The organism is Streptococcus sanguinis (genome assembly GCF_013343115.1).
Taxonomy (GTDB): domain Bacteria; phylum Bacillota; class Bacilli; order Lactobacillales; family Streptococcaceae; genus Streptococcus; species Streptococcus sanguinis_H.
The window spans coordinates 57,672-115,342 of sequence record NZ_CP054570.1 but is presented as its reverse complement, the minus strand read 5'-3'; the positions used below and the strand labels follow the sequence as shown (position 1 = coordinate 115,342).

At 43.2% G+C, this 57,671-nt stretch carries 57 protein-coding genes (2 of these 57 cut by a window edge); 7 read left to right on the top strand and 50 right to left on the bottom strand.

Annotated features, from left to right (window positions below; all coding sequences use genetic code 11):
• Positions 1-37, top strand: partial view of an aromatic acid exporter family protein gene (locus FOC72_RS00570; RefSeq protein ID WP_002893774.1) — the end only. 920 nt of this gene lie to the left of the window's left edge; the window shows 37 of its 957 coding nt (coding positions 921-957); its start codon lies off the left edge, out of view; it ends in the stop codon at positions 35-37.
• Positions 38-161: 124 nt separating this feature from the next.
• Here the strand turns inward: FOC72_RS00570 and FOC72_RS11655 are convergent, their stop codons facing one another.
• The 9 genes from FOC72_RS11655 to pnp form a co-directional block, all read right to left on the bottom strand.
• Entirely contained in the window at positions 162-584 is a 423-nt protein-coding gene (locus FOC72_RS11655; RefSeq protein WP_002893775.1) for a hypothetical protein, read from the bottom strand.
• Positions 585-942: 358 nt separating this feature from the next.
• The gene (locus FOC72_RS00560) at positions 943-1,374 is read right to left on the bottom strand and encodes a DUF6892 domain-containing protein (RefSeq protein WP_002893776.1); all 432 of its coding nucleotides are present in this window, start codon (positions 1,372-1,374) and stop codon (positions 943-945) included.
• Positions 1,375-1,393: 19 nt separating this feature from the next.
• Positions 1,394-1,786, bottom strand: coding sequence for a Mini-ribonuclease 3 (locus FOC72_RS00555; protein WP_002893777.1), 393 nt, complete (start codon positions 1,784-1,786; stop codon positions 1,394-1,396).
• Positions 1,779-3,122, bottom strand: a complete 1,344-nt coding sequence (gene cysS / locus FOC72_RS00550) for a cysteine--tRNA ligase (RefSeq protein ID WP_002893778.1) — start codon at positions 3,120-3,122, stop codon at positions 1,779-1,781. Before cysS ends, FOC72_RS00555 begins: the two co-directional genes overlap by 8 nt.
• Before the next feature lie 17 nt (positions 3,123-3,139).
• Positions 3,140-3,661 carry a dihydrofolate reductase family protein gene (locus FOC72_RS00545; protein WP_000301974.1) on the bottom strand — a complete coding sequence of 174 codons (522 nt, stop codon included), beginning with the start codon at positions 3,659-3,661 and terminating at the stop codon, positions 3,140-3,142.
• 8 nt (positions 3,662-3,669) lie between these two features.
• Positions 3,670-4,434 (bottom strand): nucleoside phosphorylase, encoded by a 765-nt coding sequence (locus FOC72_RS00540; RefSeq protein ID WP_002893780.1) that lies wholly within the window; start codon positions 4,432-4,434, stop codon positions 3,670-3,672.
• Between the two features lie 13 nt (positions 4,435-4,447).
• Positions 4,448-4,666 carry a YdeI/OmpD-associated family protein gene (locus FOC72_RS00535; RefSeq protein WP_002893782.1) on the bottom strand — a complete coding sequence of 73 codons (219 nt, stop codon included), beginning with the start codon at positions 4,664-4,666 and terminating at the stop codon, positions 4,448-4,450.
• Positions 4,667-4,696: 30 nt separating this feature from the next.
• Positions 4,697-5,314 (bottom strand): serine O-acetyltransferase, encoded by a 618-nt coding sequence (gene cysE, locus FOC72_RS00530; protein WP_002893783.1) that lies wholly within the window; start codon positions 5,312-5,314, stop codon positions 4,697-4,699.
• 91 nt (positions 5,315-5,405) lie between these two features.
• Positions 5,406-7,607, bottom strand: coding sequence for a polyribonucleotide nucleotidyltransferase (gene pnp, locus FOC72_RS00525; RefSeq protein ID WP_002893785.1), 2,202 nt, complete (start codon positions 7,605-7,607; stop codon positions 5,406-5,408).
• A 489-nt stretch (positions 7,608-8,096) separates the two neighbouring features.
• On the opposite strand from pnp, the gene FOC72_RS00520 reads away from it, so the two are divergent.
• Together FOC72_RS00520 and FOC72_RS00515 are read left to right on the top strand one after the other, a co-directional pair.
• Entirely contained in the window at positions 8,097-9,458 is a 1,362-nt protein-coding gene (locus FOC72_RS00520; protein WP_002893787.1) for an MFS transporter, read from the top strand.
• Between the two features lie 75 nt (positions 9,459-9,533).
• Positions 9,534-9,809 carry a helix-turn-helix domain-containing protein gene (locus FOC72_RS00515; protein WP_080557367.1) on the top strand — a complete coding sequence of 92 codons (276 nt, stop codon included), beginning with the start codon at positions 9,534-9,536 and terminating at the stop codon, positions 9,807-9,809.
• 121 nt (positions 9,810-9,930) lie between these two features.
• Here FOC72_RS00515 and FOC72_RS00510 read toward each other — a convergent pair whose 3' ends face one another.
• Positions 9,931-10,377: a hypothetical protein gene (locus FOC72_RS00510; protein WP_002893788.1), complete on the bottom strand. Its 447-nt coding sequence runs from the start codon at positions 10,375-10,377 to the stop codon at positions 9,931-9,933.
• Between the two features lie 330 nt (positions 10,378-10,707).
• Here FOC72_RS00510 and pepF point away from each other — a divergent pair, with 330 nt between their 5' ends.
• Positions 10,708-12,504: an oligoendopeptidase F gene (gene pepF, locus FOC72_RS00505; RefSeq protein ID WP_002893789.1), complete on the top strand. Its 1,797-nt coding sequence runs from the start codon at positions 10,708-10,710 to the stop codon at positions 12,502-12,504.
• Between the two features lie 52 nt (positions 12,505-12,556).
• Here pepF and FOC72_RS11505 read toward each other — a convergent pair whose 3' ends face one another.
• From FOC72_RS11505 to FOC72_RS00490, 4 genes are all read right to left on the bottom strand, one after another.
• On the bottom strand, positions 12,557-12,967 hold the full coding sequence (locus FOC72_RS11505) for a hypothetical protein (protein ID WP_002893790.1): 411 nt from the start codon (positions 12,965-12,967) through the stop codon (positions 12,557-12,559).
• 156 nt (positions 12,968-13,123) lie between these two features.
• Positions 13,124-13,438: a thioredoxin gene (gene trxA, locus FOC72_RS00500; protein WP_002893791.1), complete on the bottom strand. Its 315-nt coding sequence runs from the start codon at positions 13,436-13,438 to the stop codon at positions 13,124-13,126.
• An 18-nt stretch (positions 13,439-13,456) separates the two neighbouring features.
• Positions 13,457-13,678, bottom strand: coding sequence for a DUF4649 family protein (locus FOC72_RS00495; protein ID WP_002893793.1), 222 nt, complete (start codon positions 13,676-13,678; stop codon positions 13,457-13,459).
• A gap of 189 nt (positions 13,679-13,867) precedes the next feature.
• Positions 13,868-14,281 (bottom strand): YjdF family protein, encoded by a 414-nt coding sequence (locus FOC72_RS00490; RefSeq protein WP_002893794.1) that lies wholly within the window; start codon positions 14,279-14,281, stop codon positions 13,868-13,870.
• A gap of 287 nt (positions 14,282-14,568) precedes the next feature.
• On the opposite strand from FOC72_RS00490, the gene FOC72_RS00485 reads away from it, so the two are divergent.
• The gene (locus FOC72_RS00485) at positions 14,569-15,495 is read left to right on the top strand and encodes an alpha/beta hydrolase family protein (protein WP_002893799.1); all 927 of its coding nucleotides are present in this window, start codon (positions 14,569-14,571) and stop codon (positions 15,493-15,495) included.
• Between the two features lie 555 nt (positions 15,496-16,050).
• Here the strand turns inward: FOC72_RS00485 and rpsO are convergent.
• The 3 genes from rpsO to FOC72_RS00470 all read right to left on the bottom strand — a co-directional run bounded on the left by rpsO (position 16,051) and on the right by FOC72_RS00470 (position 18,396).
• Positions 16,051-16,320, bottom strand: a complete 270-nt coding sequence (rpsO, locus tag FOC72_RS00480) for a 30S ribosomal protein S15 (protein ID WP_004193424.1) — start codon at positions 16,318-16,320, stop codon at positions 16,051-16,053.
• A gap of 166 nt (positions 16,321-16,486) precedes the next feature.
• A complete protein-coding gene (locus FOC72_RS00475; protein ID WP_002893802.1) occupies positions 16,487-17,215 on the bottom strand; it encodes a pseudouridine synthase in 729 nt (242 codons plus the stop codon).
• A gap of 11 nt (positions 17,216-17,226) precedes the next feature.
• Positions 17,227-18,396: an MFS transporter gene (locus FOC72_RS00470; protein WP_002893804.1), complete on the bottom strand. Its 1,170-nt coding sequence runs from the start codon at positions 18,394-18,396 to the stop codon at positions 17,227-17,229.
• A gap of 193 nt (positions 18,397-18,589) precedes the next feature.
• Between FOC72_RS00470 and def the strand changes: the two genes are divergently transcribed.
• Positions 18,590-19,222, top strand: coding sequence for a peptide deformylase (gene def, locus FOC72_RS00465; RefSeq protein WP_002893806.1), 633 nt, complete (start codon positions 18,590-18,592; stop codon positions 19,220-19,222).
• Positions 19,223-19,283: 61 nt separating this feature from the next.
• Here def and FOC72_RS00460 read toward each other — a convergent pair whose 3' ends face one another.
• From FOC72_RS00460 to FOC72_RS00415, 11 genes are all read right to left on the bottom strand, one after another.
• Positions 19,284-19,514 (bottom strand): GlsB/YeaQ/YmgE family stress response membrane protein, encoded by a 231-nt coding sequence (locus FOC72_RS00460; RefSeq protein ID WP_002893807.1) that lies wholly within the window; start codon positions 19,512-19,514, stop codon positions 19,284-19,286.
• A 94-nt stretch (positions 19,515-19,608) separates the two neighbouring features.
• A complete protein-coding gene (locus FOC72_RS00455) occupies positions 19,609-20,850 on the bottom strand; it encodes an aminopeptidase (protein WP_002893809.1) in 1,242 nt (413 codons plus the stop codon).
• Between the two features lie 21 nt (positions 20,851-20,871).
• On the bottom strand, positions 20,872-21,024 hold the full coding sequence (locus FOC72_RS00450) for a hypothetical protein (RefSeq protein ID WP_002893811.1): 153 nt from the start codon (positions 21,022-21,024) through the stop codon (positions 20,872-20,874).
• Positions 21,025-21,111: 87 nt separating this feature from the next.
• The gene (locus tag FOC72_RS00445) at positions 21,112-21,390 is read right to left on the bottom strand and encodes a type II toxin-antitoxin system YafQ family toxin (protein WP_002893813.1); all 279 of its coding nucleotides are present in this window, start codon (positions 21,388-21,390) and stop codon (positions 21,112-21,114) included.
• Entirely contained in the window at positions 21,383-21,646 is a 264-nt protein-coding gene (locus FOC72_RS00440) for a type II toxin-antitoxin system RelB/DinJ family antitoxin (RefSeq protein ID WP_002893815.1), read from the bottom strand. The genes FOC72_RS00445 and FOC72_RS00440 overlap by 8 nt, the downstream gene beginning before the upstream one ends.
• A gap of 100 nt (positions 21,647-21,746) precedes the next feature.
• Positions 21,747-23,609, bottom strand: coding sequence for a DUF262 domain-containing protein (locus tag FOC72_RS00435; protein WP_002893818.1), 1,863 nt, complete (start codon positions 23,607-23,609; stop codon positions 21,747-21,749).
• On the bottom strand, positions 23,603-24,949 hold the full coding sequence (locus FOC72_RS00430; RefSeq protein ID WP_002893821.1) for a DUF262 domain-containing protein: 1,347 nt from the start codon (positions 24,947-24,949) through the stop codon (positions 23,603-23,605). Before FOC72_RS00430 ends, FOC72_RS00435 begins: the two co-directional genes overlap by 7 nt.
• 40 nt (positions 24,950-24,989) lie before the next feature.
• A complete protein-coding gene (locus FOC72_RS11625; RefSeq protein ID WP_002893824.1) occupies positions 24,990-25,112 on the bottom strand; it encodes a hypothetical protein in 123 nt (40 codons plus the stop codon).
• An 86-nt stretch (positions 25,113-25,198) separates the two neighbouring features.
• Positions 25,199-26,146 (bottom strand): helix-turn-helix transcriptional regulator, encoded by a 948-nt coding sequence (locus FOC72_RS00425; RefSeq protein ID WP_002893826.1) that lies wholly within the window; start codon positions 26,144-26,146, stop codon positions 25,199-25,201.
• Positions 26,147-26,183: 37 nt separating this feature from the next.
• Positions 26,184-28,064, bottom strand: coding sequence for an AAA family ATPase (locus FOC72_RS00420; protein ID WP_238525721.1), 1,881 nt, complete (start codon positions 28,062-28,064; stop codon positions 26,184-26,186).
• An 86-nt stretch (positions 28,065-28,150) separates the two neighbouring features.
• Entirely contained in the window at positions 28,151-32,539 is a 4,389-nt protein-coding gene (locus tag FOC72_RS00415; protein WP_002893828.1) for a PolC-type DNA polymerase III, read from the bottom strand.
• A gap of 165 nt (positions 32,540-32,704) precedes the next feature.
• Between FOC72_RS00415 and FOC72_RS00410 the strand changes: the two genes are divergently transcribed.
• The gene (locus FOC72_RS00410) at positions 32,705-33,247 is read left to right on the top strand and encodes a hypothetical protein (RefSeq protein ID WP_002893829.1); all 543 of its coding nucleotides are present in this window, start codon (positions 32,705-32,707) and stop codon (positions 33,245-33,247) included.
• Between the two features lie 83 nt (positions 33,248-33,330).
• Here FOC72_RS00410 and FOC72_RS00405 read toward each other — a convergent pair whose 3' ends face one another.
• The 22 genes from FOC72_RS00405 to fusA all read right to left on the bottom strand — a co-directional run.
• Positions 33,331-33,711 carry a PH domain-containing protein gene (locus tag FOC72_RS00405; protein ID WP_032905620.1) on the bottom strand — a complete coding sequence of 127 codons (381 nt, stop codon included), beginning with the start codon at positions 33,709-33,711 and terminating at the stop codon, positions 33,331-33,333.
• 90 nt (positions 33,712-33,801) lie between these two features.
• Positions 33,802-35,652, bottom strand: coding sequence for a proline--tRNA ligase (locus FOC72_RS00400; protein WP_002893831.1), 1,851 nt, complete (start codon positions 35,650-35,652; stop codon positions 33,802-33,804).
• A gap of 65 nt (positions 35,653-35,717) precedes the next feature.
• A complete protein-coding gene (gene rseP, locus FOC72_RS00395; protein WP_002893832.1) occupies positions 35,718-36,974 on the bottom strand; it encodes an RIP metalloprotease RseP in 1,257 nt (418 codons plus the stop codon).
• A 227-nt stretch (positions 36,975-37,201) separates the two neighbouring features.
• Positions 37,202-38,005, bottom strand: a complete 804-nt coding sequence (locus FOC72_RS00390) for a phosphatidate cytidylyltransferase (protein WP_002893833.1) — start codon at positions 38,003-38,005, stop codon at positions 37,202-37,204.
• A gap of 18 nt (positions 38,006-38,023) precedes the next feature.
• Entirely contained in the window at positions 38,024-38,773 is a 750-nt protein-coding gene (uppS, locus tag FOC72_RS00385; protein ID WP_002893834.1) for an undecaprenyl pyrophosphate synthase, read from the bottom strand.
• A gap of 230 nt (positions 38,774-39,003) precedes the next feature.
• Positions 39,004-39,339, bottom strand: coding sequence for a preprotein translocase subunit YajC (gene yajC, locus FOC72_RS00380; protein WP_002893835.1), 336 nt, complete (start codon positions 39,337-39,339; stop codon positions 39,004-39,006).
• 177 nt (positions 39,340-39,516) lie between these two features.
• Positions 39,517-41,493 (bottom strand): transketolase, encoded by a 1,977-nt coding sequence (gene tkt / locus FOC72_RS00375; protein ID WP_002893836.1) that lies wholly within the window; start codon positions 41,491-41,493, stop codon positions 39,517-39,519.
• A gap of 550 nt (positions 41,494-42,043) precedes the next feature.
• Complete coding sequence (locus FOC72_RS00370; RefSeq protein WP_002893837.1) at positions 42,044-42,301, bottom strand: hypothetical protein; 258 nt, start codon at positions 42,299-42,301, stop codon at positions 42,044-42,046.
• 205 nt (positions 42,302-42,506) lie between these two features.
• Positions 42,507-42,767 carry a CAAX protease gene (locus FOC72_RS00365; RefSeq protein ID WP_254610862.1) on the bottom strand — a complete coding sequence of 87 codons (261 nt, stop codon included), beginning with the start codon at positions 42,765-42,767 and terminating at the stop codon, positions 42,507-42,509.
• A gap of 178 nt (positions 42,768-42,945) precedes the next feature.
• Complete coding sequence (locus FOC72_RS00360; RefSeq protein ID WP_002893842.1) at positions 42,946-43,389, bottom strand: hypothetical protein; 444 nt, start codon at positions 43,387-43,389, stop codon at positions 42,946-42,948.
• Positions 43,390-43,877: 488 nt separating this feature from the next.
• The gene (locus tag FOC72_RS00355; RefSeq protein WP_002893843.1) at positions 43,878-46,016 is read right to left on the bottom strand and encodes an ATP-dependent Clp protease ATP-binding subunit; all 2,139 of its coding nucleotides are present in this window, start codon (positions 46,014-46,016) and stop codon (positions 43,878-43,880) included.
• A gap of 456 nt (positions 46,017-46,472) precedes the next feature.
• Positions 46,473-47,237, bottom strand: coding sequence for an amino acid ABC transporter ATP-binding protein (locus tag FOC72_RS00350; RefSeq protein WP_002893844.1), 765 nt, complete (start codon positions 47,235-47,237; stop codon positions 46,473-46,475).
• Positions 47,238-47,249: 12 nt separating this feature from the next.
• Positions 47,250-47,936, bottom strand: coding sequence for an amino acid ABC transporter permease (locus tag FOC72_RS00345; RefSeq protein WP_002893845.1), 687 nt, complete (start codon positions 47,934-47,936; stop codon positions 47,250-47,252).
• 3 nt (positions 47,937-47,939) lie between these two features.
• Positions 47,940-48,632 (bottom strand): amino acid ABC transporter permease, encoded by a 693-nt coding sequence (locus FOC72_RS00340; protein ID WP_002893846.1) that lies wholly within the window; start codon positions 48,630-48,632, stop codon positions 47,940-47,942.
• A gap of 199 nt (positions 48,633-48,831) precedes the next feature.
• Complete coding sequence (locus FOC72_RS00335) at positions 48,832-49,716, bottom strand: transporter substrate-binding domain-containing protein (protein ID WP_002893848.1); 885 nt, start codon at positions 49,714-49,716, stop codon at positions 48,832-48,834.
• Between the two features lie 15 nt (positions 49,717-49,731).
• Positions 49,732-50,733 (bottom strand): uroporphyrinogen decarboxylase family protein, encoded by a 1,002-nt coding sequence (locus FOC72_RS00330; protein ID WP_002893849.1) that lies wholly within the window; start codon positions 50,731-50,733, stop codon positions 49,732-49,734.
• A gap of 89 nt (positions 50,734-50,822) precedes the next feature.
• On the bottom strand, positions 50,823-51,023 hold the full coding sequence (locus FOC72_RS00325) for a hypothetical protein (protein ID WP_002893853.1): 201 nt from the start codon (positions 51,021-51,023) through the stop codon (positions 50,823-50,825).
• A 55-nt stretch (positions 51,024-51,078) separates the two neighbouring features.
• Positions 51,079-52,125 (bottom strand): uroporphyrinogen decarboxylase family protein, encoded by a 1,047-nt coding sequence (locus FOC72_RS00320; RefSeq protein WP_002893854.1) that lies wholly within the window; start codon positions 52,123-52,125, stop codon positions 51,079-51,081.
• 212 nt (positions 52,126-52,337) lie between these two features.
• Positions 52,338-53,387, bottom strand: a complete 1,050-nt coding sequence (locus FOC72_RS00315) for an LLM class flavin-dependent oxidoreductase (protein WP_002893856.1) — start codon at positions 53,385-53,387, stop codon at positions 52,338-52,340.
• Positions 53,388-53,617: 230 nt separating this feature from the next.
• Entirely contained in the window at positions 53,618-55,429 is a 1,812-nt protein-coding gene (gene glmS, locus FOC72_RS00310; RefSeq protein ID WP_002893858.1) for a glutamine--fructose-6-phosphate transaminase (isomerizing), read from the bottom strand.
• Between the two features lie 355 nt (positions 55,430-55,784).
• Positions 55,785-56,792 (bottom strand): type I glyceraldehyde-3-phosphate dehydrogenase, encoded by a 1,008-nt coding sequence (gene gap, locus FOC72_RS00305; protein ID WP_002893859.1) that lies wholly within the window; start codon positions 56,790-56,792, stop codon positions 55,785-55,787.
• A gap of 321 nt (positions 56,793-57,113) precedes the next feature.
• Positions 57,114-57,671: the end of an elongation factor G gene (fusA, locus tag FOC72_RS00300; RefSeq protein WP_002893862.1), read on the bottom strand. It continues 1,524 nt past the right edge of the window; 558 of the gene's 2,082 nt are visible here — the last part of the coding sequence; its start codon lies off the right edge, out of view; its stop codon occupies positions 57,114-57,116.

The window sequence follows — 57,671 nt, the reverse complement described above, 5'->3', positions numbered from 1 at the left end:
TAAGGTAGAATTTTACGAAAATTATAAAGAAGACTAGCGGCTTTGTTTGGTAAATAAAGTACTAAAACTAAAAAAGAGATAAAGACTTTTAACCATCTTTATCTCCGCATTAAAACAACAAGTTTTTATTTCATGACATCGGCTATATAGCTGATGTCTTTTTAATTAGGTTCCTTAATATCATAAACCTTGTTTCCCTTAAAATAGACGTAATAGTCCTTATCATCCTCGTCCGCCCAAACGAAGCGAGTAAACATACCTGTCACATCCAGTCCACGTGGTTTACCTAGTTTTTTGACAACATCTTGGGCTGACATTCCTTTAGAAATACCGCTTAAACTTTCCACCTGCTTAGAAGAAGTGAATGTAATCAGCTTATTCATGACAACAGAATTTTCATCATAAGCAATAAGGATAGTATAATTATCTGATTTCCACAGGTCACCTCCACTACTGAGCTCTGAAGTTGGCTGACCCAACTTAGCACGTACTTCATCCTTTTTAGTAGCAACCCGATCAGACTCCTCTTCAAAATAAATGAGATTGATTGATTTAAATTCTTCCCACTTATCAATATCTTGCATATCAGTAAGGGCATCCAAAGATTGACCAAAATCATTAAAGAGAGTATATGGATCATCTTCAATTGCAGAAGACGAACTAGATGAGCTATAGTCATAGTCGTCATCAGAGTATTCTTTTTTCGAAGATGAACTCTGTTTTCTAGAGTAGCTAGAGCTAGATGAGGACGAAGTATTGCCACTTCGTCTGAAAAGAGGGACAAACATGCAGGCGCTAAGTGTCATCAGACTAAATAAGCATACTGCAAACAATATAAATTTTTTCATAAGATTCCTTTATTCAATTTAGATACATTATTTTACTGTATCTTAGGTTTATCTATCGCTTTTTCATAAAACATAAGAGCGTTATTACTAAATATTACTCTTCGATATCAATTCCTTTGGATTCAAATAAATCACGTACTTCTTTAGAAAATGGAAAGATCGTTCCGTCGATGGTTTTTAAATTCGAAAACTGTGATAGCTCTTTTTCACTCACATTTTCCAAATCAAATTGATCATCTTCACCATCCCATAAAGGGATTAATTGCGCATAGATATCATTACCTCCATCAAAGAAGAGGCTTTCCACATTCTGCGCATACTCTTTAGGTATTTCCAATCGTTCGAAATAAGCCTCTACTTCAGGAATTGGTGTCTCATAGAAGTCTTCTGGATCTATAGATAATTTCTCAGATTCACAAAAACTGTAAACGTCAAATCGTGGTTCAAGCACGTTTTGTTCATACATTAACTCCTGAATAATAGCCAACTTAAAATTAAAATTATCAAATTGTAAGAAATCACTCATAAATTACTTCCTCTCATAATCAGAACGAACCCTCTATCTTCCGAATACACCAGTCAATCAGCTCTTCCAGTCGCTCAATTGCTTCGGTCATATGCAGGTAGCCCATGACTGCCTCAAAGCCGGTAGACATCCGGTAGGTGACGATGTCCGTATTCTTAGCCTTGGTGTGGCTGTTGGCATTGCGGCCGCGCTTGTAAATATCCTCTTCCTTCTCCGTCAGAATCCCTTCTTCCAGCATGAGAGAGATGAGATTAGCCTGAGCCTTGGCAGAAACATACTTGGTCGCTTCCCTGTGCAGCTGATTGGGCTTGGTCAGACCTTGAAAAATCAGGTGACGCCGGATATACATGGAGTAGACAGCATCTCCCTCAAAGGCAAGGGCAATGCCGTTAATCAGGTTGACATCAGTCACGTGTCCACCTCACTCCATCCTTTGTATCCAAAAGCTTGATGCCCTGAGCGGCCAATTCATCCCGAATACGGTCTGCAGTCGCAAAGTCTCGATTAGCACGCGCTTCTTGGCGTTCCTCAATCAAGCGCTCAATGTCTGCATCCAAGACTTCTTCTACAAAGACGATACCAAAAACTTCTAATAGCTCGGCAAATGCTTCCTTAACTTCAGCGGTGTAATTGCCAGAATTGATCCACTTGGCTAACTCGAAGACAACCGTGATACCGTTGGCCGCATTGAAATCTTCGTCCATAGCAGCGGTGAACTTGTCCAGAAAGGCCTGAAGCTGAGCAGAATCTGCCTGACCAGTGAAAGGTTGCTCATAGGTATTCTTCAAATACTTGAGATTGGTCGCTGCATCATGAACAGCTTTTTCCGTGAAATTAATGGGCTTGCGATAATGCTGGGTAGCAAAGAAGAAACGCAGTACCTGACCGTCAATGGTCTTGAGGGCATCGTGAACAGTGATAAAATTGCCTAGAGATTTGGACATCTTGACGTCATCAATGTTGACAAAGCCATTGTGCATCCAGTAGTTGGAAAAAGTCTGACCAGTCTTGGCCTCTGACTGGGCGATTTCATTGGTATGGTGAGGAAACTCTAGGTCTGCCCCACCACCGTGGATATCAATAGTATCACCCAAGATCTCCGTCGACATGACCGAACACTCGATGTGCCAGCCCGGACGACCTGCTCCCCAAGGACTGTCCCAGGAAATCTCGCCCGGCTTGGCCGCCTTCCAGAGAGCAAAATCCACCGGATTTTCCTTACGAGCAGTCTCCTCATCTGTCCGACCAGAAGCACCCAACTCCAAGTCTGCTAAGGTTTTGTTGGCTAGTTTGGCATAATTGTGAGATTTTTCGACACGGAAGTAGACATCGCCCTCTGACTCATAGGCATAGCCCTTGTCCACCAAAGTCTGCACAAAGTCAATGATTGCCTCCATAAAGTCAATCACGCGCGGATGCTGAGTAGCCGGCTTGACACCTAAGGCCGTCACATCCTCACGAAAAGCAGCGATATACTTGTCAGCCACTTCTTTGGGAGTGATGCCTTCTTCCTTGGCGCGATGGATAATCTTATCATCTACATCTGTAAAATTGGAAATATAATTGACCTCAAATCCCCGATACTCAAAATAGCGACGAACTGTGTCAAAAGCTACTGTTGAGCGGGCATTGCCGACATGGATATAGTTATAAACCGTCGGACCGCAGACATACATGCGAACCTTGCCCTCTTCAATGGGCACAAATTCACGTAGGCTGCGGGTCATGGTGTCGTAAATTTTAATCATGCGGTCCACTCCCTTCTCTATTTCTGACTTTTTCGGCTGAAAACCAGCTCTGCAAAAGGGCCAAATTGTCTGAGGCTATCCAGTTGGTAAAAGCGCTGCCCTTCCTCTTGGGTAAAGAGGGGAACCCCCTTTCCTAGGATAAGGGGTGCTATCTGAATAATGAGGTGGTCGAAAAGATCCGCATCCAAGAGCGGTCCTACCAAGGAATTACCACCAATCACAAAGACATTTTTGCCTTTGTCAATCTGGTGAACAAAGTCCACCACATCCCCAGCTACTGGCTGGTAATTGCTGACAGGCAGGTGCCTATCATGCGTAAAGACATAGTTTTCCGTAGCTTGATAAAAACTTTCTACATCTTGCAAATCTTGGATTTCCTCAAAAGTCCGCTTGCCCATGATGGTGATATCCATTTGCCTGTAAAAGTCATCATAGCCTGTATCCTCTACAGAACCAAGCTGATGCAGCCAGTCTATCCTGTGCTGGCTGTCTGCCAAGTAGCCATCCATGGTGATACAGCCGTAAAAATATACTGCCATTCTTGTAGTTACCTTTCTAGTTCCTTTGCTATTGTCAAAGCGATAGTGAAAAAAGTCATGGCATCAGCTGTCCGCTCTTCATGGCGGGCATCCCAGATTCGGTTATGATGATCCACATAGTCAGAAGTGTAGAAGAACTGATAGACCTTGGTCTTGCGAAATTGACTCCAAGCCATGATAGCCGAAGCTTCCATGTCCACCACTTGGGCACCGGCAGCCAAGCGACGCTTGACCTTATCAGGTGTTTCTCGATAAAAGGCATCAGTCGTCCAAGACTTGGTGCGGATATGCTCAATATCGTGCTTGTCAAAGATGGCTTCCAGCTCGATCAGCAGAGACTCGTCATAAGCTACTTCGTCACTCGGCGGGGCATAGTGATAGCTAGTTCCTTCATCTCGCAATGCGGCTGCGGGCAGGATAATCTTATCCGCCTCAATTGAGCGATCCAAAACGCCACAGGAACCTAGAATGATGAAATTCTTGAAGCCTCTGGCCGCCAACTCCTCCAGCTGGCCGACTATCATGGGAGCCCCAATTGGAGCCAACATAACTGCTAGCTTACTAGGTCCTTGCCCATAAATATACCATGGATGCTGTCCGTTTATACTTTTCAAATAGCCTCCCGGATAAACTTCTTCTGACGCAATCAAACGTTTCAGAATTTCCCCATTAAAGGACAGGATGATGGTTTCACACACTTCACCCTTGTCATGGACTGGCTTTTCAGTTGGCTCAATGACTGCTGCTACATCTTCAAATTCCTCTAATAGCATAACTTCACTTTCTTTAAGGCTCCAGCAAATCCACCTTCATCTTTTCTATGCGGCGCAGCTTGGTCTCATCTTTTTTGGCTTCACTGATATAGCGAGCCCATTCGCGCTGGTGGCTAGGCGGTAGTTTTGTAAAGCGCTCCTTGGCAGGACCGTCCAAGCGCTCTTTCAGTTCAAGGACTACCTGGTTCAAAATAGCATCTGATAAATCTGACATGTCGGTTCCTCCTGTCATACTTCACCTCGATAACTTTGCTACCCTTTCCTAAAGACTTGATGAATGGTGGCTGGCTTCACGGGCATGCTCTAGCTTGTCTAGATAGTATTCCCGTTTCTCCTCTACCTCGTGAATGGTTGGCTCGTCCTTCTCACCGTGAACACGGACAATTTTCGCTGGTACACCAACCACAGTCACATCACTTGGAACATCCGCCACAACAACTGCACCGGCTCCGACCTTGGCTTTCTCTCCAATCTCAATTGGTCCAATGACTTGAGCATGGGCAGAGACCAAGGCACCCCGGCGCACGGTCGGATGGCGTTTACCTGTATCCTTGCCCGTACCGCCTAGGGTAACGCCGTGGTAAAGCATGGCCCCCCTCTCCACAATGGCTGTCTCACCAATCACTAGGCCACTGCCATGGTCAATGAAGACACCTGACTCAATCTGAGCACCGGGATGAATCTCAATCTGGGTCCAGAAACGCCAGAATTGACTGTGCATTCGCGCCAGCAGCTTAAAGCCGTGCCGCCACAAAAAATGCGAGAGGCGGTGGGCCGCCAAAGCTTTAATGCCTGGATAGGTTAGCAAAACTTCCAGCGACGTTCGTGCCGCCGGATCATTTTCCTTTACAATATCAATGGATTCCTTCCACCAACCCATGCTAGCCTCCTTCCTTCTCTAAACAAGGAGAGACGAGAACTAGGCTCGCCTCTGCCGATTTCTGATGAGGTCTACAGGGATAAGCGACCTCTTATTCTTCTGTTTTAGGGCTTTCTTGATGGTCCTTATGACCCTTGTGCTCCTTGCGCGGATGATGTCCCTTGTCATGATGGTGTTTTGGCTTATCAGACTTTGGCGGACGCGGCAGCAATACTTTCATGGAAGCATCTACCCGGCCTTTGGCATCAATCTTGATAACCTTGACATCCACTTCATCACCGATTTGTACGACATCTTCGACATTGTTGGTCCGAGTCCAAGCTAACTCCGAGATGTGAACGAGGGCATCCGTCTTATCAAAGAGGTTGACAAAGGCACCAAATTTCTCAATCCGAACAACCTTGGCATGATAAACTTCATCCACTTTTGCTTCGCGGACCAAGCCAGCAATGATTTCCTTAGCACGATTGATGGCATCTTGGTCGCTAGAGTAGATGGATACATTGCCCTCTTCATCAATGTCAATCTTAACACCGGTCTCAGCGATAATCTTGTCAATGGTTTCTCCACCTTTACCGATGACAATCTTAATCTTGTCCACATCAATCTTGATGGTGTCGATTTTCGGAGCGGTCGGAGCCAATTCAGGACGTGGAGCCGGAATCGTCGCTTCAATCAAGTCCAGAATTTCAAAGCGGGCTTTCTTAGCCTGAGCCAAAGCTTCTGTTAAGATCTCTGCTGTAATTCCTTCAATCTTGATATCCATCTGCAGGGCGGTAATCCCTTCGCGAGTACCAGCTACCTTAAAGTCCATATCACCAAAATGGTCTTCCAAACCTTGAATGTCCGTCAGAACCGTGTAGTTGCTGCCATCTGAAATCAAGCCCATGGCAATTCCGGCAACCGGCGCTTTAATCGGCACACCACCTGCCATCAGAGCCAAAGTCCCCGCACAAATAGAGGCCTGTGAGGAAGAACCGTTTGACTCCAAGACTTCTGCTACCAGACGGATAGCGTAAGGAAACTCTTCCAAGCTAGGCAAGACTTGCTCCAAGGCACGTTCCCCAAGAGCACCGTGTCCAATTTCACGACGGCCAGGAGCCCCATAACGGCCTGTCTCACCGACAGAGTATTGCGGGAAATTATAGTGGTGCATGAAGCGTTTCTTGTATTCTGGATCCAAACCGTCAACAATTTGCGTTTCGCCCATTGGTGCCAGAGTCAGAACAGACAAGGCTTGGGTTTGTCCGCGAGTAAAGAGACCTGAACCATGCACGCGCGGCAGGTAATCCACTTCCGCATCTAGCGGACGGATTTCATCAACCTTACGGCCGTCAGGACGGACCTTATCTTCGGTAATCAAACGACGCACTTCCGCATGCTCCATTTGTTCCAAGATTTCAGCCACATCACGCATGATACGGTCGAATTCTTCATGGTCCGCGTATTTCTCTTCATAAACTGCTGTGACTTGGTCTTTGACAGCCTGAGTTGCGGCTTCACGCGCCAGCTTTTCTTCTACCTGAACAGCTTTTTGCAAATCGCTGTTATATGCTGCGACAATCTCTGCCTGCAACTCTTCATCAACATGTAGCAATTCTACTTCTGCTTTTTCCTTGCCGACTGCCACAACGATTTCTTCTTGGAAGGCAATCAATTCTTTGACCGCTTCGTGACCTTTGAGAAGAGCTTCCAGCATGATATCTTCAGATAGTTCCTTGGCTCCAGACTCCACCATGTTGATAGCCTCTTTGGTACCAGCCACTGTCAGTTCCAAAAGTGAGATTTCTTTTTGTTCCTTGCTAGGATTGATGATAAATTCACCATCTACATAGCCAACCTGAACTCCTGCGATAGGGCCATTAAAAGGAATATCTGAGATAGAAAGAGCCAGAGAGCTACCGAACATAGCAGCCATTTGAGGCGAAGCATCTTCGTCATAAGAAAGAACAGTATTGATAACCTGAACTTCATTGCGGAAACCTTCCTCAAACATAGGGCGAATCGGGCGGTCAATCAAGCGGGCAGTCAAAGTCGCATCAGTTGACGGACGGCCTTCGCGCTTGTTAAAGCCACCAGGATATTTCCCAGCCGCATACATTTTTTCCTCATAGTTGACCTGCAATGGGAAAAAGTCACCAGTAGCCATCTTTTTGGACATGGTTGCCGCGGTTAAAATGGTACTTTCTCCATATCGAACAACGGCGCTGCCATTTGCCTGCTTTGCAACCTGACCGGTTTCAACTACCAGTTCACGACCTGCAAAAACGGTTTTAAAAACTTGTTTTGTCATAAAGACTCCTTGCCGAGCACATGCTCAAATTTTTTCATACGCCTTGGCTACAAAGATCAAGATATTAAGCCCTTAAGCAACCCCAAGGAAACTTATCTTTTTCCAAAGGAATGAGACCTGAGCTCAATTCAGAAAAGCGCAAAGAAATTAGAACCCATGGACTTAAGATACCAAGAGGCTCTTCGATTTAGCTTTGATTTCATGGTCTTAGTAGCTTATTATATCCTCATCTTTGTATCAAGCACGTACAGACCTTATTTTACCACAATTTCAAGCAAAAGAAAAAGGCTGAAAATGGCTTTTTTCTATAAAAGTACTGAAAATCTATTTTTCTTTTCTATAGCTGATTATAGCTTGCTGGCTGAGTTCGTTTTTCCCTTTCGATTCGTAAAATAAGATGGCGGTATAGCCACTATTCACTTTTCAAAGAGGATTTCTTGCTTTATAATAAAGACAGTGACTCATTTCAAACATGTAAAGGAGACAATCGTGCCAAATCATCAAACAGTTGAAAAGAAAGATTTTTTCTCGCTCCTTGCGACAGCCTTAGTCTGCTTTGCAGGCATCTTATCTGAAACCAGTATGAATGTAACCTTCCCGCACCTAAGCAAGGTCTTTGGGTTAGGATTAGGAACGCTGCAATGGATTACAACAGGGTATTTACTAGCAGTGGCCATCACGATTACTTTAGGAGCGACCTTAGCCCACAATTGGAAAGAGCGAACAATCCTCTTTACCGCTTTGGCCAACTTTTGCTTGGGCACACTGATTGCCATGTTGGCTTCAAGCTTTCCAATCTTGATGATAGGGAGAATTCTGCAAGGAGGAGCTACTGGATTAGCCATTCCTTTGCTCTTTAACTTGATTGTTGAGCGTATTCCTAAGCAAAAAATCGGAACCTACATGGGCTTGTCTGGGATGGTGGTCAGCCTAGCACCAGCAATTGGTCCGACTTACGGTGGTTTTATGATTAGTCGTTTTGACTGGCATATGATTTATACCTTTATTCTTCCTGTCCCAATCATTTCCTTTATTCTTGGCTTTTTCTTTTTAAGAAATTCCGAGAAGTCTAGGAAACGCGCCTTTGATCTTCTCTCATTTATCTTCTTAGCAAGCTCACTCGTCTTTGCTATTGTAGCCATCTCTAGCTTAGAAGAAGGACATATCGATTGGCTCTATCTTGTTCTCTGCCTACTTCCACTAGCTTGCTTTATCTATCGGAGCTTGAAAATTGATCATCCCTTCTTAGATATTCGTATCTTAAAGCAACCAACGGTCTTATTGGCTATTTTACCCTTCTTTATTTTTCAATTTATAAACCTATCGGCTAATTTTCTGATTCCCAACTTCTTGGTCATAGAAAAAGAAATTTCAACCGCTCAGGCAGGCTTTGCATTACTTCCAGGAACCATGCTCGGAGCCTTCCTCTCTCCTGTCTTTGGTAAACTCTATGATAAAAAAGGCCCGAAACCAACCCTTTTTACAGGAAATTCTCTTCTTTTCCTGGCTGTACTCTTGCTCCTTATCTTTACAAAAGAACTCACCTTAACAGCTGTTATTACGATTTATATTTGCTTTACCTTGGGACGAAACATGGCCTTCAATAACACACTTGCTCTAGCCACGACTCAAGTTGATAAAGGAAAGACTGCAGATACGACTGCGCTGTTTCAGCTGGCCCAGACCTTTGCGGGTGCTATAGGTACCGCAGTAACGGCCGTCATCGCTAATCAAGCTCCCAATATGACAAAAGGAACTCAAAACGTCTTCACCCTGCTATTAGGCCTGGTTATCTTCGTATTCTTGTCTTATCTACTGCTTTTTAAAACGATTGCAGCAAAGAAACTTTGACTTTTATCCTCGACCTGATAAACATCTAAAATTTTCGGCTTATCCTTCTCTCCCAATTAGAAATAGTGGGAATATATTAAAAAAGCTCATCTAGATGCAAGACATACTCAATTAGAAGTTGCTGAAAAACTAGGTGTCGCTCAAGCCCAGTATGCTAGGTGGGAGGATGGAGGAAGAAACCCAAAAGATGAAACAGTAGAAAAGCTAGCTGAAATTTTTGGCACATCTTTTGAAATTTTAAAGGGGCGCGATGACGGATTGGAAGAAATTGTTAGTTTATTGAGGGAATATGGACTGACAAAAGAAGAAAAAAATAGATGGTGTGATTCGGAAATATTGAAGAACTTTTAAAAATTTCAAAAATATTATTTTTTTTGTAAAAGTGATTTGGGAGAACCCCTTTTACAAAATCAAACAAGCCCATAAGAATAATCTTATGAGCTTATCTTAGAAATAACTGTGTTATTCATTCTTAAAGTGTAACATATACCATATAAGCATTACCAGCGATACTTTGCAATAAATCTTTGCCATTCACGGAAGTATATGTGTCCGGCTCTATTTTAATGCGCTCTACATTACAGAGTGCGAACCAGTGCATGTTTTCCGGCTCTTTTTCCCAGATTGACGGCACGGTATAGCCATTGGGGATTGTTTTTTTTGTTCCTTTGCTTGTATCTTCTACATCTGCAATTATTGCATAACTACCGTCTTTTACAGTAAGAATGATTTTTTTAATCATGTGTCTATATTCTTTTCTTGGTCCTCTTTCCATGGTTAAAAGGACTTTCCCATCGTGTTCCTTGGCGTGAAGAGCATAAATATTTATTCCTTCTCTAGCGCTAAGTTCCCCATCAAATCTCTCACCAAATTTGTAGACAAGTCCCAATCCATTTTCATATTGTTCTATATTTAACATGATAGAACCTCCTATAGTTTATTCTAGTTCCAATCACTTAATATTTAGAGGAAATCTAGTTGCAATTAGTCTACCATGTTTTTGCGCTTCTGTCAATAGATTTTAAAAAAATTTTTCTGAGCGATTGCTGACAAGCTAAGAAAAATAAAGACTAGGCATTTTTGGTAGATTTATGGTAGCTAAACAGACAAATTGTTTTATTATTCTCACAGTGAACATAAAAAAATGTTGATTTATCAGCTTTCTTTTTCATTTCAAATCAATTCTCGGAAAGACATTTTGGGGGATTTTTTGCTATACTATTTCTATATACGACAAAAGGAGTAGACTATGGAACAAAAACATCGTTCTGAATTTCCGGAAAATGAACTCTGGGACCTAACGGCCCTTTACCAAGACCAAGAGGACTTCCTGCGGGCCATCGAAAAGGCCAGAGAAGACATCCAGAAATTCGTCCGTGATTACCAAGGCAAGCTCAGCACTTTCGAAGATTTTGAACGGGCATTTGCTGAGTTAGAGCAGATTTATATCCAAATCAGCCACATCGGTAACTACGGTTTTATGCCACAGACCACTGACTTTGGTGATGAGAGCTTTGCGCAGATTGCCCAAGCAGCTATGGAGTTTGAGACCGAGGCCAATGTCGCACTCAGCTTCTTTGACGACGCCCTAGTCGGCGCAGACGAGGCTGTCTTAGAAAAACTAGGTCAAGAGCCCCATTTGACCTCAGCCATTCGCCAAGCTAAAATCAAAAAAGCTCACTATCTGGGAGCGGATGTCGAAAAAGCCTTGACCAATCTAGGTGAAGTCTTTTACAGTCCACAGGATATCTACACCAAGATGCGGGCCGGCGACTTTGCTATGGCTGACTTTGAAGTAGAAGGAAAAGTTTACAAAAACAGCTTTGTCACCTACGAGAATTTCTACCAAAACCATGAAAATGCAGAAATCCGCGAAAAAGCTTTCCGCTCTTTCTCTGAAGGCCTTCGTCAGCATCAAAACTCTGCTGCTGCTGCCTATCTGGCTCAGGTCAAATCTGAAAAACTACTGGCTGACATGAAGGGTTATGACTCTGTCTTTGACTACTTACTAGCAGAGCAAGAAGTTGATCGCTCTATGTTTGACCGTCAGATTGACTTGATTATGAGCGAATTTGCCCCAGTAGCTCAGAAATACCTCAAGCATGTTGCTAAGGTAAACGGACTTGAAAAAATGACCTTTGCTGACTGGAAGCTGGACTTGGACAGCGAGCTTAATCCTGAAGTCAGCATTGATGATGCCTATGACCTGGTCATGAAGTCAGTCGAGCCACTTGGACAAGAATACTGCCAAGAAGTTGCCCGCTACAAGGAAGAACGCTGGGTTGACTTTGCGGCCAATGCCGGGAAAGACTCTGGAGGCTATGCTGCAGATCCTTATCGGATCCACCCTTACGTCCTCATGAGCTGGACCGGTCGCATGAGCGATGTCTATACTCTGATTCACGAGATCGGTCACTCCGGTCAGTTTATCTTCTCAGACAATCACCAAAGCTATTTCAACGCCCACATGTCCACCTACTATGTGGAAGCACCATCTACCTTTAATGAGCTCCTGCTCAGTGATTACCTGGAGCGCCAGTTTGATAACCCTCGCCAGAAACGCTTTGCACTGGCTCACCGTCTGACGGATACCTACTTCCACAACTTCATCACTCACTTGCTGGAAGCTGCCTTCCAACGCAAGGTCTATACTTTGATTGAAGAAGGCGGAACCTTCGGTGCAAGCAAACTCAACGCTATCATGAAAGAAGTCTTGACAGAATTCTGGGGCGATGCCGTTGAGATTGACGACGATGCTGCCTTGACTTGGATGCGCCAAGCTCACTACTACATGGGGCTTTACAGCTATACTTACTCCGCAGGCTTGGTCATTTCTACCGCCGGCTACCTACATCTGAAAAATGACGAAAACGGTGCCCGTGACTGGCTGGAGCTACTCAAATCTGGCGGCAGCAAGACTCCGCTTGAATCAGCTATGATTATCGGAGCAGATATTTCGACGGATAAACCACTCCGCGACACGATTCAGTTCTTGTCAGATACAGTTGATCAGATTATTGCCTACAGCGAGGAGTTGGGGGAATAAAGAATAGACAAAATCAGCTTGAAGCAAATCTTCAAGCTGATTTTTAAATAGTTTAATAAAAATAAAGCGATCCAAAAAAGCGGAGATAAAGTAAAATATAGGCACTAAAACAAGCGATAAATATAAGCCATCTTGTCCAGTACTGTGACTTAGTATAACTCTTCATTCGCAACAGCCCGATGAAAAACCAGATCAAACTCCAAAACACGAGGCCTAATATCTGAGGGGCAAAATACGAAATTAAAAGCAAAACAGGAATCAACAAGGCTAATACTAGTATGATTCTTTTTTGCGTGATCTGCTCTCTAGGAATCATCCACCCCACAAAGAAACACAAAACTGCTGGAGCAACAAATGGTGTAAAAATCATAAAAACAAATAAAAGATGTTTTAGCAACTCAATCATAAACATTACTTCATTCCCATCATGTTTTAAATAACCCGGCTCCCTAACGGGACCCATTGGAAAAAATACTTCTACTTATTATACCTTAAAAAGTGAATTTTCAAACAAAAATTTTAAATTGACTTCTTATTGTTACAATCGCAATAAAAAAGACCACTCTATAACCAGAGCAGCCTCAATTTTAAATAGGTCTAATTTAATCTTCCACTCACCTTATCCCAATTCTGCCACAATCGCTTTAATCTGCTGGGCTGTATGGACACCCGCTAACTGCTTAACGACCTGACCGTCTTTTTTAAAGAGCAAGGTCGGGATAGACATGATGCCAAAGGCGCTTGCTGTAGCTGGATTTTCATCGACATCCATCTTGACAATCTTGAGCTCATCTTCGGAAAGTTCCTCTGAGAGCTTGTCAAGGATTGGCCCTTGCATCCGACAAGGTCCGCACCAAGTCGCCCAAAAATCAATCAGCACCAATCCGTCTTTCGTTTCTAGCTCAAATGTTGCATCTGTGATTGCTTTTACCATTATTTTTCTCCTTTATTCTTAGCCAAACTTTGTCAAATCCTGCTTCATCAGGAAAAAGAAGACATCACCGTAAGTACCCTGGTAGTTCAAATCATGGCCTTTATAAGTCAATTTTTTAACTGAGTAATAATCTGCCACACCAATTAAGCAGGCCTGCTGAGACTGCTCAAACTCCTGATAAGACTCAAAAGTCATCTTGCGCTCCTGCTTTACAGCATCCAAATATGTGATTTCAATCATAACTTCTCCTTTTCAAAACTACGCTTGTAATTTTTATTTTATGATTATATTGTAATTGGTTTGGTTACATCTGTCAAATAAAACGACTTGGAGAAATCAATTCACTTTTTTAAGCCACTCACCGATTTCCTGACAAACAAAAAAGCCTCCCATCGGAAGACTTTCCCATATAAATAAGAAAAACCAAGCTCAATGCCCCTTGTGCTTTTCCAATCGTTTTTGCTGTTTGAGTTCGAATTTCCTTTGCTTAGTCAGTTCTTTCTGCTGCTTGCGCTTGACTCGAGCGATTTTCTTTTGCTCTTCAAATTGCAGCTTCAGCGCTTCCTGAGACTTTGAAGAACGTGAAGCCATCTGCTCTTTTTTAACCTGTCTCTGCAGGCGTTTAGGACTGACCGACTTAGTCTTCTCCTTCACTCTGATGCTAGGACTAAACTGCAACCGATGATAATAATGGTTTAGAAAATCCAACAATTCCTGCGTGCTAGGCTCTGCACCAAAGGTGAATCGGCAAACTCTATAAGATTGAGCATGTTCCTGCTTGAAAAGACCGTGCCAAAATCCCTCTTCAAAATAAACTGTCAGCGTCATTGAAATCTTATCCATGACAGCACCTCCTTTAAAAATCCCTAAGAATGGACAACCAAGGAGGAAGGTTACTGACAAAAAATGGTTTTTTGCGTCTGGACTACCAACCAGAACTGTGTTTTTATCTTAGTAGCTACAGTCTAGCAAGATTTTCTAAAAAATTCAAGGTTATCGAAATCTCGCTTAGATAAGTGAATTGGATTTTCTTGTATGAAAGGTAGAAAAATCAAAAAACAAGAAAGCTCTCTTCTTGTAAAATACATTCATTTCCGCTATAATACTACAAATACTGAAAGGAGAGAACTATGAAGTATATTTGGGCTTTCTTAGCAGCCTTGAGCTTGACAGGACTGGCTCTGTTCTTCTGGCACTCCCAGACCAAACCAAATCCTACCCCTCCTAAGCCAGAAACCACACAGACAGCTTCTAGCGAGAAGAGCGACAAGCAACCGACTCCGACAGAAGACATCGTATCTGAAGAGTACAGTGTTTCATACGACAACAAGCAGCTTTACGGAAAGATTACTGCTCCTTCTGACTACAAGAGAAAAAAATTGCCGACTATTGTTATCGCACATGGATTTAACAATGCCCTTGAGCAATATGAAATGTACAGCCAGCTGTTGGCAAAGCAAGGTTATCTGGTTTACAGCTTTGATTTCTACGGCGGCAGCCGCCAATCGAAAAGCGGTGGACAGGATATGCTGAATATGTCGGTCAAGACCGAACTGACAGATTTGACCCAAGTCATGGAAAAGCTGAGTTCCGAGACCTTTGTAGATAAGAGCAAAATGAGCTTATTTGGTGCTAGCCAAGGCGGTGTCGTTTCTAGTCTCTATGCTGCTGCTTATCCGGACCGCGTGCACAAACTCATGCTCATCTTTCCAGCTTTCGTTCTTTTTGACGATGCCAAAGAGACTTATCATGAGCTAGGGAGCCCTGACTTCGATCAACTTCCAGACAGCCTGACACACCACAATACTACTCTGGGTAAGGTTTATCTAATCGATGCCTTAAACATTGACATCCAAGCAGAGCAGGCCAAAATCACGGCTCCGACCCTCATTATCCACGGCACTGATGATGCAGTCGTGCCCTACCAGTATGCGGTCGAAGCGAGTCAGATTATTCCAAATGCAAAGCTGGTCACTGTAGAAGGTGGGGAACATCACATTGACGAAAGATTTGCTATCACTGCCGCTCCTGCAATCCAAAAATTCTTGAAAGAGTAAATTTGCTGATAGAAAAAGTTCTTCTAAAATAATAGAAGGGCTTTTTTGGACCACAAAAAGAGTCTGACTGAGTTAGAAGCAAGACTAAGGAAAAGCCTTCTGAATCCAGAGGAGGTGATTTGTACTCGGACTAAGATCCTAGTGAAAACAAAAAAATCTCCCCGAAGGGAGATCATTCTGGTTTATTTTACCTTAGAGTGCTAGGAACCGTAACCGAAGATAATACTTGAGTATATCGAGGTAAGGTGACAAGGCAATGTAAGTGGAAAATAAAGCAGATTAACGACGAAGTCCTAAAAAGTTGACAAAACAAAAAAGCCCCCTGAAGTCAGAGAGCTATTTTGATCTCGGGCTAAAATCCTAGTGAAAAAGATGAAACTCCTTGTGTTCATTGAACACAGTGTCGTTTCCCTATTTTCATACGGATTTTCGACGCCCTTAGCATCATGATTCTTGCTGGATAAAACGTTTATAAACTAGGCGACGAGGCGAAGATTGTACTAATGGTACATCAAGGCGAAGTCAACGAAGTATAGAAACGTTTTAGACGCAAGATTAGCGACGAAGTCCAAGAGAGTTGATCAACTCACGGTAACGGTTAACGTCGTTCTTACGAAGGTAAGCCAAGAGGTTACGACGGCGACCGATTTTCTTCATCAAGCCACGGTAAGTAGCGTGGTCTTTTTTGTGTTGTTTGATGTGGTCGTTGAGGTGGTTGATTTCCCAAGTAAGGACAGCAACTTGTACCTCTACTGAACCAGTGTCACCTTCGTGACGTGCGTATTGTGCAATGATTTCATTTTTTTTCTCTTTTGAGATTGCCATGATATACTCCTTTTCTTTACGCTTCATCCGAGTGGCAGGTTTGGCATGGCCTGCAACCAAGAAGAAGTTATTTGTCTTTACGACATACTTATTCTACCAAGAAGGACTACCTTTGTCAAATGATTCTGTTTCAACCCTTTTTTATGAGGAATTTAGGCTTTTTCATTTACAATTCTACCCCAAAGATTTCTAAAGAAAGCATTTCTTCCTCGGTCAATCTCCGCCATTCTCCAAGAGCCACTGCAGGATCCAACTGTAGGGGCCCCATCGTGAGGCGCTGAAGATCCGTGACTTCTTTTCCGCAGGCAGCCACCATGCGCTTGACCTGATGGAACTTGCCTTCAGCTAGGGTAATTTCTACGAGAGAAGTCTCTTTTGCCTCATCCAGCTCTAAAACCTTGAGCTGAGCTGGCTGACAGGTGAAGTCTTTCAGTTCTATTCCTGCAGCAAAGCGATCTACATCTGCTTGCTTCATCAGGCCAGCCACTTGAGCTCGGTAGATTTTTTCGACGTGCTTTTTAGGTGACAGCATGGCATGGGCCAGCTTGCCATTATTGGTCAGAAGGAGCAGGCCGTGGGTATCAATATCCAAACGGCCGACAGGAAAGACTTCTTTCTGACGGGCAGTCTCGTCCAGCAAGTCCAGAACCGTCTTATGACGGTCATCCTCTGTCGCCGAAATGACTCCCTGCGGCTTGTTGAGAAGGTAGTAGACGAATTTTTCATAGGTCAGCCTTTGGCCAGAAACAATAATCTCATCTGCTGTCTCATCAATCTGGGTCTTAGGTGATTTCTCTACTCTGCCATTGACCAAAACCAGGCCTTTCTTTAGGAGCTGCTTGACCTGAGCGCGTGAGCCCAGACCATTTTCTGCTAAAAATTTATCCAGACGCATCGTATAACCTCCTAGCTTTTTGAAGCCATTCCGTTCTTTTCTTTGTTAAATCTTAGAACAAAGAGCGAGGTCAGAATCATAGCCAGTCCCAAAATGCTGAAGATAAAGACTGGGGCGTTAGAGAATCTCCCAATGAAGCTGAGGACAAAAGTAGTGGCCGTTGCTCCGATACTGCAGCCTAAAATCACGATAGAAGTGGCTTGATTGAGTAGGTGGGCGGAAATGCGCTCGGATAGGGTGTAAAAAATGGTCGTCAGACCGACACTATAGACAAAGCCGGCGCTAATAGTAGCAAAGCTGAGTGACAAGAGATTTGGTGAGAAGCCAATAATAATCTGAGTCAGGCCAAAAACCAGACCAGAAAGCATCAGCAGTTTATCTCTAAAAAGACGGGTCAAACTAGCAAAGCTGATACCCGCTGCAATCCCAATCAACTGCATCAAGGAAAGAATCACACCTGCAGTCTGGGCCGTCCCCATGCCGGACTTCTCTACAATCCCCGGCACGCGTAGATTGATGGCAATATAAGTCAGCACAATGACCCCCGCCACAAAGGCAAAAGCTAGACTCAGCTGCCAATCCTGCCGGCTTAGCTTGGGAGTCAATTCAGACTGCTCGTGCTGCTTTTCAGAGATCTTGTCATAAGGGACAAAAAGCAGATAAAGCGCTAAAACCACTAGTCCGAAGGTATAGACGAGAAAGGCAGCCTGCCAGCCGAGAGGAAGAAGCCGACTGACTCCAAAAGTCAAGAGGGCTGTCCCGACTACTTCTGCTGATCCCCTCAGTCCTAAAAGCCGGACGCGTTCCTGTCCCTTATAGCGCTCGCTCACAATCGAAATCGCCTTGGCATTGAGCAGACCGATTCCCATCCCAAAGACAAGCCGAGAGGCAAACATAAGCCAGTAAGACTGATTAAGAAGAGGAAGAAGGCCGCAGAGCGAAAAGATCAGAAGGCCGCTCACTATCATCTGACGCTCTGTCAGGTATTTTTCAATGACCCTATTAAACAGCAACATGAGCATAATCCCAGCCGAAGGCAAAGAAACCAGAAGTTCTACCCAACTTTCTGGAATCCCTTTATAAAAAGCAAACATGGCCGACTGGGCACTGGAAATCGAGAAAGCCGTCGTCAGAATCAAAGAAAGTGAGAGGATGCTCACCTTTTCCATCAATTTTTTCATTCTATTTTCCTTTAAAATTCACACTACCTCTATCATACAGTTTTTTGGGTCAAGACGCAATTTCTTTGTCAGGAATATTATGGGTCGCTGTCGCTCCATTCAAAATCAGGCACCGCCAGCCAGTCAAAACCGCTCCCGCCTTTATTTCTTGCAGGTTTTATGTTATGATGAAGGGTAGAAAAAGGAGAGAATCATGTCTGTGAGTGAAAAAACATCTGTTATTGAACGATTAACCAAACCAGCCCATTTAATTGATATGAAGGACATTATCCGCGAGGGCAATCCGACCCTGCGCGCTATCGCTGAGGAAGTCAGCTTCCCTCTATCAGACCAGGAAATCATTCTGGGCGAGAAGATGATGCAATTTCTCAAGCATTCCCAGGATCCAATCATGGCAGAAAAAATGGGGCTTCGCGGCGGTGTTGGTCTAGCTGCTCCCCAGCTGGATATTTCCAAACGGCTCATCGCTGTTTTAGTTCCCAACCCTGAGGACGAAGAGGGCAGTCCGCCTAAGGAAGCTTATAGCCTGCAAACGCTGATGTACAATCCTAAAATTGTAGCCCATTCCGTTCAGGATGCAGCTTTAGCTGATGGTGAAGGCTGCCTGTCAGTCGATCGAGAAGTACCTGGCTACGTGGTTCGGCATGCGCGAGTCACCGTGGATTACTTTGACAAGGACGGTCAAAAGCATCGTATCAAACTCAAGGGTTATAATGCCATTGTCGTTCAGCATGAAATCGACCATATTAACGGCATCATGTTTTACGACCGCATCAATGAAAAAGACCCATTTGCAGTTAAAGACGGCATGTTGGTGATTGAGTAAATAACTTATATATCATTATCAAAAATACCTAGATAGAAACTATCTAGGTATTTTTTCTATTCTAACTATCCCGTCTCCAGAAAATAGCCAAGAGGATAACTGCTCCTAGCACTGATGGAACAATAGCTGTATCAGCAAGCATTGGCCCCCAATGGCCAAAGAGAAATTGACCTATCAAGGAACCAAACCAACCCAAGAGGATCTTTCCGATACAGCCCATGCGCTCCCCACGGCTGGTAATAGCCCCGGCGATAAGGCCGATGATAAAACCGACAAACATACTACCAATCATATATTCCCCTTCTTTCTATATTTCTAGCAAGGCTTCTCAAGAAGCAAGTGGAAGCTGTCATTATGGAATGAGCCATTTAGGGCAGCTCAAAATCTTAGATTGCCCAGTCCCCATTGCGGAAGATGGCTACTCGGCTACCATCTTCACGAATACCATCGACATTCATCTGGTTAGACCCAATCATAAAGTCCACATGGACATCCGAGCGGTTGAGGCCTGCTGCTTCTAGCTCTTTTTCAGAGAAATTCTCTCCGCCAACTACACTGGTCGCATAAGCTGCACCGATAGCCAAGTGATTAGAAGCATTTTCATCAAAAAGTGTATTGAAGAAGGTGATACCTGACTGAGAAATCGGACTTGGATCTGGTACCAAGGCACATTCACCTAAAGCACGCGCACCAGCATTTTCAAAGACAAGATCCTTCATAACCTGGTCGCCCTTTTCAGCAGTAATGTCCACAATCTGGCCATCCTTAAAGGTCACCTTGATGCCCTCAATGATGTTGCCATTGTAGCTGAGGGGCTTAGTGCTGGTCACATAGCCATCAGCCCGTCGGAAGTCCGGTGCTGTAAAGACCTCCTCAGTCGGCATGTTGGCAATGAAATACTCGCCCTGAGCATTTAGACTACCAGCTGACTCCCAGTGGTGGTTCTTGGGTAAGCCCAATGTCAAGTCAGTTCCCGGCGCTGTATAGTGCAGAGCAGTGAATTGCTCCTCATTTAAAACCTTAGCTTTTGAACTGAGTTTTTCTTCATGGGCCTTCCAAGCGGCTACTGGATCATCCTCATAGACACGGCAGGTTTTGAAAATCTGATCCCAAAGCAAGTCTACCGCTTCCTCATCACTGGCTGCGTTTGGAAAGACCTTCTTAGCCCACTCTGTACCGGCTGCTGCAGCGACTGTCCAGCTGACTTTATTGGATTGGGTTGCGATCCGCATCGGCTTCATGGCTATGCCCATAGCCTTAGCAGAAGCTGATAATTTCTCAGCATCCACGCCATTCAAAGCCCCCGGATCAGATGAACGAACGCCCAAGCGGCTGGCTTTCTTTTCGAGGAGATAGTTCATCTCAGCCACCTTATAGTCTGGAACATTGTCCAAGCGCTCCATCGGCGCATGGAGGAATTTCTCCCGCGTAGTCAAATCATCCGCCCACTGGACGATGACCTCGTGAGCACCCAGAGCATAGGCCTCCTTGACAATCAAGTGAGCCAGCTCACGCTGCTCCACATCAATATTGAGCGCCACCGTGTGACCCGGCTGCACATTAATACCATTGGCAACCAATAGTTTAGCGTATTTTTCTAAGTTTTCTTTAAAATTTGGCAGAACCATGCTGCTTCTCCTTTTCTTTTGTTATTTCTCTTTAAACAGGGACAGCAGGCTAACCGCTGCCACCGTACCGCAAATCAAAGCGGTCATTTTCAAAATCGTATCTGGGTCAAGATCCAGCTGGTAATCAAACACCTTTTGCGCAGGCTTATCTTCGGCATTTATTCTAAGTTTCATGAGAGAGTCCTTTCTAAATCATAATTCTAAGGTATAAACTCCTACTTGTACTGGCGTCTTCAGAATCCTCAATTATCTTTTAATAGATTAAAATAAATCACTATGACTGCCTGTCCTAAGTAAGTTTAAAATCAATTCTTCCTTATCCACTTTATAAACCAGGATCCAATCTGGCTGTATATGGCATTCACGCACTCCTTTAAAGTGCTTGGATGCTGTCAGTTGATGATCTCGATATTTAGCAGGAAGTTCTTTTTCTTGAATCAAAAACTCCAAGACTTCTTCTAACAATTCTGCCTTAAGTCCACGCTTCATAGCCAACTTAAAATCTTTTTTAAACTGTTTATGATAACGAATCTTAAGCACGCAAATCCTCCATCAAGTCTGAGACACTCCCAAAAGACTGACTCATATTCCGATTTTGATCTAAATCTGCCAATACTTCCACTAGCTTCCGACTCTCATCCAGTCTAACATCAAAGGGCAGCCCTTGGTACTGAATAGCCTGACGAAGAAAAATATTGATAGCCGTTGTCATATCCATTCCCAAGCTGTTGAAAACCTGTTGAGCCTGCTCCTTGACCTCACTGTCCAAGCGTATACTCATACTAGTCTTTGACATACTCTCACCTTCTTTCTATAGATTATTTTAACAAAAAAGAAAGCTAATGTAAATCTATCAGCTATACATTGGCTTCTTAAATTATGCTAGATCTGACAACTTACTTTTTACTTCCTATAAATTCGTTGATCATAGGTAAAATCTCGTTTTCCAACCCTAGAACCTGATCTGATTCCCATTCAGTCTTTTCCGTTAGGGCAGCCATTATTTGTAGTTTTAAGCTCTGACGCTTGAAGATATCTTCTCTCTTCCATTGTGTTAGTTTAGACTCTGGATACGAATTACCAAACTTAGAATTCTGACTATCTGTAATGATACAAAGATTGCCAAAGGAATGCAAAAATTCAGCAGATAATTGGCTTTCTCCATCATGTCCATTTGGATTCTGAGGGAACCAATGCTCTATGGAACGGCGATATGTAAATTTGAAATCTTCAAATTCAACACTCGAATATTTTTCTTTTAAATCAGAACGATTTTTCCATAAAACATAATCCACAAAGTTAAACGCATAAACAGGAATATCCCCGTATTTCTTTATACTTCCATCCTCAGTAAACAATCTTTCTTCAGCATATCTCACTGCCATTTTTTCAAGAAAATCTTTAAACTGAGCACCAAATTCTTGATCATTTAACTCTTCAATATGGTTAAAGAGGAATTGCAAAATCTCATATAACCAACGACTATCACGATTAGCGGTGAAGGTGACAGCAAACATGGATTGGAGGAGGATAATGTTTTTGTTTAAATTGTCAAAAGTATTTTTTTGAAAATTAATTCGAACATATTTCCATCCACCATTTTCATTTCGTTGATATGTCTCATACTGACCACATTTGATTTGCCATTCGGTTTCATTTTCTAATTGGGCATTTTTTACGATAAGCGTATCAAATATATGCTTCATAGTCAGAAGTAGTTGTCCAAATTGTTGGACCCATTCTCTATCTCGTCGTTCAATTTCAAAAATTTTCAATAATTTTTTATCATCAAATGTAGTTTCATTACTTCCTTCCATGATGAAAAACACTTGAAACAAAAACGTTGGAAAATCAATTACAGTTGTATAGTTTGAAATATCTGACTCTTTACTTACTGCTCTCCCCCTCTCAGATTTGTCCTCAGAAATAGCCTCTAGTAAACTTTTTGTCTCTACCTTATCAACTCCTATCTTATCAAATACTTCTTGCAATTTGAAATTAGCATATTCTCTCCCAAAAATTTTCTCCCCCTCTTCATCAGGATTATTTGGTCTACTTCGAATTTGAAAAGCTTTTAATACCGGCTTATCAAACTCTGCGCAGGCATCCCAAATTCTTGCAAATTTTTGCGCCATTTCTTGATCTTCACCAAACTTAGCCATCATTTGCGCTTTAAGAATTTCATGTGCCTCTAGTTGTTCTCCTCGAGAGTTGAAACGTTCGAAATAGAGATTTAAATCTAAATCATTAGGAAGAATACTACGAAAAATAATGACTTTATCAAAAAGATAATTAAAGAACGATTGAGATTTAAATTGGCGCTCCTCTAGCACTTTTTTCAGTGCGTCATGAGCATGTCGGTAACCTCTAGTTAGTTCATTTTCATCATTCTCAGAGATTTTTTGCTTGGTAAATAGCTTTTGAATGTTCTCATTTGACTTCTTCCTAGCTGGGAAAGTAAGATTGACAGCTTTCAATCTATCAAAACCAAACTCATGTTTCAAAGCCAAGGCAATCAAATTAAGGGCTGTTGTCCGCTGCTGCCCATCTATGATTTTGAAAATACCATTCTCTTCATTAACGACTAATGTTCCAATATAGTAATTTTCTCTTTGTTCTTGAAAAGCATCTGCTACATCGTTCAATAATTGCTCTATTTCATCATAAGTCCAGGCAAAATTTCTCTGGTAAAGAGGAATAGCATAGCTATCTTCATTTAACAAACGATTAACTGATAAGCTTATATGTGTTTCTACCATTTCTCTTTTTCCTCCTCTATAATCTGCTCCACTGTATAATTTTCAAATAATTCTCGATCTATCTTGACCATGAAGTCATTCGGAGTTACAGCATGGGCTAAAAGTTGGAATAGTTTTTGAACATCTTTTTGTCTGAATCTTCCACCAGCAGCATAGTTTCCAACTGTTGCATCATATATCGCTCGAGATTTCACACGGGGGTAATAAGACCAAATAAATAAGGTCTCTACTATTTCCTTTGATAGCTCTTCTTTTCCAAATCTCTCTGCGAAAAGCGAACAAATATTTAGGAACATATTTTGGCACTTGAGATAGCGTCCCTTTGAGCTATTGTAAATTTTCAACATACCTTCTGGGTAAGTTAAATTTTTTTCTTCCTCCTCTGACTCATTAGAAATTCCTAACTGTTCATTTAAAAAATCTTTATGATTTTTAATAGTTTCATGAGCAGATTCAATATACTTAAAAAATTCACTTCCATCAATGATAGGCATGGTAATTGACATAGGGAACTCTTCAACATGACGATACAATTCTAGGTATGGAAAGTTCTGATTTAAATCAACGCCTTTAAAATCATCGATAAAATCCTCTGTAAAACGCAGATAAGAACCATAACGCTTATTTGTTAGTCCTGTCTCTCCCCGAGACCAACGTCTCATACGAAAAAGATGTTTATCAAATAACTCTTTGAGGCTTAAATCTTTGTCTTCCACAAACTGTTCCCACTTTTCAACAATCTTTTCATCTTCTGAATCTTGCTTACGAAGATGATAAGCTTTGAGTAAATCGTGAGGTTCTAGAGATTTTCCACGATTATTTTGTGAATCAAACAATTGAAAAGCCTCTGATAATCGTTCCTGTGGCATAGTAATCACCGAGACAGAACAATTTTCAAGTAGAAAACTACACACCTGTTCAGCTTCTTTCTCGCCTACAAGTTGGATTAAATTCTTCCATTCATTAAAATTTTCGTAAGCATTATAGCAAGATAGTTCTCCAAAGTCAGCTTCAAGTAAGTTTTTTGCTCCTTTAAATTCATCATATCTATTTAAAGCATAAAGAAATAACGAAATGGAAACCAATCGTTGCTGGCCATCTACAATATCTATGTGTCCGTCAATATCTATGTGTCCGTCATTCTCATGCAAAATAACAGAGCCAACTTGATATTCCTTTTTCTCCATAGCATCTCGTAAATCATAAAAAAGATTACGGATATGCTTTCTGTTCCATTTATAAGGTCTTTGATAACTTGGTATTGTTAGCCTATCCCATTTCAATATTTCTGATACTTTTTTACTTTCAAACCCTATTTCTTTTTCATTGGCATTCATCATTATCTCCTAAAAATCTTATCAGCATAGAATCTTTGGTCCATTAATGCTTTGGAATAATAGTAGCATTAGGAATTGCTTTTGCAACGTTTTCTGCTGCTATTTTATCAAAAAATGGTCCTGCGATTTGATTGCCAAACCTATCAACTACAATCCATTCAATCATTTTTGCCTCCTTTATTTCTTAATGGATAAATTCTACATCTTTAGGTGGACATTTTATGTCCACTTAAGTTCAAATATCAAAAATATTTATTGATAGTAGCCTAAAATTTCTTTCATCGTTTTCCGAATATCATCAACTAAAGACTGTGGCGACAAAATTCTCACTGCTTCTCCTTGACTGAGTAGCCAACGTTTAAGACCAGGTGTATATTGACTTTCAAATTTAAACCGTGTCCATCCTTCGTCGGCAGATAAACACTGTGCATTAGGAAATTGGTCTAAAACAATAGTTGGATCATAACAGAATTCCAATTCAACTGTGATCTTTCTTCCTAAAAAAGCGTCTACTCGCTGATTACGAATATCTCCATCCCTGAATTTTCTGCCATAAGAGATGTTGGGTTTAGATTCCTTTGTGGACTTCCAAGTCTGGATTCTGTCCAAACGCAAGGTCATATAATGCTCATTCTTAATATTGTAAGCTACAATGTAAAAATAATGAATATCATAGTACAGAGAAACTGGAAAAATTAAATGTTCTTTTTTATCTTGATATGGACTCTTGTAGACAATTTCTAGAACCTTCTCCTTGCGAATCATCTCTGACCATTCCCAAATCTTTTGAATACGATTTTGCTCGTCTGTAATTGGGGCATAGTTCAGTCTTTCGCTGTTGATAATCATTTCTATTTCTTTTTGTTCCTCTTTTGAAACAAGCCCCAACAAGCTTTTTAATAAATCCTCATTTTCTACTTTATTTAAAGCTCTATTTTCTAATAAAATCTTAGAAATTATTAAAATATCTTTTTTATTAAAAAGTAATTTTCCTTTTAAATATCTTGTATGATATTTTGAATCGTATGCCAACTCTGCTGCTATCATGGGCTGAGTCATTAAAAAATCACCTAATAATGAAAAATCTCTCTGAATCGTTTTTGCACTAACCTCAAACTCATCACTTAATTGATTTTTTGATAGATGAGCTCCTGATTGCAAACGTAACAAAATGGATAAAATACGTTCTTGATCGTTCATAAAACCTCCTCTTTCCCTATATTATAACATGAACATTCTATATATCTGCCCTGAATCCTATTATTTTTGAGTTATTTTCTTTTTTCTCTAAATCGTGTATTGCTTTTTCAAAATCTATGTAAGACAAATAGCTCAACTCTGCATCAGTTAGATCTGATACTATCTCTTCTTTCATCAGTCGCTCCGCCTGAATATATAAAACTAACTCAAATAGTTTTCTGACATAACGAGCATTACCAAAACTTTCTGAGCAAAGACATTTTTCAAAATGAGTCAGGAGGATAGTTTTGCATTTCTTATCCACTATATAACCTTGTTGATCAGCCATTAGAGTCAGAATGTCATACAGTTCATACTTGTTATAATTATTAAAATAAATGTTTCTACTAATTCTAGAAGCTAAACCTGGATTGGTGTTTAAAAACTCCTCCATCATTTCTGTATAACCAGCGAAAATCACAATAACATCATTTCTATTATTTTCCATTTCTTGAATAATTGTAGGAATAGCTTCATTAGCAAAATCACGCTCTCCTTGTGGAATTAGACTATAGGCCTCATCAATAAATAAAATACCGCCTTTGGCATTATCAAATAATCTTTTAACCTTTGGAGCTGTTTGGCCAACATATTCACCAATTAAATCTGAGCGACCTACTTCAATCAAAACGTTTGATTTAATAATTCCATGTTCATAAAAAATTTTTGCCAACAATCTAGCAACAATTGTTTTTCCAGTACCAGATGCTCCAGAAAACATAAAGTGCATAGAAGGCCGAACGGGCGAAGAATTTATTTCAAATCTTCTTTGCGATATAGAGAAGTAATCTAGAATTCTATGAATCAGACTTTTAACAGTAGATAAACCAACCAAACGGTCTAGCTCCTTCAAAGTATCAGAATTTGTGCCTAATGGATTGTTGCAACCTTTCATACAAAACAGCTCCGACGGCAAGGAAACAGTTTGTTTTCCATTACTCAAATTACTTTCTATTAAATTATATTCAATAATCTTTTGAGCAAAATAACAACTATCGTAACTATTTGTAAGACAATTGTGATTTGAAAGCAGTTTTATTAGATCCTCTTCTAAATGAAAACCATAATCCCCTAAGCGAAATTTTATAATATTAACAAGTTCGTTATATGAGTAGGGAGGAAAATTTAATTCATAAACAACATGAAATAGTGGAAGAAATTCTCTAGATATTTCATAAGCTATACTATCTGACTCTGCCAAAAAAATATATACTCTTCCTCCCCCTGTTTCTAAAATATTATTTTTAAATTCCTCTTTTTTTCTAGGATGCATAGTTGAATAGTCCTTTATTATCACTAAACGCTGTTCTGAATCAAATTTAGTTGAAAATCCATCTTTCAAAATAGTCTTAGACTTGACATTTAACAATTTCATCAAATATTTTATAGCAAATTTTTTACCAGTTCCTAAAGAACCTTTGAAAATTAAAAACTGATTTTCAACAAGCACCTTTTCTTTTTGATTATTTAAAAACTTTTTTAGTTTTAAAACATACTCTTGAAATTCATTCAAACCTATAATATTTAAGCCATCCCATTCTAAATCAGTAATAGCAAAGCCACCAGAATTTGAAAACTCTCTTTCATCTGAATAAAGAAAAAGCTGACCTATTTGAGCTGAATGCTTGTTCCCCACCTCCTTTAAATATTCACTTTTACTGATAGATTTAACTTTAAAATCAGTGCGTTCTTCATCATTAAACCCCAAAGTTTTTAGCGTATCAAACAAATCCTCTTTGGTATGTTCTGTTACTCCAACAACGTAAAGACATGTTTGGTTTTTGAAATAATAAAACCATTGATTCTCCTTGATAAAATCCTCATCTGCTTCTTTAATATTTTTATTCATTTTCCTAAATTCTATTTGATAAAAAAACATTTCTTCCCCCATCTACTATTTACTAAAATAAATATAGCAAAAAAGATGGACAAAATTCGTCCATCTTTAAACTTTGTTGAATTATTTTAGAAAAACTCATCAAACAAACTCAACTGGTTATCCTCGGGCATATTTCCTAGAATACCCATGTCGTCCATTTTTTCGACTAGGGTGCTAGAGAGGCCGCCGCGTTTGCGGAGTTCTGTCTTAGAGAGAAATTCGCCTTCTTCGCGCGCTCTGACTACTTGGCGGGCAACGTTGTCACCCAGACCGTCCATAGCGGAGAATGGTGGGATAAGGGTATCCTCTTCGATGAGAAACTCAGTCGCATGGCTCTTGTAGAGATCCAGCTTTCCGAATTTGAAGCCCCGCTCCAGCATTTCATTGACGATTTCTAGAGTCGTATAAAGGTCAATTTCTACATTGGAGGCTTCGTTGTTCTTACGCTTCTCAGCGATTTCGTTCATCCCGCGCTTGACGGCATCAAGACCACCACTCATGGTCTTGATATCAAAGGCCTTGGCTCGGATGGAGAAATAAGCACAGTAGTAATAAATCGGATGATGCACCTTGAAATAGGCCACCCGCAGGGCCATCATAACGTAGGCTGCCGCATGGGCCTTGGGGAACATGTACTTGATCTTTCCACAGGACTCGATGTACCACTCTGGCACATTGTTTTCCTTCATGGCTGCGATATAGCCATTGCGCTCTTCTTCAGAAATTTTCAGCCAAAGGCCCTTCCGCACGCGCTCCATAATCGTAAAGGCCATCTTAGGCTCCAAGCCCTTGTGCATGAGGTAAACCATGATATCATCCCGACAGCCGATAACGGTGGACAGGTCAGCAATCCCTTGCTTGATCAAGTCTTGAGCATTGCCCAGCCAAACGTCCGTACCATGAGAGAGACCAGATAGCTGTAAGAGCTCGGCAAAAGTTGTCGGATGGGTCTCATCAACCATGCCCCGTACAAAGTTGGTCCCAAACTCCGGAATTCCCAGCATACCAGTCGGCGTGCCGATTTGTTCCTGAGTCACACCCAGAATGTCTGTTCCAGAAAAGAGGGCCATGACGCCAGCATCATCCATAGGAATGTCATTAGGATCAATGCCAGATAAGTCCTGAAGCTTCCGAATCATGGTCGGATCATCGTGTCCCAGAACGTCTAGCTTGAGGACATTTTCATCGATATCGTGGAAGTTGAAGTGGGTGGTCTGCCACTCGGCGGTCACATCGTCAGCTGGATATTGGACCGGTGTAAAGTCATAAACATCCATGTAGTTAGGAATAACAACGATTCCGCCCGGGTGTTGTCCAGTTGTCCGCTTGACTCCGGCAGCTCCCTGCGCCAGACGCTCAACTTCGGCGTCCCGATAGAACTTCCCATAGTCGCGCTCATAGCCTTTGACAAATCCATAGGCGGTCTTAGCCGCAACGGTACCAACGGTCCCAGCCCGAAAGGCGTATTCTGAACCAAAAATATCCCGCACGTCCAAATGGGCGCTTGGCTGGTCCTCTCCAGAGAAGTTCAAGTCAATATCGGGTACCTTGTCCCCATCAAATCCAAGGAAGGTCTCAAAAGGAATATCCTGACCGTTCTTGCTCAGCTTGTGACCGCACTCTGGACAGTCCTTATCCGGCATATCAAAGCCTGAACCATAGGAGCCATCCGTGATGAACTCGCTGTATTGGCATTTGCCACAGACATAGTGGGGTGACAGAGGATTAACCTCGGTAATCCCAATCATGGTCGCGACAAAACTGGATCCGACAGACCCCCGTGAACCTACCAGATAGCCCCGCTCATTGGAGCGCTGCACCAGCATCTGCGAAGCCAGATAAATCACGGCAAAACCATTCCCCAAGATGGAGGTCAGCTCTTTTTCAATCCGTAAGTCCACGATATCTGGCAGCGGATTGCCATAAATCTCAAAGGCTTTTTGATAGGTCAACTCGGCAACTGTTTCCTCGGCCTTTTCAATGAAAGGCGTATAGAGGTCGCCCTTAACTACCTCAACCGGCTCAAAGGTCTCGGCCAGCTGATTCGGATTGGTGATGACCAGCTTCTTAGCCAAGTCCTCGCCCAGAAAGGCAAATTCGTCCAGCATCTCATTGGTGGTCCGGAAGTGAGCCTTAGGAAGCGGAGCCGGTTGGGCATTTTCACCGTGACCGATGGTCCGGTTAATCATGGCTCCCTGACCCAGACTGCGGACGATAATTTCACGATAAATTTCTTCTTCCGGCTCGATATAGTGGACGTTCCCCGTCGCAAGGACAGGCTTGCCCAAGCGATTTCCGACCTCAATCAGATTACGAATAATGGTCTGCAGTTCTTCCTGATCCTTGATTTGCTCCTTGGCAATCAGTGGCTCATAGATAGCCGGCGGCATGACCTCAATAAAGTCATAATACTTGGCTACTTCGACAGCCGCATCCACTCCCTGAGAGACAACAGCATCATAGACTTCGCCTTCTGAACATGCTGAACCCAGAATCAAGCCTTCACGATGGGCATCCAGCACGGTCCGTGGAATCCGCGGGACACCTTCAAAATACTTGGTATTAGACAGACTGACTAACTTGAAAATATTTTTTAATCCCGTCTGATTTTTCACATAAATGGTCGCATGCTTGACCCGAGCCTTCTTGTAAGAATTCTCATCGACCAGATCCGTATTCAAATCCTTGAGATTGGTCACACCATGCTTTTCAGCTACATCCTTGATAAAGATAAAGAGGAGGCGGCCTGTCGCTTCCGCGTCATAGTTGGCCATGTGGTGGTGCTCCAAAGCAATCTGGAAACGCTTGGTCAAAGGCCCCAGACCATGACGCTTGTACTCTGGATAGAGATTGCGGGCAAATTCCAGCGTGTCAATGACTGGCTGAGTGATTTTCGGCAGGCCATGACGCTCATAGTTGACATTCATAAAACCCACGTCAAAGGTGGCATTATGGGCAACGAGGACACTGTCCTGACAAAATTCCTGAAACTCTTTCAGCACCTGCTCCAGTGGTTTGGCATTGCGAACATGCTCATCTGTAATCCCGGTTAGATCCGTCGTAAAGGCCGAAAGAGGATGCCCAGGATTGATAAACTCATCAAACTCAGCGATGATATTGCCCTTATGCATCTTGCTGGCAGCGACCTGAATCAAGTCATTGTAGACCGCTGAAAGCCCCGTCGTTTCCACGTCAAAGACTACATAGGTCGCATCACTCAGCTCCATGTCCACTTCATTGTAGACGATGGGCACTCGGTCCTCTACTATATTGGCCTCCATACCGTAAATCAGCTGAATACCAGCTTTCTTGGCTGCCTTGTAGCCATGGGGAAAGCTCTGCACATTGCCATGGTCGGTAATGGCGACAGCTTTGTGGCCCCACTTGGCGGCCGTTGCCACGATTTCCTCCACCTCAGGCAAGGCGTCCATAGTAGACATATTGGTATGGGCGTGAAACTCAACCCGCTTCTGGCCCTCAGGCATCAAATCCTTGCGCTCATAGTGGGTAACGGCCTGCACATCCTGCACATTCATGGTCAGGTCGCGGGTGAAATTGTTCATCTCCACATTTCCGCGCACGCGCAGCCAGGCGCCTTTCTTAATCATGTCAAACTTCTTGGCTTCTTCCTCGTTTTTCATCCATTTCTGCAAGGAAAAGCTAGAAGTATAGTCTGTCATCTTGAAATTGAGCAAGACCCGGCCGGTCCGAGTGACCTTTTGCTCCAGATCAAAGACCATTCCCTCGAAGACCAGACGATTCTCCTCAGTCTGAACTTCAATCATAGGGGTAATCTCTGCCTTGTCCAGCTTTGGTTTAGCCGCAGCCTTGCGGGCTTGGAAGTCATAGGCTGGCTTTTCCTCTGGCGGTGGCGCCATCTGCTGCAGGGATTCCATGGCTTTGAGCGCTTCTTCATTGGCTGCCTGGACAATCTTGTCATTCTCCGCCTGGAAATTCTCCGCTTGCTGCTGGGTCAGCTCATCGCTGTGCTGAACCTGACAGGTCAACTGAGGAAAGCCGTACTTGACTAGCTGGCGACTGAGATTGGGCAGGTGATTCTTGCGAAAATGCTCCGTATCAATGGTCGAAGCCCCCTCAATCAGCAGCTTGTCCCCATCCAAATGGACCCGCAAATCCTGATACAGGCTCTTAAAACCATGGCTGGCACAAGGACCTTCCTCAAAGGCTAGCTGGTAATAAGCCTGCAAGAGCTCGTCCGACACCTGGGGAGCCTGACAGTGAATTTCAAAAATAGCTTGATTGCCCGTCTTAGAAAACTCTTGAGCTAAGCGCTTCTGCAATTCCCGAAAAATCTCAATGGGCAGAATATTCGCAAAAGAAAAATGAAACTCCCAGACCCGACTGACCTTGTGGACCAGAACTTCCTCAATTTCTGCATTCAAAAAGGCCTCTGAATTTCTCATTTCAAGGGGCATATCCAGCTGATGCATTAAAATTTCAAACTTGTTTGACATGACATTTCCTCGTACAGTAGTGACCCTATTTTACCATAAATCAGCACTTTTTTCGACAGAAAAAGAGTAGGGCAAAGCGCGACTCCTACACAATTATTAAGACATTCTTCCTGGAGCTAAGTTATGATATAATAGAAAAAACATTTATCAAAAGGAGTCTTAATTGTGAAGAAAATTTTACTAGCCAGCGCTTGTCTATTGACCCTGACTGCCTGCAGTATGCCTAATCAGAATCAGCAAGAAAACAAACCCAAGCAAAATCAGAGTCAAAGCAAGACTAAAGAAGAAAAGACGAAGACAAAAACTTTTTCTAATAAAATTGATGAGTATTATACTAATTCAGTCAAACTTTTCTATACTAAAGACAAGATCCTATCTTTCCAGCTCATTTCCAGCCAGGCCATCCCTGAAGAAAATCAAAAAATGAGCGTCGAAGAATTAACGAAATCCTATAGAGAAGATCTTAAGAAAAGTCCCATGATTGAAAATCAAGAAAAGCTAAAAGGACTTAAAATTCATCTTAAAATTTCTGAAGACAAGAAAAACGCTATAGCCATTTTTGACTTTGATCTCAGTAAAATAGATCAAGAACAGTTGATTCAATCAGCAAGTGACTCTGAAAGTAGTCAGACTTTCTTCAGGAAACTTCAAGATAAACCAGAAGTTGTCTTTGATTATTTGAAGGGGCAAGGACTTAAAGAAGAATAAAAAAGCTTTCTGAGTGATTTAACTTTATAGTTAATGCTCAGAAGGCTTTTCTGTTTATTTTTAAATCCCAAAGGGGCAATATGCTATCTTAAGACTGCTTCTGCCAAGGCTTTTTGGATAGCGATGACGCTGCGGTCACTGGTAAATTGCAGGACTTCTGCTGGCTCTTGAGCGCTGGAAACCCAAATTTTCAGCTCGGCATCTAAGTCGAAATGGCCGGCTGTTTCCACTGAGAAGCGACTGATAGAGCGATAAGGAAAAGACTTATAAGAAGTCTTTTTGCCAGTCATTCCCTGCTTGTCGACCAAGATTAAACGCTTATCTGTAAAGACAATCAAGTCGCGAATAAGGCTAAAAGCCAGTTCCACATTCTCTGTTGTTGTCAGAATATCCTCTAATTGTCTTTCTGTTTTTTCAATATCTTTCTGAGAGGCATTGCCTAATAAACCGCTGAATAATCCCATCATTCGGTCCTCCAATCTATTTTTCCCTACTATAGCATTTTCACCTCCAATAAGCAAAAGAAAACTGCCAGACAAAACTGGCAGTTTGTTTTATTTTGTCAAAATTGACAAGGTTTCTAGCAGATTATCAGCGTGGACTTCAATGGTATCGCCAGTAGCCTTAATCTTGACTTCGACAATGCCTTCTGCAGCTTTCTTACCAACTGTCACACGGATTGGAAGACCAATCAAATCACTGTCGCTGAACTTAACACCAGCGCGCTCATTACGATCATCCACCAAGACCTCATAACCAGAACTTAGCAAGTTAGCCTCGATTTGGTCAGTTAGAGCTAAGGCTTCCTCATCCTTGACATTGACCGGAATCAAGTGCACATCAAATGGTGCTAGCTCTTTCGGGAAGTTGATTCCCCAAGCATAGCGGAATTCGCCCTTAGGAGTTTTATTGACAAAGAGACGGGCATGCTGCTCCATAACAGCGGACAGGAGACGGCTGACGCCGATACCGTAGCAACCCATAATCATTGGTACTGCTCGACCATTTTCGTCCAAAACATTAGCGTTCATGCTGTCAGAGTAGCGAGTTCCCAACTTAAAGATGTGCCCAATCTCAATCCCGCGAGCAAACTTGAGGACACCTTGGCCGTCCGGCGAAATTTCACCCTCACGAACCTCACGGATATCCACATACTCAGCGGTAAAGTCACGGCCTGGATTGACACCGGTCAAGTGGTAACCATCTTCGTTAGCACCAACCACAGCGTTAGCTAGGTCTTGCACCTTACGGTCAGCAATGATTCTCACGCCTTCTGGCAGATTGACTGGCCCTAGTGAGCCAAAACCTGCTCCCAAGAGCTGACGGACTTGATCTTCACTCGCCACATCAAAGAAATCGGCTGCCAAATGATTTTTCAGCTTGACTTCATTAAGCTGGTCATTGCCGACCAAAAGTGCTACGACAGGAGACTCGTCAGCCATGTAAACCAATGTCTTGATTGTCTGGCTTTCATCCAGCCCAAGGAAGGCAGCAACTTCGTCAATGGTCTTGCAGTCAGGCGTTGAGACACGGGCTACTTCTTCCTCAGTCACAACACGTCCTGCAGGCTTGTATTCATCCGTCGCCATTTCAAGGTTGGCAGCATAGCTGGACTCACTGGAGTAGGCAATGGTATCCTCACCAGATACCATCCAGCTGGTCAATTCTGTCCGAATAGCTTCCTGAACATCTTCAGGAATTTCATCAAAGCTGGCTACAGACTTGTCCAAGACCACCCAGCGGTTCAAATCCGTCCGGTCCGGCGTAATGGCCATGAATTCTTGGCTGTCCTTGCCCCCCATGGCACCGCCATCACCGATAATGGCTTTGAAATCTAGCTCGCTGCGGGTAAAGATTTTCTCATAGGCAGACTTGTATTCATCATAAGCTACATCCAAGCTGTCATAGTTAGCGTGGAAACTGTAGGCATCTTTCATGATAAACTCACGCGTCCGCAAGAGCCCGTTACGAGGACGCTTTTCATCACGGTATTTAGGCTGAATCTGATAGAGATTGAGTGGCAGCTGTTTATAGGATTTAACCGAATCACGGACGATAGCTGTAAAGGTTTCCTCATGGGTTGGTCCTAGGATAAAGTCTGATTTCTCACGATTTTTCAGCTTGTAGAGGTCTTCACCATAGGTCTCATAACGGCCAGACTCGCGCCAGAGGTCTGCACTGAGCAGGGCCGGCGCCAGCATCTCCACTGCACCAATCTTGTCAAACTCTTCCCGCATGATTTTTTTTGCTTTTTCAATCACACGATTAGCCAGCGGCAGATAAGAATAGACCCCAGCTGAAACCTGACGGACATAGCCAGCCCGCAGCATCAGAGCGTGGCTGATAACTTGAGCATCGCTAGGCATCTCACGCAGGGTTGGAATTAACATTTTACTTTGTTTCATAAAAACAAAACTCCTTGACTTTCATTGAATAATTTCTTTTTCATAGTTCTAAGAACTTTAGCTTCCTAGAAGAATAATTTCATAATATCGTTCCAGGTAACGGCAATCATCAGGATGACCATAATAGCCACTCCAGACAGAGTGATATAGGTCTCCGTTTCTCTTCTCAGCGGTTTTCTGCGGATAGCCTCCAGAATATTGAGGACGATTTTTCCGCCGTCCAAGGCTGGAATAGGAATCAGGTTGAAAATACCGATATTAAGCGACAGCATGGCCAAAAGGCTAAGGACTGCTGGCAAGCCTTGCTCTGCAGCCTGACTGCTGAAATTGTAAATAGCGACCGGACCGCCCAGCTTATTGATATTGAAGTTGAAGATGATATCTTTCAGAGCTGACAAAATGCGAACTGTGGTAGACCAAGCTGCAGTAAATCCGCCAATGACCTTGTCCCAGAAGCCTGTCTTGACTGTTGGGGATACGCCTAGCAGATATCGATTGCCGTCTTTTTTAGGCTGTACGGTAATTTCTTTCGTTTCGCTGCCGTGCTTGTAGGTAACTGACAAGGTCGGTGCTTCCTTGCTTTTGGATGTGATTTTCGCCAGAGCGCTGGTTAGATCTGCCCAGTTGCTAATCTCATAGTCATTAATCTTAAGGATTTGGTCGTTATTTTGAACTCCGGCAGCTGCTATGGCACTACCATCCATGACTTGAAAATGATTGCTGTTTTCATCACGAACGCCGCCCTGAACAAAGGCCAGCAGCATAAATACCAGCACGCTCAGGATGAAGTTATTCATAGGGCCAGCAAAGTTGGTAATGAGACGACCCCAGATACTAGCATTCTGATACTGAACATCCAGTGGTGCAATCCTCACCTCAGTGCCGTCTTCTTCAACAATCGTTGCATCATGATCTACTGCATAAGTCTTGAGCTCGTCAAGGACAAGACCAGTGATTTCCAGCTTTTCCTCAAAGTCAAAGCCAGTCACATTCATGGGCAGAGCTGTCTGGTCAACCTTTTTGCCAGAGAGATTGATACGAACCACCTTGCCCTCTGCATCCAAGGTCAGACTAGCCGGTGTTCCCACCTTAATGTCAGTGGAGTCTTCCCCCCAGCCGGCCATGCGCACATAGCCCCCCAAGGGTAAGATCCGAATCGTGTAGGCCGTCCCGTCCTTGCCAATATGGGAGAAAATCTTGGGTCCCATGCCGATAGCGAACTCTCTGACCAAAATGCCGGACTTCTTCGCAAAGTAGAAGTGTCCGAACTCATGGACCACCACAATGATCCCAAAAATAATAATAAAGGTTATAAACTGCATGGACTTCTATATTTTACCTTTCCTAGAAATCTTATTTTTTCTTTAAATCAAAGAAGGAGCAGAAAACGGCCAAATACCGAGCTTCCCGCTCCTGCATAGCTGACACTCTTGAAAATAAGTTAGAAGCTAAATTCAAAATTTTTGAGCTCCAAATCCCAGTTTCTTCTCAGATTGTGCGGTCGTTAGACAAGCTTGCCGTCCCTTGCTTTCGGCCATGCTCGACTGTCTTAGAACAAGCCGAAGAAATGCATCAGCGGAAAGACGAAGAGAAGGCTGTCAAAACGATCCAAAACACCGCCGTGGCCAGGAATGAATTTACCAGAATCCTTGACCCCGAAATGACGCTTGACTGAGCTTTCGACCAAATCACCCAACTGACCGGCAATACTAAAGAGCACTGCCAGAATCAAAAAGACAAAGGCATTATAAGGTGCGTACACTTGCGGTCGAACCAACATAAAAATCCCAGTCACTAGAACGGCTGATAGAATGCCGCCCAGGCTTCCTTCAATAGTCTTATTAGGAGAAACTCTCGGCGCCAGCTTTCTTTTACCGAAACGCACTCCGACCAGATAAGCTCCACTGTCAGTAGCCCAGACGATAAAGAGAGCTAGCAGAACCTTGTCAATATTCATCAAGCGGGCATCAATCAAGGCATTAAAGCCAAGACCGACATAAAAACTAGCTGCAATCGGATAAGCCGCATCTTCAAAAGTGTAGCTGGATCCTAGAACAGTTGAAATCAATAGAAGGAAGACGATCAAGCCATAGGCCACGACATTGCCATCCACTGGCAGAAACTTCAAATAGTTCTCCAGGGGCAGGGTTAGGACAAAGGCTGCCAGCATGGCCAAGACTCCCTCGATGGTCGCTGTCGGCAGGCCTTTCATTTGGAGAAATTCATGCACCGCAAGCATAGCCAGCAGCCCCACAAAAATCTGAAAGATGACGCCTCCTGTCAATACCAGAGGCATAAAAATAGCAAGAGCGATTCCCCCAAAGATTAGACGTTTTTGTAAATTTTTACTCATACTCTTTTACTTTCTCCCTTAAACACCGCCAAAGCGTCGATTCCGACGGCTGTATTCTGCGATTGCAGCTTTCAAAGCTTTCTCATCAAAGTCAGGCCAGAGGATATCCGTAAAATACAGCTCACTGTAGGCTGACTGCCAAGGCAGAAAATTGCTGAGACGCAGCTCTCCGCTGGTCCGAATCACTAGATCCGGATCGCGCAACATCTTAGGCAAGTTGCTGGTATAGAGGTAGTTACCGATGATGTCCTCTGTAATGTCGCCAGGACTGAGTTTGGCATCTAACACATCTTGAGCAATCTCTTTAACAGCCTGATTGATCTCATATCGACCACCGTAGTTGAGGGCAAAGTTGAGAATCAAGCCTGTATTGAGCTTGGTCAGGCTTTCCGCCTTTTCCAGAGCTTCAAATGTCGCCTTAGGAAGCTTAGCCGTATCACCAATCATCTGGATTTTTACATTGTTCTTGTGCAGCTCCGGCACATAGCGGTCGTAAAATTCAACCGGCAGATTCATGATAAAGGAAACTTCCTTTTCCGGCCGAGACCAATTTTCCGTTGAAAAGGCATAGACAGTCAAGACCTGAACACCCATTTCCTTGGCAGCAATCGTCACCCTTTGCAAGGTTTCCATGCCAGCCTTATGACCGAACACGCGCGGCTGCATCCTTTTTTTGGCCCAGCGGCCGTTGCCGTCCATAATGACAGCAATGTGTTTGGGAACATTCAGCGGCGCGTTCAGCTTTTCTTTTTTCTTAAAACTAAACATACTTTTTATCCTATTTAAAGTTTTGTCAGTTCATTATATCATAAATCCTTGGAATGTGGGCAATTCATCCGCTTTTTCAACCCTGATGACCTAAAATAAGGACAGAATGTCAACTAAAAAAACCAAACTCACCCAGCCTATCCAAACTGCAAGGTGAATGAGCTTGAAACCAGACACCTCCTAGCCACATGAACCAAAACAAAAAAACAGCCTGCAAGCTGTTTATTTCTTTACTCTTCAATCGCTGATTCTTCCTCGGGAACGTCAACGCTTCCTTCACCACCAGCAACAGCAGGAATGCCCTCAGTCAATGGCAGTACAGTTTTAATAGCTGTCAGCTCAAAGGTCAGGTAAACACCGTCCACATCCAGAACAACTGTTTTCTTGTCTGTGTCCACTTCATCTACAGTTCCGTATAAACCGCCGATGGTAATAACTTCATAGCCCTTTTGCAGCTTGTTAAGACTTTCCATACGCTGCTGAGCCTGTTTCTTTTGAGCACGCATTTGGAAATAGGTCATTCCTACCAGTACAACCGCAAATACAATAAGCATAATTGGATTCATATCTTTTCTCCTTCGAATGTCATATATGAACTACTATAGCAGATTTCCTTTATTTTTACAAGGCGATTCTGACTTTTCAGGCAAAGTCCGTCTCAAATCGGATGAAGCATGACTGACCTAACCACATTTTTTAAAAAGCAAAAATCAGGATGAGCAACACCCTGATTTTATGTCTTTTTATTTAAGATTTTTAACAACTTCTGCTACGTGATCAACTGTAAAGCCGTATTCTTCCAGCACCTTACCTGCTGGAGCAGATGCACCAAACTGGTCGATTCCGACAACTGCACCGTCCAGACCAACATACTTGTACCAAGGCTGGCTAGCTGCCATCTCGATCGCTACGCGACGACGAACTGCATTTGGCAGAATTTCTTCTTTGTAGGCTGCATCTTGAGCATCAAAAAGTTCTGTTGATGGCACGCTGACCACGCGGATTTTAGCGCCTTCTGCTGCAAGTGCTTTAGCAGCTGCAACAGCCAAATTAACCTCAGAACCAGAAGCCAGCAAGATGGTATCGAAATCTGCTCCTGTTTCGTAGACCACATAAGCACCTTTAGCTACCTTGTCAAAGTTTGTGCCTTCTTCGACTGTTAGATTTTGACGAGTCAAGACCAGAGCAGTCGGAGTGGATTGGCTCTTAAGGGCCAGATACCAAGCTGCCTGAGTTTCACGCGCATCTGCTGGGCGGAAAACAGTCAGGTTTGGAATGGCACGCAGACCAGCCAAATGCTCAATCGGCTCGTGAGTTGGTCCATCTTCACCAACTGCAATTGAGTCATGTGTGAAGACATAAGTCACTGGTAAACCTTGAAGGGCAGACAAACGGACAGCTGCCTTAACATAGTCTGAGAATACGAAGAAGGTACCACCGTAAACACGAAGACCACCATGAAGCGCCATACCATTAAGAATCGTACCCATCGCAAACTCGCGCACACCAAATTGGATGTTGCGGTTGAGACGGTGAGCATCATCTTGCAGGCCGTCTTCCTTGATGTAGGTCATATTGGAGTGAGCCAAGTCAGCAGAACCACCGAGGAAAGTCGGAAGCACCTTAGCTGCTGCATTGAGGGCATCCTGACTGGAATTACGGGTCGCTTGAGAGAAGCCATTTTCAAGCACTGGGAAGTCTTCTGGTTTGATTTCTACTGGATCCTGACCAGCGATGATAGCTGTTACTTCTGCTGCCAATTCTGGATGGGCTTGCTTGTAGTCCTCTACCAGCTGTTTCCAAGCATCGTAAGCTGCTGCACCACGCTCTGCTACATTTGTACGGTAATCTGCATAGACTTCCTCAGGAATCTCAAATGGCGCATAGTCCCAGCCTAATGCTTTACGAGTAGCTTCTGCTTCTTCTGCTCCCAGAGGCGCACCGTGAACTGCATTAGTTCCTTGCTTGTTTGGAGAACCGTAACCAATAACCGTCTTAACTTCAATCAAAGATGGTTTTCCGGAAGCTTTAGCTTCATTGATAGCTGCATCAATCGCTGCAAGGTCTGTTCCGTCTTCCACCAAGGCAGTATGCCAACCGTAGGCTCCATAGCGGGCACGAACATCTTCTGTAAAGGAATCCTTGGTCTCTCCATCTAGGTTGATATCATTTGAATCATAGAGAACAACCAACTTATCCAGCTTTTGCAGACCAGCATAAGAAGCAGCTTCAGCTGAAACCCCCTCCATCAAATCGCCATCACCACAGATGACATAAGTGTAATGGTCGAAAATTGGATAGCCTTCACGATTATACTTAGCAGCCAAGAAACGCTCTGCCTGAGCAAATCCAGTAGCTGTAGAAATACCCTGTCCCAGTGGGCCAGTAGTGGCATCAACACCAGCTGTGTGGCCAAACTCTGGGTGACCAGGTGTCTTAGAACCCCATTGGCGGAAGTTTTTGATTTCCTCCATGCTGACATCTTTAAAGCCAGACAGATGAAGCAAAGCATAAAGCAGCATAGAGCCATGTCCTGCAGACAGGACGAAGCGATCGCGGTTAATCCAGTTTGGCTGTTCTGGATTGATACGAAGTTGTTTAGTAAACAAGTCATAAGCCATCGGTGCAGCACCCATGACTACGCCAGGGTGACCTGACTTAGACTTTTCAATCGCGTCAATCCCTAAAAAGCGAATGGCATTAACTGATAATTGTGACATTAGATTCTCCTTATTTTTACTAAAATCTGTTCTGACATCAGAACAGGATAAACAATGGTCGTAGAAACGATAAAAATTGTCTCATATCTATTATAAGAAAATTATCCCTATATCGCAAGATAGGGATAATCTCATCTTTTTTATAGATTTATTATAAATCGTGAAAGCGGTAACAAAAAGACCAAGAATTACACAGGCGACTGTTCACTCTTGGACTGTCAAAAAAATCTGCCCATAAGGACAGAAAAAAGTAAGAAAGTGAGCATGGCTGCTCCTAAGTTCGACTGCGCCTCTGGCTTGTCTCATTAAGTTTTTACAGAACCTAGTTTTCGCTTACGCTCAAACTGCATCTATGCCTCTAAGCTCTGCTCGACTCTGCGAGCTGGTAATCGCTAAGAAATTAGCGGAACGTAGACTTCGCTTACGCTCAGTCTGCATCAATGCCTCTAAATTCGACTGCGCCCACGGCTTGTCTCATTAAGAGGCATAGAAAAACCCAGCTATCCAAATGGTTAGCTGGGTTAGGGTTGAGCTACATCATAGTTTTAAACTATCCTGCGGCCTTTTGATGAATGGTGATGCCGTATTTTTCATGGTTTTCTTCATACCAATTAATTAAGGCCATCGCAGTTTGATAAGTAATGTTCTTAATTTTGCTGGTCCCTTTAGTTAAGGTCAGGATACTCATCTTGCTGATGTTTGCATCCGTCGCAATTCGATAACTAGTTAAGGTTCCGTTAACTAACAACTGAACAACAGCCTCGACTTTCCTATAGTCAGGCATAGTTGTAATATCCAACTTTTTCATAATTAAATCCTCTCCTAAAATTTAATTTACTAATCCATTATACACTTTTTTCTGACATTTACATATATAAAAACTTGAAAATGTACAAAAAAATTAGAACATAACTCATTGAAATGTCAACTTTTTCCATTTTTACAGACTTTTGATAGCCTTTTACCTCTATTAAATAAAAAAAGAATCAACATTATGGTCTTTTATTACTCTGTTAGCTCGCCTTTCCATACTCCTGTTTTTTTCCCCATTTCCGTATAGCTAGGCCGATGAGTAGATAAAGAATAGTCGGAATCATCCCCACTGATAGCGAGAAGAGGAAAGCTTGATTTTTTTCTACCGAGACAAAGCCTAGTAATCGTAAAGGATTTATAACCGCATCTTCCATAGTATGCATAATTACCAGCGGCCAGACAGACTTAGTAAGTCTAAAAATCTCTGTGTACATGACCGTCCAGCATACAACAATTATCATCCCGCCCGATAAGGAGGAATGTAAGCCTTCCAACCGGCAAGGTATTTTGGATTTCTCCCTCAGACAGAAACTTCATAATGTAAGGCAGATGCCAAATCCACCAGATAAAGCCAACAAGTAGATATAGTTTTAAGTCGGATAATTTTAATTTGATTAATTGATTGGTAAGATATGCCCTCTAAACAGACTCTTCAAAAATATTTTTTATGAATTGAGTCCCTATCTGTGTGAGCAAGATTCCAAGATAGGCTGTGAACTCAACCTTCACATCTGTCACTCTGATACCTTGTGTCATCAGTCCCAAGAGTATCACTATCATCATAACAAGAGGGTAGACTAAAAAACTAACAAGGTATAATTTTTTATTATTTTTAAAATGAATGGAAAACCCTGCCTCTTTCCAGCCGTCTCCGCCAAAGCTTCGAAGAAAGATGGTACAGATTAACGGAGTTACCAGCCAAATCAGCATCCCTAAAAAACCAATTCCTATCTCTGTTCCGATATTATCGTAAAGAGCTTGGCCGGTTACTTTATCAACAACATAACCAATCCAGCCGCATAGAGTGCTGAGAATAGCAAAGATAATGGCATTGCGTTTAATTGTAGTTATGGACCGTTTCATAGCAGTCTTCTTTCGTCAAAAATTATTCATCTCTCTTGTTTTAAATCCTTCTGCATAAAGCTGATCCCCCTGATAGGCTAATATACTGGCTTTATAAAGTTGCCATTTGCTGTCTTCCTCCAAATTGTCTAAATTTTTCCTTGAAAATCCTACAGCATGCGAGCTTAATCTCTTGTTTCAGAAAAGCTAGGTTGCTAGCTTGATTCTAGTCATCGACTGCTTCGGCAATATCAAAATTTTGTTTCATTTTACCGATACCTTCTAAGCAAGTCTGGCTTTTCTTCAGCATCAGGTTTCAATGTTTTTCTTTTTATATACCTAATAGAAACATTTCTTTTAAGTGATATCAAGGAGAATTTAGTTGAGATTTTGGGGTAAATGGTAATTTATTTCCAGAAAGGGGAGATATTTGTAATTCCTACTTAACAAAAAAGACCTACCTTCATCTAAGAAGGAGATCTTTGAAAAGTTAGTTGACTCAGTAAGCTTTATTCTGCTTGCTTGTCTTCTTCAGATGCGTCAGCACCCTTTTCACGAATAACTAAGACACCATCTTCTAAATCGGCTGTCAAGTGCTTAGCATCTAGATTATCCAAGTGGAAGTCAGTCACCTTGTCACGGATTTGCTGCTCAATGACACGGCGCAGCGGACGAACACCCATGACTTGGTCATAACCAGCGTCGCGCAGGAATTCCTTAGCTGCATCAGATACAGCCAGATCAATTTCTTTCTTGCTCAAGGTTTGATTTACTTCGATCAGCATGAGATTAACAATCTCCATCAAATCTTCTTTCTTGAGATGAGAGAACTCAATAACCGCATTGAAACGATTGAGGAACTCTGGGCGGAAATAAGCTTTGAGTCGGTCCATCAGATCAGGCTTTTCAGCATCCTCTTCCAAGCCTGCTTCATATCCAAATCCAGCATTGGAAGTCGCAATGATGACCGTGTTCTTGAAGTTGACTGTATTCCCTTGACCATCCGTCAAACGACCGTCATCCAGAACTTGAAGGAGAAGGGTAATCACTTGTGGATCCGCCTTTTCAATCTCATCCAAGAGAATGATAGAGTAAGGATTGCGGCGCACACGCTCGGTCAGGGTATTACTGTTATCATCATAGCCGACATAGCCTGCAGTGGTACCAATCAGCTTGGAAACAGCAGTCCGGTCGGAGTATTCTGACATATCCAGACGAATAATCGCTTCCTTGGTACCAAACATATCCAAAGCCAGTTGCTTAGCCAACTCAGTTTTTCCGACGCCAGTTGGACCAACAAAGAGGAAGCTTCCGATTGGACGGTTGCCTTCATCAAAGCCTGCACGGTTACGGCGGATAGCCCTAGCCACAGCTTCTACAGCCTTGTCTTGGCCAATCACCTTGGCTTTGAGACGGTCATTCATGCCCTTGAGGCGCTCAATGTCGCTGGCACCCATTTGAGATACCGGCACACCTGTCATCCGCTCAACAGACTCTGCTACGTCGTTGACTGTAGCAGTCACTTTCATATCCTCAGTGTGATTTTGAATTTTCTTTTCCAACTCTTCAATGCGGGTCTTGGCATTTAGAGCTGCTTCATAATCTTCTTTCTCAACAGCCGCTTCCTGTTTGTCTTTCTGTTCAGCAATCTCATTTTCAACCGCATGAACATCAGTCACTGGATGCTGGGCTGCCAAGTGGGCAGCAGTCACGTCGACCAGGTCAATCGCCTTGTCTGGCAGGCTCCGTTGTGGAATATACTGAACAGAGTAATCCACAGCCGCTTTCAGCACTTCATCCGGCAGGATGACATTGTGGTGCTTTTCATACAGGTCCCGAATGCCTCGAAGGATCTGATAGGTATCCTCGGCAGACGGTGCGTTGACCTTGACTTCATTGAAACGGCGAGCCAAAGCTGCATTTTTAAGGATAGTATTACGGTACTCATCCTGAGTAGTAGCTCCGATGACGGTCAACTCCCCACGAGAAAGCGCTGGTTTGAGAATATCCGCCATGCCCTTAGAGCCACTATCTCCACCGATAGATCCTGCTCCTAGGATTTGATGGATTTCATCAAAGAAGAGGATAATGTTGCCGGCTTCCTTGACTTCATTGACCAAGTTTTGGATATTTTCTTCAAAGCTACCACGATATTGAGTACCAGCTTCCAGACCGGAAATATCAACAGAAATAATTTCCTTATTCTTGATGGCCGCTGGCACATCACCGTTAACGATGGCCTGAGCCAAGCCTTCTACGACAGCTGTCTTACCAACTCCGGCATCTCCGACCAGAACCGGATTATTCTTAGTCCGGCGGGAAAGAATTTCAGCAGTTTCTTGGATCTCCTTATTACGCCCAATGACTGGATCTAACTTACCATCACGCGCTTCCTGAGTCAGATTGCGACCCAGCTTAGCTAGGATACCATCTTGCTTAGGCGCATTAGCAGCAGTTTCGCCAGTCTGCTCACTTGTTCCTTGACCAGGGAGCTTGCCAGTAGCACGGTACTGAGCAAACTCTTCCGGTGTGACCTCTCTACCATTAATCAAGTAGCGCCGGTGTTCGCTGTTGTAGCCCCCCATGCGCCCCATGAGTTGGTTGAAAAGGTCGTCCATATTATTAAAATTGTTGTAGTTGTTGTTCATAGTATTACCTCGCTTTTTTCATATTTTGCTTTACATAATTTTTGATTTTACCAAAGTTTCAGATAAGAAATCTTTTCCTTATCTACTATAAATATTCATTTGGGAGATCTTCTCCTATCTATTATTTTACATAACTTATTCTCTTTTCAAAAATCAAGACTGATTCAGTCTCTATTTTTATGAGTGATTTGATCTCTTTCAGAAGAAGATAATTTTACATAATTTTTAATCCTCCCAAAATAATCGCCTTCCGGCTATATTCATACCTTCTGATTAAATTTACGTAAACTTTTTTGTTTACAGTTGTAATTTTATCATGACAGAATTTATTTGTCAATAGATTTTACATAATTTTTTAAAATAAATTTACAGTTGTAATCGAAGTTATCGTTTAGGTCCTTTTCGTTCCTATAAAGACGCTTTTTTATAATAAAAATCTGGACATAATCCAGATTTTTAAATCATATACTCTACACTATAGCTGGCATCGGACAGAATGCGGGACAGAAACTGTTGGGTCCGCTCTTCCTTTGGACTGCTGAAGAATTCCTGAGGAGGGTTTTCTTCGATGATGTGACCTCCGTCCATAAATATGACATGGTTGGCCACATCACGGGCAAAGCTCATCTCGTGGGTCACAACGACCATGGTCACTCCCTCCTGAGCCAACTGCTTCATGACACTGAGGACTTCGCCGACCAGTTCCGGATCTAGAGCCGAAGTTGGTTCATCCAGCAGGATGACATCTGGCTTAACAGCAATGGCACGGGCAATCCCTATCCGCTGCTGCTGGCCGCCTGATAGCTGCGAAGGATAGTAGTCCTTGTAGGCCAAGAGTCCCACGCGCTTCAAGGACTCTTCCGCAATCTTAAGCGCTTCTTCCCTCGGTATCTTACGAGCGATCACTAAGCCCTCTAAGATATTTTCAAGGGCAGTTTTATTGGCAAAGAGATTATAATGCTGGAAGACAAAGGCTGTCTTTCTACGAATTTCCAAAATCTCCTTTTTGCTGAGTTTAGCCAAATCATAGTCCTTACCAGACAAAGTCTGCTGGCCGCTATCCGCTTTTTCTAAGTGATTCAGACAGCGCAGAAATGTTGTTTTCCCAGAGCCTGAGGGTCCCAGAATAACCACAACGTCACCTTGATTGACCTTGAGACTGACATCTGCCAGCACCTGGTGCTCTCCAAATCGTTTGGAGATATGTTTTACTTCTAACATAATCTTTCCTTCCTAAGCAAGAGCGTAGCGTTTTTCCAAGCCCCTAAAAATCCACTGAATCAAGCCACAAATAATGAGATAAATAACAAAAATCACCAGATAAGACTCTGAATATTGGTAAGAATGGGAGGCTTCTATCTTAGCCAGGGCTGTGATATCCTTGACTGTCATGACAAATACCAGCGAGGTTCCCTTGACTAGATTGATAACTAGATTGGCCAGATTGGGCAGGGCAGAGCGCAATGCCTGAGGAAAAACAATTCTCCGATAGGCTTGAAAATTCGTTAAACCAATCGCTTGAGCCGCTTCTAACTGTCCTTTATCCACCGTCAAAATGGCAGAGCGCAGAATTTCCGATAAACTGCCTGTCGTCATCAGGCTATAGATGATGAAAGCATAGTAAAGCGGATTGAACTTAAAGACGTCTACCTGACTGCCCAGACTTTTAAAAATTTGATTCAGTAAGCTAGGAAAAAGACTGTAGAAAAAGAGAATGAGCAAAATGGGAGGCGTCGCCCGAATAAAGGCCAGATAAACCACTGAAAAAGTCCGAACACCCCGAACTTTATAAATCTGTCCCAGAGCTAGAAGCAGAGCCGGAATAAAGCTGAGCAGAATAGCCACCACCATAATGATCAGGGTTACTGGTATGCCTTTCAAAGTAACCAGAAAGGTGTTTACAATATAATTCAAATCCATGCTTTACCTCTCCTTGACTGTCAGACTTTTTTCCAGAAGCTGGGAAGCCAGCGAAACCACTAGGGCAATCCCCCAGTAAATCAAGGCCACCGCTGTATAGGTTTCTAGGGAATAATTGCCCAGATTACGACTGATAAGATTTTGCCCTGCTCCCATGACATCCACTGCCCCAATCGTATAAGCCAGCGCAGCATCCCTCATGAGATTAAGAAGGGCAGTAGTCAGATTGGGCAGGGCGATGCGAAACGCCTGTGGCAGGACGATGCGCAGAAAAGTCTGCGCCGGTGTCAAGCCAATACTGAGACCTGCCTCAGTCTGCCCCTTGGGAACAGCAAGATAAGCTGCCTTGAAGACTTCCGCAATCATGGCCGCAAAGAGCAGAATCATGGTGATGATGACAAAAACAGTCCGCGACCAATTATTGATATCCAGCCCCAGCCACCATTCTAAAAACTCTGGAATGCCATAAAAAACCAAGAAAAGTAAGACAATAGGCGGTGTACATCTAAGGATAAATATATATCCTCTAGCTAGGCCAGCAAAAGACTGCTCCTCAGAAATCTGAGCCCAAGCCAATAGACCACCCAGCAAGGAGCCAATCAAAGCTGTCACAAACATAATCCATAAAGTGGTCGGCAGAGCCTGCAGCAGACTAGGCAGCAGACCAAAGACACGGGATAAGTCATACGAGACCATAATTTTCTTCTCCTTCGACAGTGATTAGATAGAATAAGCTTCTCTTGGACGGGCACTTTCAGCTTGGAGCAGCCAAGCTCTCGCCTAGCTACCTTCTTTGAAAATCCTTTCAAACAGCATCAAGGTCAGCTCGAGACTCTCCAGTTCTGTACTCAGCCAGCTTCTCAGTCAGCCTTTGATTATCGGCAGACAGCAGCCACTAATCCTTGTCCACATAAGAGAAGACATCTTCTCCGAAATACTTTTCAGATAGTTTAGCCAGGGTTCCGTCTTTTTCCAGTTCCTTAATTGCCTTCTCATATGCCTTGGCAAATTCTTCATTTTTTTCGTTTTTATGAAGCAGTGGATAGGTCGGAATCCCCTTGTAAGGGAACCAAGTCAGTTGATCCGCATACTGGTGGTAAGAACCTTCCTTGTCCGTCACAGCTTTTTCAAATGACAGCTTGATGTCAAAGAAAGCATCGTAGCGTCCTTCCAGAACCCAAGCATAAGCATCAGCCACCTTGAAGGACTCTGCTGCAGTCAAATCAATAGGAGCTCCGCTATGCTTTTTGTTATACTCTTCGATAACGGCCCATTGAGCATTCTGCGGAGAGATTGGTACCAGCTTGCCCTTTTCCTTGGCAAAGTCATCAATGGTCTTGTATTTTTCAGCGTCTTCCTTGCGAATAGTGAAACCGATAATGCTAGCGCCGATTGGGCTTTTTGGAATGATGAACTTCTTCGCCCGCTCTTCGGTGTACCAGGCTCCCTTGGTTCCGATGTCATATTTCCCAGATTCCAGACCGACTAAAAGATCCTCATCACTAGTACCAGTATATTCAAACTGATAGTCTGGCAGCTTTTCATCAATGGCCTTGAGAACAGCAACCTCATAGCCATCTGACTCGCCCTTTTCATCCACAAAGTCATAAGGAACATAGTTCTGTGTATGTGCCACTTTCAAAGTCGTGACCTTGCCGCTGCCTGATGCAGAGCTGCTCGTCTTGCTAGATGAAGCACCTGTCAAAGTCCGGCCCAAGTAAGTCGCAGCTACAATAGCAATCACTGCTGCTCCACCAATAATCCATTTTTTCTTGCTCATTCTTTCGTCTCCTTCTTATGTTAAGCTTGCTGCTTGGCGAACCCACTGAATCCGCTCTGCTTCAATATCGCTTGGAATAGTACAGTCAGCCCCGATAATCAAAGCTTCCTTGCCAGCTCCTGCTATCAGCCGCTTGGTCTCATCTTGAATAGCCGCTTGACTGCCCGTGTAGAGCAGGCCGTCCTTGCCATTTTCAAAGCCACCAAGGACAGTCCGACCGCCAAATAATTTTCGTCCCTCCGCTAGGCTGATACCTTCTGGCCCCACTGCCCAGTTGATGACCTGAGCTGGATAATCTGTGAAAAGATGAACATCATTTCGCGCGCCTTCGTAACCGCAAATGTGCAGGATATTCACTCCGCCAGCCGCGTTGGCTGCTTCCAGCACCGCCAATTCACTAGGTGCAATAAAAGCCTTATAGTCTTCAGGCGACACCCGTGCATCCTGAATGCTCTGAACGCTGAGGTAGATTCCATCCGCACCAGCTTCCTTGATAATCCGCTCCGTCAGAGCTGCAATATCTTGAGCAATCACATCCAGCACCCGCTTCGTGAGCACTGCATTCTCTGCCAGGAAATCTGCAATGATATCATCCCCTCCGGCAACCTTGCCGACCAACCATTTGAAGTAGGTCACTGGCGCAAAAATATTGTAAATAGCGACCAAGTCCTCTGTAAAGCTAGCCCTAATCTTCTGAACCAGCTCCACCTGCTCACTAATCCAAGGGTGGTCAGCACCTAGCGGCTCAATATCTGCCAAGACTTTGATAGATTGGACTTTTTTCAAGCGTTCGTTAGGATAAGCAAAATAACCATCACTCATCAGCTTGATAAAGTCTGGCTTGACTTTTGCCAGAAAAGCTTGATGACCAGCCAGATTTTTATCAATAATGGCCTGATTTCCAAAACCAGCCAGCCACTCATCCTCGCTGGTAAAATGATGCCAGAAACCAACTGGCACTCGGTCAACGGGCTCTCCTCTGAAAGCCTTCAGTACTAATTCTCTTTTTGAAGTCATCTTCTCTCCTTTTTTAAATCGTTCCTATCTAAACAATGAGTTGTTTTTTAGCTTTCTCATAGAGCTAATCTAACTTTTTAGTAAAAATTCTAATCCGACAAGAGCAGGGCAGCGATATCATTGGGCTGCATCAAGCCAGTTGACTGATCTGGTAATTTCTTGAGCACCTGCAAATCATCTTCTTTTTTGTCTGAAGACTGATGAGCATAAATCTGACTGATGCTCAGAAAGGTTCCTATTATCAAGAATATCAGAGCAAGAGCTGCAAGCCTTTTTTGATACCGATTCATCTATCTCCCTCCTTGAAAGAGTTGAAAAATGCTCTTTAGAACTTTGGCAATTCCATCAGAACTGACTAGCTGCCTGACGAATCCAGTCCAGTCTTTCTACTTCGAAATCATCTGGTACAGTGCAGTCAGCCCCTAGAATCACTCCCTGACTGCCAGTTTCAGCCAGCAGTTGCTTGGTCTCAGCCTCTAATTCTGCACGACTGCTTGTATTTAGAAGAGCTGCTCTGCCATTTTCAAAGCCGCCCAGGACAGTCTGACCGCCAAAGAGCTTGCGCCCTTCCGCTAAACTGACCCCCTCATGATGGGTTGCCCAGTTAAACACTTGAGCCGGATAGTCCTTGAACAGTTCCAAATCATTGCTGGCCCCTTCAAAGCCGCAGATGTGGAGAATATTCTGACCGCCAGCCGCATTGGCCGCTTCCAGAACCTTGACCGTACTAGGCTCAATATAACTACGATAACTAGCCGCATCTACCCGGCCGTCTTGGATTTGCTGTGTACTGAGATAAATCCCCTCAGTGCCCGCTTCCTCAATGATACGTCTAGTCAAAATAGCAATATCGCCGGCAATGACATCCAAAACTTGTCCTGTCAGCTCGGGATTCTCTGCTAAAAAATCTGCAATTTCTCTATCTCCTCGTGACCCTTCCCTGCGGAACCAGCGCTTGAGATAGGTGACCGGCGCAAAGATATTGTAGAAGGAAGCGAGGTCCTCCGGATAGCTTGCCTTTACAGCCTTCACCATCTCAATCTGCTGCTCGATCCAAGGATGATACTCGCCGATAGACTGGATTTCTGCCAAGTCCCGAATGGACTCAATATGATCCGAATAAAGCGCGCTAGGATACTTAAAGAAACCATCGCTCATAATCTTGACAAAGTCTGGCCGTGCAGCCCGAACATAAGCAGCATGCCCCTCAACACTTTTATTGAAAATCACTGGATTATCTAGGCCCAGCATCTTTTCCTCTTGGCTTACAAAGTGAAACCAAAATCCAACAGGCACTCGGTCAACTTCTTCACCCCGAAAAGCTCTCAGCACTAATTCTTTCTTGCTGACCATTACTTCCTCCTTCTTTGAATTTGTAATATATCTTACCATCCTCTCTTTCTCCTGGGAAATATATTTTCCCTATCAGCCTGATTAAAAATATTTATCAAAGCAAAATAAAAAAGCTAGACTAAGCTAGCTTTTTCAAGGCTTTTCAGACTCTGCTGAATAACCTTATTTTTTGTACCCTTTTTAGATAAGTACCATATATATTTTCTATGGATGAGATAGGTAATTTTTATCAAAAAACTGCTACTCCGATCTTACTTACCCTTGGCCGCAAAATACTCCCGCACGAGCGGTGCAACCTTGGTGCCAAAGAGTTCGATAGACTGGAGAACCTGCTCATGCGGAAGCGATCCCAACGGCAGATGCAGCATGAAGCGGTCCAGTCCCAGCTCCTCTATCATCTTGATCAATTTCTGAGCGACCTTTTCAGGGCTACCGACAAACATGGCCCCCTCTGGTCCTACCTGATCTAGGTATTGCTCATAGGTCATCTCCCGCCAGTGAGGGCGGTCCTTAGAGATAGCGTCCACTACCTGCTTGGTCGGATGGAAGTAAGTCCGGACCGCCTCCTCATTATCCTCCATGACCCAGCCCCAAGAGTGGGCAGCGATCTTCAACTTTTCATCTGAGTGGCCACTTTCCTGCCCAATCCGGCGATACGCATCCAGCAGGGGCTTGAAGCGCTTAGGCTGTCCACCGATAATGGCATACGCAATAGGTAGGCCCTTCTGGGCGACCTTAATGGTGGACTCGACACTGCCCCCCGTCGCTACCCAAACTGGCAATGTTTCTTGCACCGCCCGTGGGTAGACTTCCCGATTGTCAATAGTCTGCGTCAGCTTGCCCTTCCAATTTAGCCGAGTCTCGGCACTAGCATAGAGGAGCAGGTCCAGCTTTTCATCAAAAAGCTCTTCATAATCCTTCAAGTCATAGCCAAAAAGCGGAAAGGACTCGATAAAAGAGCCACGGCCAGCCATGACCTCTGCTCTGCCATTTGACAAAGCATCAATAGTCGCATACTGCTGGTAGACTCGGATAGGATCCAAGCTCGACAGGACACTGACAGCACTGGTCAAGCGAATCTTCTCCGTCTTGATTGCACCAGCCGCCAGCACAATCTCCGGCGTAGAGACCGCAAAGTCCTCCCTGTGATGCTCTCCAATACCATACACGTCCAGCCCCACCTTGTCTGCCAGTTCAATCTCTGCTACCAGCTGCCGAATCCGCTCATCATGAGTATAGGTCTGCCCTGTCCCCTCCAGCGGCGTTGTCTCTCCAAAAGTAGAAATACCTAATTCCACCATGTTTTTGTCCTCCTGATATTTAAGATAAAAATATTTTATAACTAATTAGTGATATATACAAAAATGATGCTCATCCTATTTGTCCATCTGTATGAAATAGGATGACTGTCGTCAGCATGGCTTTGCCATGGTCGAAAGAGACTTCCAAAGAGCATCGTCACCAAAATACCATACCAAAAGCCCCAGAAAAATCTGAGGCTTAGTATTATTATCAAGATTCGTTAGAAAGCTTATTCTACAGTGACAGACTTAGCCAGATTACGCGGTTTGTCTACATCCAGACCACGGTGCAAGGTTGCAAAGTAAGCAATGAGCTGTGTCGGTACCACCATAGAGATTGGTGACAGGTATGGGTGAACCTGATTGAGTACGATATCGTCACCTTCTTTACCCACATTCTCCTCAGCAATAGTCAGCACCTTGGCACCCCGAGCTACGACTTCTGAAATATTGCCTCGTGTATGACTAGCCAAGACTTCATCAGAAAGCAAGGCCAAAACTGGTGTCCCGTCTTCAATCAGAGAGATCGTACCGTGTTTGAGCTCACCAGCCGCGAAACCTTCACACTGGATATAAGAAATTTCTTTGAGTTTTAGGCTGGCTTCCATCGCCACATAGTAGTCTTGACCACGGCCGATATAGAATGCATTGCGGGTCGTTTCCAGAAGGCCACGGACTTTATTGTCAATCAACTCCTTTTCTGACAAAGTGGACTCAATAGACTGCGCAACTATGGACAGCTCGTGAACCAAGTCAAAGGCTGCCGCTTTTTCAGAAGCATTGGCATCGCCAACAGCTTTAGCCAAGAAGGCCAAGGTTGCGATTTGAGCTGTATAGGCCTTAGTAGAAGCAACCGCAATCTCAGGACCTGCATGCAGCAGCATGGTATGATTGGCTTCCCGAGAAAGCGTAGAACCTGGAACATTGGTCACGGTCAAACTTGGAATACCCATCTGATTCGCCTTGACTAAGACCTGACGGCTGTCAGCTGTTTCACCAGATTGGCTGATAAAGATAAAGAGAGGCTTCTTGCTAAGGAGCGGCATGGCATAGCCCCACTCAGAAGCAATGCCCAGTTCAACAGGTGTATCCGTCAGCTCTTCCAGCATACGCTTAGAAGCATAGCCAGCATGGTAAGAAGTTCCAGCTGCAAGGATATAGAGACGGTCAGCTTCCTGAACAGCCTTGACAATATCTGCATCTACTGATACTTGCCCCTTATCATTTGTATAAGCGCTGATTAGCTTACGCATCACAGTTGGCTGCTCATCGATTTCCTTGAGCATATAGTATGGATAAGTTCCCTTACCAATATCGGACAAGTCAAGCTCAGCTGTATAGCTTTCACGCTCCAGAGTATTCCCATCATAATCCTGTACTTCCACACTGTCTTTACGGACAATAACCAGCTCTTGATCATGAATTTCCATAAACTGATTCGTCTCACGAATCATGGCCATGGCATCTGAACAGACCATATTGTAGCCATCACCCAGTCCAACTAGAAGAGGTGATTTATTTTTAGCAACATAGATAACATCTGCATCTTCTGAGTCCACCAAAGCAAAGGCATAAGAACCACGGATAATGTGAAGAGCTTTTTTAAAGGCTTCTAAAAGAGACAAGCCTTCTTCTTCAGCAAATTTGCCAATCAGATGCACAGCAATCTCTGTATCTGTCTGCCCCTTGAAGTCATGACCAGCTAGATAAGTATTCTTAATATCAAGGTAGTTCTCAATTACACCATTATGAACCAAGACAAAACGGCCGGTCTGTGAAGTATGAGGATGGGCATTGTTTTCACTTGGTTTTCCATGAGTAGCCCAACGAGTATGTCCGATACCAGCAGTCCCAGCAACATCAATGCCAATTTTAGCATGTAGGTCAGCGATACGACCGACCGACTTGATCAGACTAGAAGTTTTCCCTGTTGTTACAAAAATTCCAGCTGAGTCATAACCTCGGTATTCCAGCTTTTCCAAGCCCTGCATCAAAATATCTGTTGCGTTGCGATTTCCGACAACTCCGACAATTCCACACATAACGTTACTTCTGATTTCCTATATTTTAGAAACCAGCCCTTCTTATTAAAAATTGGTATAGTCTTCTTGGAGTCCAAAAACTCCAATAAAGTTAGTATACACACAGTTTTTTAGTTTGTCAAGCATGAAATTGGTATAGTTTTCTTTAAGAAAAGTATGCTTAGCTTCTCTTACCGCAAAACAGCCCCTTGAAGCATTTAAAAAAATGGACAAATGTATCAGAACTGACTTTCCATGGGACTAATAAAAATTAGGAAATAGACCTATACATTCCCATAGCCCTGTCTTTGATGATTCTCACAAAACAGTGCACAGAAAAAGAGACTCAATTGAGCCCCTTTCTTCTACTATTGAATTATTTAGCGATTTTCGCGAAGTATTCAAGAGTACGTACAAGTTGTGCAGTGTATGACATTTCGTTGTCGTACCATGATACAACTTTAACCAATTGTTTGCCGTCAACATCAAGAACTTTAGTTTGAGTTGCGTCGAACAATGAACCGTAAGACATACCTACGATATCTGAAGATACGATTGGATCTTCTGTGTAACCGTATGATTCGTTAGCTGCTGCTTTCATAGCTGCGTTTACTTCATCAACTGTTACGTTCTTTTCAAGAACAGCAACCAATTCAGTAACTGATCCAGTTGGAGTTGGAACGCGTTGTGCAGATCCGTCCAATTTACCGTTCAATTCTGGGATAACCAAGCCGATAGCTTTAGCAGCACCAGTTGAGTTAGGAACGATGTTTGCAGCACCAGCGCGAGCACGACGAAGGTCACCACCACGGTGTGGTCCGTCAAGGATCATTTGGTCACCAGTGTAAGCGTGGATAGTAGTCATCAATCCTTCAACAACACCGAAGTTGTCTTGAAGCGCTTTAGCCATTGGAGCCAAGCAGTTTGTAGTACATGAAGCACCTGAGATAACTGTTTCAGTACCGTCAAGAACATCGTGGTTAGTGTTAAATACAACTGTCTTAACGTCATTTCCACCAGGAGCAGTGATAACAACTTTCTTAGCACCACCTTTAAGGTGTTTTTCAGCAGCATCTTTCTTAGCAAAGAAACCAGTTGCTTCAAGAACGATTTCTACACCGTCAGTAGCCCAGTCAATTTGTTCTGGGTCACGTTCAGCAGAAACTTTAACGAATTTACCGTTAACTTCGAATCCACCTTCTTTAACTTCAACAGTACCATCGAAACGACCTTGAGTTGTGTCGTATTTCAACAGGTGTGCAAGCATTACTGGATCTGTAAGGTCGTTGATGCGAGTAACTTCAACACCTTCTACGTTTTGGATACGACGGAAAGCAAGACGACCGATACGACCGAAACCGTTAATACCAACTTTAACTACCATTCGTGATTTCCTCCTTATGAAAATCAAAAAATTTTTATGTGAAAAGAGTAACTTGAGTTGCTACAAATCACCTTTCAACATTTCTATTATATACTTAATTGAGGTAAAATGCAACTGATTTCATTGTTATTAACAAGTATTATGAATTCTTTCACTAACTTTCATTTCGACTTTCATTGATTTGAAAAAGCAAAGCAGTATCTTTTGAAAATGTAGAAATACAACTTACAAAATCAATCATTTCCCCTTTTTATTGAGGAACGGTTCTATAAAAATAGAAAAAGCACCCGCGAACGCGAGTGCCAGGGTTCAGCTCAAAGCTTAAGCTTCACCTTTGTTTTTCTTAATGATTTCTTCTTGTACTGACTTAGGTACATCTTCGTAGTGGTCAAATACCATCATGAATGTACCGCGTCCTTGTGATGCTGAACGAAGAACTGTTGCATAACCGAACATTTCAGCAAGTGGCACATAAGCACGAACGATTTGGCTGTTACCATGCGCTTCCATACCATCAACACGTCCACGACGAGCTGTTACGTGACCCATAACGTCACCGAGGTTTTCTTCAGGAACAGTGATTGTTACCAACATCATTGGCTCAAGGATAGCAGGTTGTGCAGTCTTAGCAGCTTCTTTCAAAGCAAGTGATGCAGCAACCTTGAAGGCTGTTTCAGATGAGTCGACATCGTGGTATGAACCATCGTAAAGTTTAGCTTTCACGTCAACGATTGGGTAACCAGCAAGGACACCATTAGCCATTGACTCAACCAAACCTTTTTCTACCGCTGGAATGAATTCACGTGGAACCACACCACCGACGATAGCATTTTCAAACTCGAAGCCTTTTCCTTCTTCGTTTGGTGTAAACTCGATCCA

Coding starts and splice junctions, on each gene's coding strand:
- FOC72_RS11655 (WP_002893775.1), bottom strand. CDS start 584: ATGCAAGATATTGATAAGTGGGAAGAATTTAAATCAATCAATCTCATT.
- FOC72_RS00560 (WP_002893776.1), bottom strand. CDS start 1,374: ATGAGTGATTTCTTACAATTTGATAATTTTAATTTTAAGTTGGCTATT.
- cysS (WP_002893778.1), bottom strand. CDS start 3,122: ATGATTAAAATTTACGACACCATGACCCGCAGCCTACGTGAATTTGTG.
- FOC72_RS00545 (WP_000301974.1), bottom strand. CDS start 3,661: ATGGCAGTATATTTTTACGGCTGTATCACCATGGATGGCTACTTGGCA.
- FOC72_RS00540 (WP_002893780.1), bottom strand. CDS start 4,434: ATGCTATTAGAGGAATTTGAAGATGTAGCAGCAGTCATTGAGCCAACT.
- FOC72_RS00535 (WP_002893782.1), bottom strand. CDS start 4,666: ATGACAGGAGGAACCGACATGTCAGATTTATCAGATGCTATTTTGAAC.
- cysE (WP_002893783.1), bottom strand. CDS start 5,314: ATGGGTTGGTGGAAGGAATCCATTGATATTGTAAAGGAAAATGATCCG.
- pnp (WP_002893785.1), bottom strand. CDS start 7,607: ATGACAAAACAAGTTTTTAAAACCGTTTTTGCAGGTCGTGAACTGGTA.
- FOC72_RS00510 (WP_002893788.1), bottom strand. CDS start 10,377: ATGTTAAATATAGAACAATATGAAAATGGATTGGGACTTGTCTACAAA.
- pepF (WP_002893789.1), top strand. CDS start 10,708: ATGGAACAAAAACATCGTTCTGAATTTCCGGAAAATGAACTCTGGGAC.
- FOC72_RS11505 (WP_002893790.1), bottom strand. CDS start 12,967: ATGGGTCCCGTTAGGGAGCCGGGTTATTTAAAACATGATGGGAATGAA.
- trxA (WP_002893791.1), bottom strand. CDS start 13,438: ATGGTAAAAGCAATCACAGATGCAACATTTGAGCTAGAAACGAAAGAC.
- FOC72_RS00495 (WP_002893793.1), bottom strand. CDS start 13,678: ATGATTGAAATCACATATTTGGATGCTGTAAAGCAGGAGCGCAAGATG.
- FOC72_RS00490 (WP_002893794.1), bottom strand. CDS start 14,281: ATGGATAAGATTTCAATGACGCTGACAGTTTATTTTGAAGAGGGATTT.
- FOC72_RS00485 (WP_002893799.1), top strand. CDS start 14,569: ATGAAGTATATTTGGGCTTTCTTAGCAGCCTTGAGCTTGACAGGACTG.
- rpsO (WP_004193424.1), bottom strand. CDS start 16,320: ATGGCAATCTCAAAAGAGAAAAAAAATGAAATCATTGCACAATACGCA.
- FOC72_RS00475 (WP_002893802.1), bottom strand. CDS start 17,215: ATGCGTCTGGATAAATTTTTAGCAGAAAATGGTCTGGGCTCACGCGCT.
- FOC72_RS00470 (WP_002893804.1), bottom strand. CDS start 18,396: ATGAAAAAATTGATGGAAAAGGTGAGCATCCTCTCACTTTCTTTGATT.
- def (WP_002893806.1), top strand. CDS start 18,590: ATGTCTGTGAGTGAAAAAACATCTGTTATTGAACGATTAACCAAACCA.
- FOC72_RS00460 (WP_002893807.1), bottom strand. CDS start 19,514: ATGATTGGTAGTATGTTTGTCGGTTTTATCATCGGCCTTATCGCCGGG.
- FOC72_RS00455 (WP_002893809.1), bottom strand. CDS start 20,850: ATGGTTCTGCCAAATTTTAAAGAAAACTTAGAAAAATACGCTAAACTA.
- FOC72_RS00450 (WP_002893811.1), bottom strand. CDS start 21,024: ATGAAACTTAGAATAAATGCCGAAGATAAGCCTGCGCAAAAGGTGTTT.
- FOC72_RS00440 (WP_002893815.1), bottom strand. CDS start 21,646: ATGTCAAAGACTAGTATGAGTATACGCTTGGACAGTGAGGTCAAGGAG.
- FOC72_RS00435 (WP_002893818.1), bottom strand. CDS start 23,609: ATGGTAGAAACACATATAAGCTTATCAGTTAATCGTTTGTTAAATGAA.
- FOC72_RS00430 (WP_002893821.1), bottom strand. CDS start 24,949: ATGATGAATGCCAATGAAAAAGAAATAGGGTTTGAAAGTAAAAAAGTA.
- FOC72_RS11625 (WP_002893824.1), bottom strand. CDS start 25,112: ATGATTGAATGGATTGTAGTTGATAGGTTTGGCAATCAAATCGCAGGA.
- FOC72_RS00425 (WP_002893826.1), bottom strand. CDS start 26,146: ATGAACGATCAAGAACGTATTTTATCCATTTTGTTACGTTTGCAATCA.
- FOC72_RS00420 (WP_238525721.1), bottom strand. CDS start 28,064: ATGTTTTTTTATCAAATAGAATTTAGGAAAATGAATAAAAATATTAAA.
- FOC72_RS00415 (WP_002893828.1), bottom strand. CDS start 32,539: ATGTCAAACAAGTTTGAAATTTTAATGCATCAGCTGGATATGCCCCTT.
- FOC72_RS00405 (WP_032905620.1), bottom strand. CDS start 33,711: ATGGGATTATTCAGCGGTTTATTAGGCAATGCCTCTCAGAAAGATATT.
- FOC72_RS00400 (WP_002893831.1), bottom strand. CDS start 35,652: ATGAAACAAAGTAAAATGTTAATTCCAACCCTGCGTGAGATGCCTAGC.
- rseP (WP_002893832.1), bottom strand. CDS start 36,974: ATGCAGTTTATAACCTTTATTATTATTTTTGGGATCATTGTGGTGGTC.
- FOC72_RS00390 (WP_002893833.1), bottom strand. CDS start 38,005: ATGAGTAAAAATTTACAAAAACGTCTAATCTTTGGGGGAATCGCTCTT.
- uppS (WP_002893834.1), bottom strand. CDS start 38,773: ATGTTTAGTTTTAAGAAAAAAGAAAAGCTGAACGCGCCGCTGAATGTT.
- yajC (WP_002893835.1), bottom strand. CDS start 39,339: ATGAATCCAATTATGCTTATTGTATTTGCGGTTGTACTGGTAGGAATG.
- tkt (WP_002893836.1), bottom strand. CDS start 41,493: ATGTCACAATTATCAGTTAATGCCATTCGCTTTTTAGGGATTGACGCG.
- FOC72_RS00370 (WP_002893837.1), bottom strand. CDS start 42,301: ATGAAAAAGTTGGATATTACAACTATGCCTGACTATAGGAAAGTCGAG.
- FOC72_RS00365 (WP_254610862.1), bottom strand. CDS start 42,767: ATGATAATTGTTGTATGCTGGACGGTCATGTACACAGAGATTTTTAGA.
- FOC72_RS00360 (WP_002893842.1), bottom strand. CDS start 43,389: ATGAAACGGTCCATAACTACAATTAAACGCAATGCCATTATCTTTGCT.
- FOC72_RS00355 (WP_002893843.1), bottom strand. CDS start 46,016: ATGAACAACAACTACAACAATTTTAATAATATGGACGACCTTTTCAAC.
- FOC72_RS00350 (WP_002893844.1), bottom strand. CDS start 47,237: ATGTTAGAAGTAAAACATATCTCCAAACGATTTGGAGAGCACCAGGTG.
- FOC72_RS00345 (WP_002893845.1), bottom strand. CDS start 47,936: ATGGATTTGAATTATATTGTAAACACCTTTCTGGTTACTTTGAAAGGC.
- FOC72_RS00340 (WP_002893846.1), bottom strand. CDS start 48,632: ATGGTCTCGTATGACTTATCCCGTGTCTTTGGTCTGCTGCCTAGTCTG.
- FOC72_RS00335 (WP_002893848.1), bottom strand. CDS start 49,716: ATGAGCAAGAAAAAATGGATTATTGGTGGAGCAGCAGTGATTGCTATT.
- FOC72_RS00330 (WP_002893849.1), bottom strand. CDS start 50,733: ATGACTTCAAAAAGAGAATTAGTACTGAAGGCTTTCAGAGGAGAGCCC.
- FOC72_RS00325 (WP_002893853.1), bottom strand. CDS start 51,023: ATGAATCGGTATCAAAAAAGGCTTGCAGCTCTTGCTCTGATATTCTTG.
- FOC72_RS00320 (WP_002893854.1), bottom strand. CDS start 52,125: ATGGTAAGATATATTACAAATTCAAAGAAGGAGGAAGTAATGGTCAGC.
- FOC72_RS00315 (WP_002893856.1), bottom strand. CDS start 53,387: ATGGTGGAATTAGGTATTTCTACTTTTGGAGAGACAACGCCGCTGGAG.
- glmS (WP_002893858.1), bottom strand. CDS start 55,429: ATGTGTGGAATTGTCGGAGTTGTCGGAAATCGCAACGCAACAGATATT.
- gap (WP_002893859.1), bottom strand. CDS start 56,792: ATGGTAGTTAAAGTTGGTATTAACGGTTTCGGTCGTATCGGTCGTCTT.